Origin of the sequence: Maribacter sp. 2-571 (assembly GCF_050589625.1) — a bacterium.
Taxonomy (GTDB): Bacteria; Bacteroidota; Bacteroidia; order Flavobacteriales; family Flavobacteriaceae; genus Pelagihabitans.
This window is the reverse complement of record NZ_JBNGOP010000036.1, coordinates 1-47,479: the sequence shown is the minus strand read 5'-3', so window position 1 is coordinate 47,479 and position 47,479 is coordinate 1. Positions and strand designations below refer to the sequence as shown.

42 protein-coding genes, 5 tRNA genes and 1 pseudogene are annotated in these 47,479 nt (G+C 44.0%); 19 read left to right on the top strand and 29 right to left on the bottom strand.

All coding sequences use genetic code 11. The annotated features are described in order from the left end of the window. Positions 1-1,391: pseudogene (locus ACRD7P_RS19300) on the bottom strand (hypothetical protein); the annotation flags it as partial. Positions 1,392-1,811: 420 nt separating this feature from the next. On the opposite strand from ACRD7P_RS19300, the gene ACRD7P_RS19295 reads away from it, so the two are divergent. Continuing rightward, positions 1,812-3,401: a peptide chain release factor 3 gene (locus ACRD7P_RS19295; protein WP_430909378.1), complete on the top strand. Its 1,590-nt coding sequence runs from the start codon at positions 1,812-1,814 to the stop codon at positions 3,399-3,401. Positions 3,402-3,408: 7 nt separating this feature from the next. Here ACRD7P_RS19295 and ACRD7P_RS19290 read toward each other — a convergent pair whose 3' ends face one another. The 28 genes from ACRD7P_RS19290 to ACRD7P_RS19155 form a co-directional block, all read right to left on the bottom strand. Next, positions 3,409-3,720 (bottom strand): DUF3467 domain-containing protein, encoded by a 312-nt coding sequence (locus ACRD7P_RS19290; RefSeq protein ID WP_430909376.1) that lies wholly within the window; start codon positions 3,718-3,720, stop codon positions 3,409-3,411. A 65-nt stretch (positions 3,721-3,785) separates the two neighbouring features. Continuing rightward, on the bottom strand, positions 3,786-8,084 hold the full coding sequence (rpoC, locus tag ACRD7P_RS19285; protein WP_430909375.1) for a DNA-directed RNA polymerase subunit beta': 4,299 nt from the start codon (positions 8,082-8,084) through the stop codon (positions 3,786-3,788). Positions 8,085-8,118: 34 nt separating this feature from the next. Then, positions 8,119-11,928: a DNA-directed RNA polymerase subunit beta gene (gene rpoB / locus ACRD7P_RS19280; protein ID WP_430909373.1), complete on the bottom strand. Its 3,810-nt coding sequence runs from the start codon at positions 11,926-11,928 to the stop codon at positions 8,119-8,121. Positions 11,929-12,083: 155 nt separating this feature from the next. Then, positions 12,084-12,464, bottom strand: a complete 381-nt coding sequence (rplL, locus tag ACRD7P_RS19275) for a 50S ribosomal protein L7/L12 (protein ID WP_430909372.1) — start codon at positions 12,462-12,464, stop codon at positions 12,084-12,086. 53 nt (positions 12,465-12,517) lie between these two features. Continuing rightward, the gene (gene rplJ / locus ACRD7P_RS19270; protein ID WP_430909371.1) at positions 12,518-13,033 is read right to left on the bottom strand and encodes a 50S ribosomal protein L10; all 516 of its coding nucleotides are present in this window, start codon (positions 13,031-13,033) and stop codon (positions 12,518-12,520) included. A 26-nt stretch (positions 13,034-13,059) separates the two neighbouring features. After that, the gene (gene rplA / locus ACRD7P_RS19265) at positions 13,060-13,749 is read right to left on the bottom strand and encodes a 50S ribosomal protein L1 (protein WP_430909369.1); all 690 of its coding nucleotides are present in this window, start codon (positions 13,747-13,749) and stop codon (positions 13,060-13,062) included. A gap of 19 nt (positions 13,750-13,768) precedes the next feature. Further along, on the bottom strand, positions 13,769-14,206 hold the full coding sequence (rplK, locus tag ACRD7P_RS19260; protein WP_430909368.1) for a 50S ribosomal protein L11: 438 nt from the start codon (positions 14,204-14,206) through the stop codon (positions 13,769-13,771). Between the two features lie 63 nt (positions 14,207-14,269). Further along, positions 14,270-14,821 (bottom strand): transcription termination/antitermination protein NusG, encoded by a 552-nt coding sequence (gene nusG, locus ACRD7P_RS19255; protein WP_430909366.1) that lies wholly within the window; start codon positions 14,819-14,821, stop codon positions 14,270-14,272. 10 nt (positions 14,822-14,831) lie between these two features. Continuing rightward, on the bottom strand, positions 14,832-15,020 hold the full coding sequence (gene secE / locus ACRD7P_RS19250) for a preprotein translocase subunit SecE (protein ID WP_430909365.1): 189 nt from the start codon (positions 15,018-15,020) through the stop codon (positions 14,832-14,834). Positions 15,021-15,348: 328 nt separating this feature from the next. Next, positions 15,349-15,421, bottom strand: a tRNA-Trp gene (locus ACRD7P_RS19245). Positions 15,422-15,491: 70 nt separating this feature from the next. Beyond that, on the bottom strand, positions 15,492-16,679 hold the full coding sequence (gene tuf / locus ACRD7P_RS19240; protein WP_430909364.1) for an elongation factor Tu: 1,188 nt from the start codon (positions 16,677-16,679) through the stop codon (positions 15,492-15,494). 133 nt (positions 16,680-16,812) lie between these two features. Next, a tRNA-Thr gene (locus ACRD7P_RS19235) sits at positions 16,813-16,884 on the bottom strand. A gap of 132 nt (positions 16,885-17,016) precedes the next feature. Next, positions 17,017-17,089 (bottom strand) — tRNA-Gly (locus ACRD7P_RS19230). Positions 17,090-17,230: 141 nt separating this feature from the next. Further along, positions 17,231-17,312, bottom strand: a tRNA-Tyr gene (locus tag ACRD7P_RS19225). A gap of 73 nt (positions 17,313-17,385) precedes the next feature. Then, positions 17,386-17,459, bottom strand: a tRNA-Thr gene (locus ACRD7P_RS19220). Positions 17,460-17,560: 101 nt separating this feature from the next. Further along, on the bottom strand, positions 17,561-17,863 hold the full coding sequence (gene hpf / locus ACRD7P_RS19215; RefSeq protein WP_430909363.1) for a ribosome hibernation-promoting factor, HPF/YfiA family: 303 nt from the start codon (positions 17,861-17,863) through the stop codon (positions 17,561-17,563). 35 nt (positions 17,864-17,898) lie between these two features. After that, on the bottom strand, positions 17,899-18,789 hold the full coding sequence (locus tag ACRD7P_RS19210) for a tyrosine-type recombinase/integrase (protein WP_430909362.1): 891 nt from the start codon (positions 18,787-18,789) through the stop codon (positions 17,899-17,901). 103 nt (positions 18,790-18,892) lie between these two features. After that, positions 18,893-19,087 (bottom strand): 30S ribosomal protein S21, encoded by a 195-nt coding sequence (gene rpsU, locus ACRD7P_RS19205; protein ID WP_430909361.1) that lies wholly within the window; start codon positions 19,085-19,087, stop codon positions 18,893-18,895. A 66-nt stretch (positions 19,088-19,153) separates the two neighbouring features. Further along, positions 19,154-20,515: an alpha-amylase gene (locus ACRD7P_RS19200; protein WP_430909360.1), complete on the bottom strand. Its 1,362-nt coding sequence runs from the start codon at positions 20,513-20,515 to the stop codon at positions 19,154-19,156. Positions 20,516-20,865: 350 nt separating this feature from the next. After that, positions 20,866-22,041: an acyl-CoA dehydrogenase family protein gene (locus tag ACRD7P_RS19195; protein ID WP_430909359.1), complete on the bottom strand. Its 1,176-nt coding sequence runs from the start codon at positions 22,039-22,041 to the stop codon at positions 20,866-20,868. A gap of 10 nt (positions 22,042-22,051) precedes the next feature. Next, a complete protein-coding gene (locus ACRD7P_RS19190) occupies positions 22,052-22,924 on the bottom strand; it encodes a ComEA family DNA-binding protein (protein ID WP_430909358.1) in 873 nt (290 codons plus the stop codon). A gap of 10 nt (positions 22,925-22,934) precedes the next feature. Beyond that, entirely contained in the window at positions 22,935-24,524 is a 1,590-nt protein-coding gene (locus ACRD7P_RS19185) for an alanine/glycine:cation symporter family protein (protein ID WP_430909357.1), read from the bottom strand. A 174-nt stretch (positions 24,525-24,698) separates the two neighbouring features. Next, positions 24,699-25,709, bottom strand: a complete 1,011-nt coding sequence (locus tag ACRD7P_RS19180) for a potassium channel family protein (RefSeq protein WP_430909355.1) — start codon at positions 25,707-25,709, stop codon at positions 24,699-24,701. A 2-nt stretch (positions 25,710-25,711) separates the two neighbouring features. After that, entirely contained in the window at positions 25,712-25,939 is a 228-nt protein-coding gene (locus tag ACRD7P_RS19175; RefSeq protein WP_430909380.1) for a PspC domain-containing protein, read from the bottom strand. A 172-nt stretch (positions 25,940-26,111) separates the two neighbouring features. Then, on the bottom strand, positions 26,112-27,383 hold the full coding sequence (locus tag ACRD7P_RS19170) for a DUF2851 family protein (protein WP_430909353.1): 1,272 nt from the start codon (positions 27,381-27,383) through the stop codon (positions 26,112-26,114). A 242-nt stretch (positions 27,384-27,625) separates the two neighbouring features. Beyond that, the gene (locus tag ACRD7P_RS19165; RefSeq protein WP_430909352.1) at positions 27,626-27,943 is read right to left on the bottom strand and encodes a rhodanese-like domain-containing protein; all 318 of its coding nucleotides are present in this window, start codon (positions 27,941-27,943) and stop codon (positions 27,626-27,628) included. Between the two features lie 41 nt (positions 27,944-27,984). Beyond that, on the bottom strand, positions 27,985-29,175 hold the full coding sequence (locus ACRD7P_RS19160; RefSeq protein WP_430909350.1) for a DUF1501 domain-containing protein: 1,191 nt from the start codon (positions 29,173-29,175) through the stop codon (positions 27,985-27,987). A 15-nt stretch (positions 29,176-29,190) separates the two neighbouring features. Beyond that, the gene (locus ACRD7P_RS19155) at positions 29,191-30,567 is read right to left on the bottom strand and encodes a DUF1800 domain-containing protein (RefSeq protein WP_430909348.1); all 1,377 of its coding nucleotides are present in this window, start codon (positions 30,565-30,567) and stop codon (positions 29,191-29,193) included. 162 nt (positions 30,568-30,729) lie between these two features. Here ACRD7P_RS19155 and ACRD7P_RS19150 point away from each other — a divergent pair, with 162 nt between their 5' ends. The 18 genes from ACRD7P_RS19150 to ACRD7P_RS19065 all read left to right on the top strand — a co-directional run bounded on the left by ACRD7P_RS19150 (position 30,730) and on the right by ACRD7P_RS19065 (position 47,079). Then, positions 30,730-31,176: a MarR family winged helix-turn-helix transcriptional regulator gene (locus tag ACRD7P_RS19150; RefSeq protein ID WP_430909347.1), complete on the top strand. Its 447-nt coding sequence runs from the start codon at positions 30,730-30,732 to the stop codon at positions 31,174-31,176. Positions 31,177-31,219: 43 nt separating this feature from the next. Next, positions 31,220-31,798, top strand: coding sequence for a YceI family protein (locus ACRD7P_RS19145; RefSeq protein WP_430909346.1), 579 nt, complete (start codon positions 31,220-31,222; stop codon positions 31,796-31,798). Between the two features lie 573 nt (positions 31,799-32,371). Continuing rightward, on the top strand, positions 32,372-33,769 hold the full coding sequence (locus ACRD7P_RS19140) for an anthranilate synthase component I family protein (protein ID WP_430909345.1): 1,398 nt from the start codon (positions 32,372-32,374) through the stop codon (positions 33,767-33,769). A 2-nt stretch (positions 33,770-33,771) separates the two neighbouring features. After that, a complete protein-coding gene (locus ACRD7P_RS19135; RefSeq protein ID WP_430909344.1) occupies positions 33,772-34,335 on the top strand; it encodes an anthranilate synthase component II in 564 nt (187 codons plus the stop codon). A 112-nt stretch (positions 34,336-34,447) separates the two neighbouring features. Then, complete coding sequence (gene trpD, locus ACRD7P_RS19130) at positions 34,448-35,443, top strand: anthranilate phosphoribosyltransferase (RefSeq protein ID WP_430909343.1); 996 nt, start codon at positions 34,448-34,450, stop codon at positions 35,441-35,443. A gap of 3 nt (positions 35,444-35,446) precedes the next feature. Beyond that, entirely contained in the window at positions 35,447-36,232 is a 786-nt protein-coding gene (gene trpC, locus ACRD7P_RS19125) for an indole-3-glycerol phosphate synthase TrpC (protein ID WP_430909342.1), read from the top strand. 148 nt (positions 36,233-36,380) lie between these two features. Continuing rightward, positions 36,381-37,010 carry a phosphoribosylanthranilate isomerase gene (locus tag ACRD7P_RS19120; protein WP_430909379.1) on the top strand — a complete coding sequence of 210 codons (630 nt, stop codon included), beginning with the start codon at positions 36,381-36,383 and terminating at the stop codon, positions 37,008-37,010. A gap of 68 nt (positions 37,011-37,078) precedes the next feature. Then, positions 37,079-37,462: a VOC family protein gene (locus ACRD7P_RS19115; protein ID WP_430909340.1), complete on the top strand. Its 384-nt coding sequence runs from the start codon at positions 37,079-37,081 to the stop codon at positions 37,460-37,462. Positions 37,463-37,773: 311 nt separating this feature from the next. Then, positions 37,774-39,000, top strand: coding sequence for a tryptophan synthase subunit beta (trpB, locus tag ACRD7P_RS19110; RefSeq protein WP_430909339.1), 1,227 nt, complete (start codon positions 37,774-37,776; stop codon positions 38,998-39,000). 57 nt (positions 39,001-39,057) lie between these two features. Then, a complete protein-coding gene (locus ACRD7P_RS19105; RefSeq protein WP_430909337.1) occupies positions 39,058-39,351 on the top strand; it encodes a GIY-YIG nuclease family protein in 294 nt (97 codons plus the stop codon). A gap of 133 nt (positions 39,352-39,484) precedes the next feature. Continuing rightward, positions 39,485-40,246: a tryptophan synthase subunit alpha gene (trpA, locus tag ACRD7P_RS19100; RefSeq protein WP_430909336.1), complete on the top strand. Its 762-nt coding sequence runs from the start codon at positions 39,485-39,487 to the stop codon at positions 40,244-40,246. 450 nt (positions 40,247-40,696) lie between these two features. Then, positions 40,697-42,196 carry a M20/M25/M40 family metallo-hydrolase gene (locus ACRD7P_RS19095; RefSeq protein ID WP_430909335.1) on the top strand — a complete coding sequence of 500 codons (1,500 nt, stop codon included), beginning with the start codon at positions 40,697-40,699 and terminating at the stop codon, positions 42,194-42,196. A 73-nt stretch (positions 42,197-42,269) separates the two neighbouring features. Continuing rightward, positions 42,270-42,785, top strand: coding sequence for a hypothetical protein (locus ACRD7P_RS19090; protein ID WP_430909334.1), 516 nt, complete (start codon positions 42,270-42,272; stop codon positions 42,783-42,785). 392 nt (positions 42,786-43,177) lie between these two features. Beyond that, positions 43,178-43,978 carry an SDR family NAD(P)-dependent oxidoreductase gene (locus ACRD7P_RS19085; RefSeq protein ID WP_430909333.1) on the top strand — a complete coding sequence of 267 codons (801 nt, stop codon included), beginning with the start codon at positions 43,178-43,180 and terminating at the stop codon, positions 43,976-43,978. Positions 43,979-43,990: 12 nt separating this feature from the next. Continuing rightward, positions 43,991-44,368 (top strand): hypothetical protein, encoded by a 378-nt coding sequence (locus ACRD7P_RS19080; RefSeq protein WP_430909332.1) that lies wholly within the window; start codon positions 43,991-43,993, stop codon positions 44,366-44,368. Positions 44,369-44,371: 3 nt separating this feature from the next. Continuing rightward, a complete protein-coding gene (locus tag ACRD7P_RS19075; RefSeq protein WP_430909331.1) occupies positions 44,372-45,211 on the top strand; it encodes an RNA polymerase sigma factor in 840 nt (279 codons plus the stop codon). Between the two features lie 5 nt (positions 45,212-45,216). Then, positions 45,217-45,882, top strand: a complete 666-nt coding sequence (locus ACRD7P_RS19070) for a DUF2461 domain-containing protein (protein ID WP_430909330.1) — start codon at positions 45,217-45,219, stop codon at positions 45,880-45,882. A 237-nt stretch (positions 45,883-46,119) separates the two neighbouring features. After that, complete coding sequence (locus ACRD7P_RS19065) at positions 46,120-47,079, top strand: carboxypeptidase-like regulatory domain-containing protein (RefSeq protein WP_430909329.1); 960 nt, start codon at positions 46,120-46,122, stop codon at positions 47,077-47,079. Positions 47,080-47,479: the final 400 nt, after the last annotated feature.

Genomic DNA, 47,479 nt, shown 5'->3' with positions numbered 1-47,479 from the left:
CGATAGTTCACGTCCTCCGTACCATCGGTATCCGGCAGGTCGTTCGCAGGGTCGTCGATCTCGTCGTTCACGTCGAATCCGTCGTTCACATCGGACCCCTCGTAACCGTCGTCAAGACCGTCGCCATCCGTATCCACACCTGTAAAGGTCTGGTCCGGGATGCCGTCAAAGTTGAAATCGTTCCCCTCATTGTTATCGGGGACCGTATCGTTGTCGCTGTCCAAATCCCGATAATCAGGGGCATCATCACCGTCAAAATCAATGGGGTCAACACCATTATTTCCCGTTCCTTCATATGCATCGTCCAAGCCATCGGCATCCGTATCGTTTCCGGTCGGTGGCACATATCCTGCCGTGGGCTGCCCTTCTATATTGTCCGGAATACCATCATTATCAGAATCGATATCCCTAAAATCGGGCTTGGTATCACCATCAGAATTGATGGGATCGAGGCCCGAAGAAGTATATACATCGTCAAGGCCATTTTCATCGGCATCCTGACCGGAAGGGGGAAGAAAACCTTCCGTTGTCTGCGCTTCCACAATATCCAAGATACCGTCGTTGTCCGTATCGATATCCAATTGATCGGGAATGTTATCCCCATCGGTATCAAAAGGAACCAATCCATCTTCATAGGCATCATCAATGCCATTTCCGTCCCGGTCGCCCCTTGGCGGTACATAGCCTTCGGAGGTCTGCGCCTCTACCTTGTCCTTTATACCATCATTATCCGCGTCAAAATCGCGATAATCGGGATACTCATCGTCATCGCTATTAATCGGTATGATTCCAAAACCAAATGCTCCTTCATAGGCATCGTCCAAACCGTTTTGATTGGCATCTATACCAGAAGGCGCTACATATGTTAAAAATGGCTGCGCCTCAATATTGTCCCGTATACCGTCAATATCGGAATCAACATCAACATAATCGGGTCGAACCGAACGATCGGAGTTTATGGGAACGATACCAAAACCAAAGTCCCCTTCATAAGCGTCATCCAGCCCATTACCATTCGCATCGATACCAGAAGGTGGAACGTAAGCGCTTGTTCGCTGTGCTTCATAATTGTCTAGAATACCATCGCCGTCCGAATCAATATCCTCATAGTTGGGAATACCATCCCCGTCGGTATCCGTGGGATTGGTATCGGGATTGTTATCCCCATCGCTATTGATGTCCTCTACCCTATCCAGGATACCATCATCATCGTCATCTAAATCAGCGGGATCGTCGACCAGAGCGGCAATACGAATCGCATAGTTACCGCTGTTCGAGGGAATCTCGTTTGCCCGAGCAGTCAAAAAACCAGAAAAGGTAAACGCGAACAAACAAAGGCTACTGAGTGCGTATACCTTGTTTTTACGCGAGAATAATGTAATAATTTCCATAAGTGTTAGCAATTTAAGACCTGCCATTCAGCAGGCGGGTTACCAATCACCACGGCCTGTAGCTTACATTACAATAGGATAAGAAGTTGGGACAACTTTTGTTAATTGATTTGCAAGATAAAGTTAAAAACTCGATCCTCAAATTGTTTGGAAAGCCTAAATTATGAAATGTCTTTCAAAACCCTGATTATTCGTTAAACTGCATTTTTTCTTCTTTTAGGTACGTAAAAGATAGTCAAAAAGATGTTTTCACCTTATAATAACATCCCAAACACCTTTGGGAACAGCCAAAAAAACCTAATCTGATCAGGTAAAAAAAAAGCCGCTCCCATACCCGACAAACGAAAACGTTTACGAGAATAAGGGCTCCAGTATTCCTTGAAAATGGATATTTCCCGTATTTTTGCCCAAATTTTTTTTATGACCTTCAAAGAAGAAATACAGCGCAGAAGAACGTTCGGGATCATTTCCCACCCCGATGCGGGTAAAACGACCTTGACCGAAAAACTGCTGCTTTTTGGAGGGGCCATACAGGAAGCAGGCGCCGTAAAGAACAATAAAATAAAAAAAACGGCTACCAGCGACTTCATGGAAATTGAGCGACAACGCGGTATTTCCGTAGCCACCTCGGTTCTTGCGTTCATTTACCGCGATAAAAAAATCAATATTCTGGACACTCCTGGGCATAAAGATTTTGCGGAGGACACTTTCCGTACGCTTACCGCGGTAGACAGCGTAATCGTGGTCATCGATGTTGCCAAAGGTGTGGAGGAACAAACGGAAAAGCTGGTTTCGGTCTGTAGAATGCGAAACATTCCCATTATCGTGTTTATCAATAAACTCGATCGCGAAGGGAAAGATGCCTTTGACCTTTTGGACGAAGTCGAACAAAAGCTAGGCCTTCGGGTAACACCGCTGAGCTTTCCCATAGGTATGGGGTACGATTTTAAGGGCATTTATAACATCTATGAAAAGAACATTAACCTTTTTAGTGGGGAAAGCAAAAAAAATATAGAAGAAACCATTGCGTTCGACTCGTTGGAAAGCAGTGAATTGGAAAATGTAATCGGAGAAAATGCGGCGGCCACTTTAAGGGACGACCTGGAATTGGTGGACGGGGTGTACCCGCCCTTTGATCAAAAAGCGTATTTGGAAGGAACACTACAGCCTGTATTTTTTGGCTCTGCCCTAAACAATTTTGGGGTACGGGAGTTATTGGACTGTTTTATTGATATCGCTCCTACACCCAAAGCTAAAATGGCCGAAGAACGTATGGTAGAGTCGGATGAGACCGCACTTACCGGTTTTGTTTTTAAAATCCACGCCAATATGGATCCCAAGCATCGGGACCGATTGGCCTTCGTTAAAATTGTATCGGGTACTTTTGAGCGCAACAAGCCCTATTTACATGTTCGTCAGGGGAAAAAACTGAAGTTTTCAAGCCCCAACGCATTTTTTGCCGAAAAAAAGGAAATCGTTGATATCTCGTATCCCGGTGATATCGTTGGACTGCACGATACCGGTAATTTCAAGATCGGGGACACCTTAACGGAAGGCGAACAATTGAATTACAAGGGAATCCCGAGTTTTTCACCGGAACACTTTAGGTATATCAACAATGCCGATCCAATGAAGTCGAAACAGCTCTATAAGGGCATCGATCAATTGATGGACGAAGGGGTCGCGCAGTTGTTTACCTTGGAATTGAACGGGAGAAAGGTAATCGGTACCGTTGGTGCACTACAATTTGAGGTAATACAATACCGATTGGAGCATGAGTACGGCGCCAAATGTTCCTATGAGAACTTTCCGGTATTTAAAGCCTGTTGGGTGGAAGCGGAAGATCCTAAAAACGATGAATTCAAGGAATTCAAAAGAATCAAACAGAAATTTCTGGCTCAGGACAAGCAGGGCCAGACCGTGTTCTTGGCGGACTCCCAGTTCTCCTTACAAATGACCCAACAAAAATACCCCAGCGTAAAACTTCATTTCACCTCGGAGTTCAATTGATTTCGGATCAAGCTTCACCTGTTGGACCAAAATTTAAAGGTATCGAAGGCTGTTCATAATCTTTTATGGTTCCGTGCGCCTTCTCAAAACGGTTTACATTATCGCTAAGGGCCTTCAAAAACTTTTTGGCGTGTTGGGGCGTGAGTACGATCCGACTCTTTACTTTCGCTTTGGGCGCACCGGGCATCATGCTAATGAAATCGACAACAAACTCTGAAACGGAGTGGTTGATTATCGCCAAATTGGAATAGGTGCCCTCGGCCGTTTTTTCGTCCAACTCGATATTGATCTGCTTTTGTTTTTGTTCTTTCTCGCTCATGGTTCCAAACTATTTTTCAAAAAAAAACCCCTGATACAAGATCAGGGGTCCATTTTCTATTTACATTAAAATTTCAAGGCTTCCTTTCGGGCCATAATTTCATCGTACTCTTCTTTCGAACCTACGATGATGTTCTCATAATCGCGCATTCCGGTACCTGCTGGAATTCGATGTCCGACGATAACATTTTCCTTTAATCCTTCCAAACTATCCACTTTTCCGCTGACGGCGGCTTCGTTAAGTACCTTGGTCGTTTCCTGGAACGATGCTGCGGAGATGAAAGACTTCGTTTGTAACGAGGCCCTTGTAATTCCTTGCAAAATCGGCGTTGCCGTAGCGGCTACCGCATCCCTTGCCGTAACAAGTGCCTTATCGGCACGCTTCAATATGGAATTTTCATCGCGCAATTCGCGTACGGTAGTGATCATACCGGCTTTTAGATTTTCCGATTCCCCTGCTTCCATAACGACCTTCTTCCCGAAAATACCATCATTCTCGTTAATAAAATCATCTTTATGGACCAATTGGTTTTCTAAGAAAATAGTATCACCCGGATCTTGGATCCTTACTTTACGCATCATCTGACGTACAACGACCTCAAAATGCTTGTCGTTGATCTTCACCCCTTGCAAACGGTATACTTCCTGTACTTCGTTAACTAGGTATTGTTGTACCGCGGAAGGTCCTTTTATCGAAAGGATATCTTCAGGCGTTACCGAACCGTCCGATAATGGCATTCCGGCCCTCACATAATCGTTCTCTTGTACCAAAATTTGATTGGACAATTTGACCAGATATTTTTTGACCTCGCCCAATTTCGATTCGATAATGATCTCACGGTTTCCACGTTTGATCTTACCAAAGGAAACAACTCCGTCAATTTCGGATACTACCGCAGGGTTCGAAGGGTTTCGCGCTTCAAATAGCTCGGTCACCCTTGGAAGACCACCCGTAATATCCCCTGCTTTGGCGGACTTACGTGGTATCTTGACCAACGTTTTACCTTCCTTGATCTTATCACCGTCGTCGACCATGATATGGGAACCTACCGGCAGGTTATAGGAACGTAATACCTCGTCCTTCGCATTTTTGATCAAAAGCGTAGGGATGAGTTTTTTGTTCCTTGATTCCGAGATTACTTTTTCTTGGAATCCTGTCTGTTCGTCAATTTCCACTTGGTACGTAACCCCTTGCTCGATATTCTCGTAGGCAATCTTACCCGGAAATTCGGATACGATGACCCCGTTATAAGGATCCCACGAACAAATAGTCGTGTCTTTATCTATTTTGGCTCCGTTCTTAATAAACAATTGAGAACCGTAAGGAATGTTATTGGTACTTAAGGTGATACCCGTTTTGGCATCTACGATCTTAATTTCAGATGTTCTTGAAATTACGATTTCGGCGGCGTTCCCTTCGGAATCTTCTCCTTTAACAGTTCGCAGATCCTCGATTTCCGCTACCCCGGCAAATTTCGCTACCAGTTTGTTTTCTTCGGAAATGTTTCCTGCAATACCACCCACGTGGAACGTACGCAAGGTCAGCTGCGTTCCCGGTTCACCGATCGATTGTGCCGCAACAACACCAACGGCTTCCCCTCGCTGTACCATTTTATTGGTAGAAAGGTTTCGCCCGTAGCATTTCGCGCAAATTCCCTTCGGTGCTTCACAGGTTAAAGCGGAACGTACTTCAATTTTCTCGATAGGAGAAGCTTCCACACGTTTTACATCGGCCTCCATAATTTCCTGCCCTGCACTCAGCAACAATTCCTCGTTCAAAGGATTGTAAACATCATGTAAAGAAACACGTCCTAAAATACGTTCTCCGAGCGACTCCACGATTTCTTCGTTCTTTTTCAACGGAGCGACTTCTACACCTCTTAGGGTTTCACAATCTTCGATGTTAATAATCACATCTTGGGAAACATCGACCAAACGACGGGTAAGGTATCCTGCATCGGCCGTTTTCAAAGCGGTATCCGCCAATCCTTTACGAGCACCGTGCGTTGATATAAAGTATTCCAAGATCGATAGCCCTTCCTTAAAGTTGGAAAGGATCGGGTTTTCGATAATCTCTCCACCACCGGCAGTCGATTTCTTTGGTTTCGCCATCAATCCACGCATACCTGTCAGCTGACGGATCTGTTCTTTGGAACCCCTTGCACCGGAATCAAGCATCATATACACGGAGTTAAACCCTTGCTGGTCTTCCCGGATACGTTTCATGGCCAAATCGGTCAGCATTACGTTCGTTGAAGTCCATACATCGATAACCTGGTTATAACGTTCGTTGTTGGTAATCAATCCCATGTTATAATTCGCCATAATACCATCGACCTGGCCATTGGCATCGTCGATCATATCATGCTTTTCTTGAGGAATGATAATATCCCCAAGACTAAAGGACAAGCCACCTTTAAAGGCAAACTCGTATCCCATGGTCTTGATCTTATCCAAGAACGCGGCCGTAGTCGGTACATCGGTAACCGCTAAAATACGGCCGATGATGTCCCTTAAGGCTTTTTTGTTCAGTACGGAGTTTACATATCCCGCTGCTTCCGGAACTACCTGGTTGAACAATACCCTACCTACCGTGGTAGGAATGATCTGGTTCACCAATGCGCCTTCTTCATTGAAATCCTTTGCACGTACTTTTATACCTGCATTCAGATCGAGCATGCCTTCATTGAAGGCAATGACTACCTCTTCAAAGGAATAGAAGGTAAGCCCTTCTCCTTTTATAGGAACTTCCTTGGTAGACTTTCGTTCCTTGGTCATATAATATAGCCCCAAAACCATATCCTGGGAAGGCACCGTAATCGGTGATCCGTTCGCAGGGTTCAGTATGTTGTGGGACGCTAACATCAACAGTTGTGCTTCCAAAATGGCCTCTGGCCCCAATGGAAGGTGTACCGCCATTTGGTCACCATCAAAATCCGCATTAAAGGCCGTACAGACCAAGGGGTGCAAACGTATTGCCTTACCTTCGATCAATTTTGGCTGAAACGCCTGAATTCCCAAACGGTGCAAAGTAGGGGCCCGGTTCAATAACACTGGATGTCCCTTTAACACATTTTCAAGGATATCCCAAACGACAGGCTCTTTCTTGTCTATAATTTTCTTTGCGGATTTTACCGTTTTCACGATTCCGCGTTCGATCAGTTTTCGGATTACGAAAGGCTTATAGAGTTCGGCCGCCATATCTTTTGGAAGACCACACTCGAACAAGCTCATTTCGGGACCAACGACGATTACCGAACGTGCCGAATAATCCACACGTTTTCCCAGAAGGTTTTGACGGAAACGTCCTTGCTTTCCTTTTAGGGAATCCGAAAGCGATTTTAGGGGTCGGTTCGATTCCGTTTTTACCGCAGAAGCTTTTCTGGTGTTATCGAACAACGAATCCACAGCTTCCTGAAGCATCCGTTTTTCGTTTCGAAGAATTACTTCCGGCGCCTTGATCTCTACCAATCGCTTCAAACGATTGTTCCGTATGATAACCCTTCTGTACAGGTCGTTCAAATCGGAGGTTGCAAAACGGCCACCATCCAATGGAACCAAGGGACGCAATTCCGGTGGAATAACGGGAATCACTTTCATGATCATCCACTCCGGATTGTTTTCCCTATTGTCCTGTGATTCGCGTAACGCTTCCACTACCTGAAGTCTTTTTAGGGCTTCGGTCTTCCTTTGTTTGGAGGTTTCGGTGTTTGCTTTATGACGAAGGTCGTAGGACAACTGTTTTAAATCGATTCTGGCCAGCAGGTCGATCAAACATTCCGCTCCCATTTTAGCAATAAACTTGTTGGGATCGGAATCTTCCAAATATTGGTTCTCCGCTGGAATCGATTCCAAGATGTTCAAATATTCCTCTTCGGTAAGGAAATCCATTTTATTGATTTCCTCGCCGTCGACTCCCTGGGCTACCCCTGGTTGGATCACGACATACCGTTCGTAATAGATGATCATGTCCAATTTCTTGGACGGAAGTCCCAAAAGGTACCCGATTTTGTTCGGTAAGGAACGGAAATACCAGATATGCGCTACCGGTACCACCAAGTTGATGTGACCCACGCGATCTCTACGTACTTTTTTCTCCGTAACCTCTACCCCACAGCGGTCACAAACAATTCCGCGGTAACGAATTCGTTTGTATTTCCCACAGGCGCACTCATAGTCCTTAACGGGACCAAAGATACGCTCACAGAATAACCCATCACGCTCTGGTTTGTGGGTTCTATAATTTATCGTCTCAGGTTTTAAAACTTCCCCTCTTGACTCTGCCAAAATGGATTCTGGAGAGGCCAAGCCAATGGAAATTTTATTGAACCTTTTTTGTGGTGTATTATCGTTTATTCTAGCCATTTTATATGGTACTCTAAATTATACAGTGTAATTCCTATTCTTCCAATCGAATGTCCAAGCCCAAACCTTTGAGTTCGTGCATCAATACATTGAAAGATTCTGGTAAACCAGGTTCCGGCATTGTTTCGCCCTTAACAATCGATTCGTAGGTTTTTGCCCTTCCGACCACGTCATCGGACTTCACCGTCAATATCTCACGTAAGGTAGCGGAGGCTCCATAAGCTTCCAAGGCCCAAACTTCCATTTCCCCAAATCGCTGACCACCGAACTGTGCTTTACCACCTAACGGTTGCTGCGTAATCAAAGAGTATGGTCCTATGGAACGTGCGTGCATTTTATCATCTACCATATGTCCTAGTTTCAGCATGTAGATGACCCCTACCGTTGCCGGTTGGTCAAAACGCTGACCGGTACCACCATCATAGAGATAGGTATGTCCAAATCGCGGTATGCCCGCTTCATCGGTATAGGTATTGATCTCTTCCAAGGTAGCTCCATCAAAAATAGGAGTGGCATATTTTTTACCCAATTTAAGTCCGGCCCATCCCAATACGGTCTCATAAATCTGACCAATATTCATACGTGATGGTACCCCAAGAGGGTTCAAAACAATGTCTACGGGTGTACCGTCCTCAAGGAAAGGCATGTCTTCCTGACGTACGATACGGGAAACGATACCTTTGTTCCCGTGACGGCCCGCCATTTTATCACCTACTTTCAACTTTCGTTTTTTAGCGATGTATACCTTCGCCAACTTCATGATACCTGCAGGAAGTTCGTCTCCCACCGATATGGTGAATTTATCCCTTCGAAGGTTTCCTTGAAGATCGTTCAACTTGATCTTATAGTTGTGCAATAGATCCGCTACGGATGCATTGGTGTCTTTATCGGTAGTCCAACTTCCGCCGACCAAATGGGCAAAATCGTCCACTGAGTTCAGCATCTTCATGGTATACTTCTTTCCCTTTGGAAGCACTTCTTCTCCCAAATCGTTCAATACACCTTGAGAAGTTTTGCCATTGATCAATGCAAACAACTTTTCTACCAGTACGTCCTTCAGTTCTTCGAACTTCACTTCGTACTCCAACTCCAAACGGTTGATGGCGTCTTTATCCTCGGAACGCTTTCGCTTATCCTTAATGGATCTGGAGAACAACTTCTTATCGATGACAACCCCGTTCAACGATGGTGGCGCCTTTAACGAGGCATCCTTCACATCACCGGCCTTATCACCAAATATGGCGCGTAATAGTTTTTCTTCCGGAGTAGGATCAGATTCTCCTTTTGGTGTAATTTTTCCGATCAGAATATCACCAGGTTTCACTTCCGCACCGATACGGATCATACCGTGTTCGTCCAAATCCTTGGTGGCTTCTTCGGATACGTTAGGGATATCATGCGTCAACTCTTCCGCACCCAATTTAGTATCCCTCACTTCAAGAGAATACTCGTCTACATGGATAGAGGTGAAAATATCTTCCCGTACCACTTTTTCGGAAATCACGATGGCATCCTCAAAGTTATATCCTTTCCAAGGCATGAAGGCAACCGTAAGGTTTCTACCCAAGGCCAATTCGCCTTTTTCGGTGGCATATCCTTCACAAAGTACTTGACCTTTTTTGACCTTATCGCCTTTTTGCACGATAGGTTTTAGGTTGATACTGGTTCCTTGGTTGGTCTTTCTGAACTTGACCAGCTGATAGGTTTTGGAATCCTCATCAAAACTTACCATCCGTTCCGCATCGGTACGATGGTACTTGATGGTAATCTTCTGCGAATCGACGTACTCTATGGTACCGTCGCCTTCGGCATTGATCAATACCCTGGAATCTGACGCTACCTGACGTTCCAAGCCCGTTCCCACGATCGGGGATTGTGGCTTCAACAATGGTACCGCCTGGCGCATCATGTTCGAGCCCATCAGTGCACGGTTCGCATCATCATGCTCCAAAAACGGGATCAGGGATGCGGATATCGAAGCAATTTGGTTCGGTGCCACATCGGTATAGTTGATCTCTTTCGGATCTACTACCGGGAAATCCCCTTCTTCACGTGCAATGACCTTATCACTATCGATAGTCCCATTATCTTTCAAAGGAATGTTCGCCTGGGCGATTTTCATTCCCTCTTCCTCTTCCGCACTCAAATAGCGGAATTCCTTGGTATTTACCTTACCATCGGAAACTTCCCGATAAGGCGTTTCCAAGAAGCCCATAGGATTCACCTTGGCGAAAACCGAAAGGGAGGAAATCAGACCAATATTCGGACCTTCGGGAGTTTCAATGGGACACAATCTACCGTAGTGGGTATAGTGTACGTCACGAACCTCAAATCCTGCGCGTTCCCGTGAGAGTCCGCCAGGCCCAAGTGCCGATAATCTTCTTTTGTGCGTAATCTCGGCCAATGGATTCGTTTGATCCATAAACTGGGATAACTGGTTGGTACCAAAGAAGGAGTTGATCACGGAAGACAAGGTCTTCGCGTTGATCAAGTCGATCGGGGTAAATACCTCATTATCCCTCACGTTCATACGCTCGCGAATGGTTCTCGCCATACGGGCAAGTCCCACACCGAATTGGGATGACAACTGCTCTCCAACGGTTCTTACACGACGATTGGAAAGGTGATCGATATCATCGATTTCCGCTTTGGAATTGATCAGTTCGATCAGGTATTTGATGATGGTAATGATATCTTCCTTGGTCAAGACCTGCTTGTCCATTCCAATATCCAACCCTAATTTTTTGTTCATTCGATACCGGCCTACTTCACCAAGGTTGTACCGTTGGTCGGAGAAGAAAAGCTTATCGATAATACCACGGGCCGTTTCCTCATCGGGCGGCTCGGCATTCCGAAGCTGACGGTAAATATGTTCTACGGCCTCTTTTTCAGAATTCGTAGGGTCTTTTTGCAAGGTGTTATGGATAATGGCATAATCACTTTGGGCATTGTTCTCTTTGTGCAAAAGAATGGTCTTCACATCGGCATCGATAATTTCTGCAATGTGCTCCTTATCCAAAACCGTATCACGATCCAATACGATTTCGTTTCTTTCGATGGATACCACCTCACCGGTATCTTCATCCACAAAATCCTCATGCCAAGTATTCAATACACGAGCGGCCAACTTACGGCCCAATACTTTTTTAAGTCCGGCATTGGATACCTTTATTTCCTCGGAAAGGTCAAAGATTTCCAAAATATCCTTATCGCGCTCAAAACCAATGGCACGGAACAAGGTAGTAACCGGTAATTTTTTCTTTCTATCGATATAAGCGTACATTACGCCATTGATATCGGTAGCAAATTCGATCCATGACCCTTTGAACGGAATTACCCTTGCGGAATACAATTTTGTTCCGTTTGCGTGGAACGATTGTCCGAAGAACACCCCTGGTGAACGGTGTAACTGTGACACCACCACACGCTCGGCCCCGTTAATCACAAAGGTACCGCTAGGCGTCATATAAGGGATGGTTCCCAAATATACGTCCTGTACTATGGTCTCGAAATCTTCGTGCTCCTCATCGGTACAGTACAATTTCAACCTAGCCTTAAGCGGAACGCTATACGTAAGCCCCCTTTCGATACATTCTTGAATGGAATATCGCGGTGGATCTATAAAGTAGTCGAGAAACTCCAATACGAACTGATTTCTGGTATCAGTTATCGGGAAGTTTTCCATAAAGGTGTTGTACAATCCTTCATTGCCCCTTTCGTCAGATTTCGTTTCCAGCTGGAAAAAGTCTTGAAACGATTTGATCTGAATGTCCAAGAAGTCCGGATATTCCGGTGTGTTCTTAGCGGATGCAAAATTTATTCTCTGAGTCTGTTGAGTTAACATCTATGGATAAAATTTTGATCGTGAATATTAATGGTCGTATATCCCTTCATATACGGTGTGTATAAAATGGTTTAGGTCCAGCCCCACCAAGCGGTGGGGAAAGACCTAAAACCCCCGTTCCGAGGCGTCGGAATCGGGGTCATCTGTTGGTGCTATTATTTAAGCTCAACTTCTGCTCCTGCTTCTTCCAATGATTTTTTGATACCTTCTGCTTCGTCTTTAGAAACAGCTTCCTTAACAGCTTTTGGTGCGCTATCAACAATATCCTTGGCATCTTTCAAACCAAGACCTGTCAATTCTTTTACCAATTTAACTACTGCCAATTTGGAACCTCCCGCTGCTTTAAGGATTACGTCAAATTCAGACTTTTCCTCAGCGGCCTCACCAGCGTCTCCACCGGCACCACCAGCTGCTACAGCTACTGCTGCTGCTGCAGGCTCGATACCATACTCGTCTTTTAGGATGTCGGCCAACTCGTTCACTTCCTTTACGGTCAAGTTCACCAACTGTTCTGCGAATTCTTTTAAATCTGCCATTTTTCTATCGTTTAATAAATTTTAAAATATAATTGTTTTTAGTGCGTGCGTTTTTATCGTTCGGATAACGTTTTGAGGATGCCCGCCAATTTGCCACCACCTGACTTCAAGCCAGAAATAACGTTTTTGGCCGGGGACTGTAATAATCCGATAATCTCTCCGATCATTTCCTCTTTGGACTTGATACTTACCAAAGTATCCAAGTTTTCGTCTCCGATATATACTGCTTCCTCGACGAAAGCTCCTTTTAATAAAGGCTTATCCGACTTCTTTCTAAAAGCCTTGATCAACTTTGCGGGGCCGTTTCCTACTTCGGAAAACATTAGGGAAGTATTTCCTTTCAATACTTCGGGCAATTCCCCGAATTCTTTTTCGGAGGCCTCCATTGCTTTTGCCAACAAGGTGTTTTTCACCACGGACAATTTGATATCGGCTTTAAAACATGCCCTTCTCAAATCGGAGGTGGTACCGGCATCAAGACCTGAAATGTCCGCCAAATAAATGGTAGCGTTATCGGCCAGCTGCGCAGTTAAATCTTGTATAACGGTTGCTTTTTCTTCTCTTGTCATAATATCAATTTTAAACTACCAGCGGCTTAAGCCGTTTTCGGGTCTAGTTGAACACTCGGACTCATGGTACTGGACATAAAAACACTTTTCATGTACACTCCCTTTGCTGCAGCGGGCTTTAATTTCATCAACGTATCCAACAATTCCTTTGCGTTGCCGGCAATCTTTTCCGGTGTAAAGGACACCTTTCCTATAGCGGCGTGTACGATACCTGTTTTATCTACCTTGAAATCGATCTTACCGGCCTTCACTTCCGTAACCGCTTTGGCCACGTCCATAGTTACCGTTCCGGTCTTTGGGTTGGGCATTAAACCCCTTGGTCCCAAAACACGGCCCAACGGTCCCAACTTACCCATTACACTGGGCATTGTGATGATAACATCCACATCGGTCCATCCTGCCTTGATCTTATCCAAATACTCCTGTAGTCCAACATAGTCGGCACCTGCAGCAGTAGCTTCGGCTTCCTTATCAGGAGTTACCAATGCCAAAACTTTTACGTCTTTTCCAGTTCCATGGGGAAGGGTAACTACACCTCGTACCATTTGGTTCGCTTTTCTGGGATCTACTCCCAAACGTACCGCCAAGTCAACGGATGCATCGAATTTCGCCGTGGTAATCTCTTTTACTAAAGCAGAGGCTTCGTCAATAGAGTACAATTTGTCTTTCTCTATTTTGGCGCGCGCTTCCTTTTGCTTCTTACTTAACTTTGCCATTTAAATTTCTTTTAAGATTTTAAAAAGGTCTCTTGCCTGCTATTTTTAATCCCATCGATCTTGCCGTACCCGCTACCATACTCATCGCGGATTCTACGGTAAAAGCATTTAGATCGGCCATTTTATCTTCAGCGATTGCCTTGACCTGATCCCAAGTGACGTTCCCGTTTTTAACTCTGTTAGGTTCGCCAGATCCTTTTTTAATCTTAGCTGCTTCCATCAATTGCACGGCCGCCGGAGGTGTTTTTACGACAAAATCGAACGATTTGTCTTTGTACACGGTGATAACAACTGGTAAAACCTTACCTGGTTTATCCTGCGTCCTAGCGTTGAACTGCTTACAGAATTCCATGATGTTAACACCGGCAGCACCTAAGGCGGGTCCAACCGGTGGCGATGGATTCGCTGCACCTCCCCTAACTTGTAGCTTAACTACTTTACCTACTTCTTTTGCCATTGTTTGAATTTAAATTGAAGTTGCATTTTTATGGAAGCAACACAACTTTTTATGTAACACTTGTTAAATTTTCTCTACTTGCATATAACTCAGTTCCAATGGTGTTTTTCTTCCGAAAATTTTCACCATAACTTCGAGTTTGCGTTTTTCTTCATTGATTTTTTCAACCGTTCCGTTAAAACCGTTGAACGGTCCGTCGATCACCTTTACCGTTTCGCCAAATACGAACGGTATGGCCACGCTGTCGGTATTTACCGCCAACTCATCCACTTTACCGAGCATTCGATTGACCTCGTGCTTTCGCAACGGTACCGGATCTCCTCCTTTGGTTTCCCCAAGGAAGCCAATAACGTTGGTTATCGACCGAATAATGTGTATCATTTCACCGGCCAAATTGGCCTTTATCATAATATATCCCGGAAAATAAACCCTTTCCTTGTTGATTTTTTTTCCGTTACGTATCTGAATCACCTTTTCGGTAGGCACTAAAACCTCTTCTAGATAATCCGAAAAGCCATGGCGCTCCACTTCGCTTTCGATATAGCCCTTGATTTTATTCTCTTGGCCACTTACCGCCCTTACCACGTACCATTTCTTTTCCAATACTTCTGACATAGGGATACGTTTAGTTTAAAAAGTTATTAAAGTACAACTTGATCACTTTGCTCAACACGGTATCGACCCCCCAAGTGGCCAATGCGAACAAAATAGAGAACACCGCGACTACGACCATAAGGTTGGAAGATTCCGCTTTGGAAGGCAACGTAACGTTGTTTTTCAACTCCTCTATCGATTCTTTGACATACGTTATCATAGTTATTCTTTAATTTGGTTTACGGCCCGTTTTTAAATAAAAGGGACTACTTAGTATATATTTTCGGAAGCAACCATCAAACGATTGTTAAACAACGTAACGTTCTGTATTTCCCAAAAATGACAGGAGATTTTTCCAAAACAAAAATTGGATATGCCCCTTGAACTTTTATTACTTCTGCACGGGAGGAGAGACTTCCCTCGACTTCGCTCGGGACAGGCTTCTCGCCTCACTATCATTCTGCTTTACTTCTGCACGGGAGGAGAGACTCCCCTCGACTTCGCTCGGGACAGGCTTCTCGCCTCACTATCATTCTGCTTTACTTCTGCACGGGAGGAGAGACTCGAACTCCCGACACCTGGTTTTGGAGACCAGTGCTCTACCAACTGAGCTACACCCGTTTTTATTTACATCGAAAGGTATCCCGCCAATGGCAGGACACCCTTTAATGCAATATCTTTATTAAAGACCTTAATCGATAATTTTGGTCACCTGACCTGCACCGACAGTTCTACCTCCTTCACGGATGGCGAAACGAAGTCCTTCGCTCAATGCGATAGGAGAAAGCAAGTCAACAGTGATGGTAAGGTTATCACCTGGCATTACCATTTCAACGCCGCTAGGCAAGTTGATGGTTCCGGTAACATCAGTAGTTCTTACGTAAAACTGTGGACGATAGTTATTGTGGAAAGGTGTGTGACGACCACCTTCTTCTTTCTTAAGGATATATACCTCGGCCTCGAACTTGGCGTGTGGCTTTACGGAACCTGGCTTACAGATTACCATACCTCTTTTGATATCGGATTTTTCGATACCTCTCAAAAGGATACCTACGTTATCTCCTGCTTCACCTCTATCCAAAATTTTACGGAACATCTCAACACCAGTAATGGTAGAGCTCAATTTTTCAGCACCCATTCCGATGATGTCAACTGGATCCCCTGTATTGGCAACACCAGTTTCGATACGACCTGTAGCAACAGTTCCACGACCGGTAATAGTGAATACATCTTCAACAGGCATCAAGAAATCTTTTTCAACATCCCTTTTTGGAAGCTCGATCCAAGCATCAACCTCTTCCATCAACTTCATTACGGTATCTACCCACTTTTGCTCACCGTTCAATGCACCTAATGCAGAACCAGCAACTACGGGACCGTTATCTCCGTCATACTCGTAGAAAGAAAGCAATTCCCTTACTTCCATTTCAACCAATTCCAAAAGCTCCTCATCGTCTACCATGTCTACTTTGTTCATGAAAACAACGATTCTAGGAATACCAACCTGACGTCCTAAAAGGATGTGCTCACGAGTTTGTGGCATTGGACCGTCCGTAGCGGCAACCACAAGGATAGCACCGTCCATCTGGGCAGCACCGGTAACCATGTTCTTCACGTAATCCGCGTGACCTGGACAGTCAACGTGGGCATAGTGACGGTTTGCCGTTTGGTATTCAACGTGAGACGTATTAATAGTAATACCCCTTTCTTTTTCCTCTGGAGCGTTATCGATAGAATCGAAACTTCTCAATTCAGAAAGTCCTGCATTTGCCAAAACGGTAGTAATAGCAGCAGTCAAAGTTGTTTTGCCGTGATCTACGTGTCCAATGGTACCAATATTTAAGTGCGGTTTGGAACGATCAAAAGTTTCCTTTGCCATTTTAAATGAATTTTAATCTTAGTTTATATTAGTGTACAATTCTTTTTCTTTACGAAGGCACCGATGAAACATAACCAGTATCAAAAATGCTATTCGCTCGGAACAATATTTTTTTTTGCCAAATGGCTTTTAGAGCCAACGATGAGATTTGAACTCATGACCTCTTCCTTACCAAGGAAACGCTCTACCCCTGAGCTACGCCGGCTTATCGACAGGTCCAAGGTTTAAAAGCCCGCCTTTAGGCAGGCAGGGTTTAACGGCCACTACCGAAAACAATGACCATAAACACATGTCGCATTCGAAGGAATCGGAAGCACTTTCCGTTTCACTTCTTTTGAGCGGGAGACCGGGTTCGAACCGGCGACATTCAGCTTGGAAGGCTGACGCTCTACCAACTGAGCTACTCCCGCAAGTGTAATAAACTCCGAGTACTTTTTACGGAATTTATAGTTTAAAAAATGTGGGGAGAGCAGTCCCGACGCTTCGGGAGAACCTGCAAAGATTCTCAAAAGACATCATTACCGCCCCAACATTTCTTTTTTCTAAAAATGTGGGGAGAGCAGGATTCGAACCTGCGAAGACATAGTCAGCAGATTTACAGTCTGCCCTCGTTGGCCGCTTGAGTATCTCCCCAATTTTTAATTCCAATATGCAATGAACTTATACTATCACCACATCGAAAAGCATTTTATCTTTCCTCCGTTTGAGCCGATAGAGGGACTCGAACCCACGACCTGCTGATTACAAATCAGCTGCTCTAGCCAGCTGAGCTACATCGGCATTTTTATCCCTTTTTTGGCATAAAAAAGTCCGCTATTTCTAACGGACTGCAAATGTAGGTTTTTATTTGTTTAATCAAAACAAAATTTACGAAATTTTCATCACGCCATTTGACGTTGTTTTTCTTTGCGTTTTATCAGCTTTCTTTCCAAAGAATTACATGCGGAATCTACCGCCTCTTCAAAACTCTTGCATTGCTTTTTCACGACCAACCTTTCTTTTGGAACGTTTACCTGAATCTCAACAAGCTTGTTCTCTTTCCCACTTGTTTTTTGAACTTTCATATACACTTCGGAATTGATTACCTTATTGTAGAAAAGCTCCAACTTGTTCATACGGTTTTGTACGTAATGCAGTAAATTGGAATCTGCATTGAAGTTTACGGACTGGGCGTTTACTTTCATAACTAACGATTTAGGTTAAACTTCTATATTACCAGTTAACGCTTATTACGGGGGTGCGCCAACGCGTGTACCTTTTTGAGTTCAGCTATACTGTTATGCGTGTATACTTGCGTAGAGGCCAAACTCGCATGGCCCAACAACTCCTTTACCGAATTTAAATCGGCTCCCTTGTTCAATAAATGGGTAGCAAAGGTGTGCCTAAGAATGTGTGGGCTCTTTTTTACTTTAGTCGATACCTCACTAAAATAGCGATTTATCGTCCTGTAAACAAGTGTTTCGTAGATTTTCCTGCCCGCCTTCGTTAAAAAGATATGGGCGTCGTCCGCTATCTCCGTCAATGCATTACGCAGTTTTATATACTCAAAAAACAAGGGTACCGTACTATCCAAAAGTGGCACGATACGTTCTTTATTTCGTTTCCCGAGTACCCGTATCGTTTTTTCGCCCAAGTCAACATCCTTAAATTCCAAAGCGATCAACTCGGCCCTTCGTATCCCGGTAGTATACAATAACGTTATCATCAGTTTATCGCGCACCCCTTCAAACCCTTCTTCAAAAGGGGGGAGCTGGAGCACGGCTTCCATTTCCTTTTCCGAAAACGGTACCTCCACTTTTTTCCCTGTTTTGAGGGCAACGTGTTTGGCCAAAGGATTTATAGAGATCTCCCCTTCGCGCAATAAAAACCTATAGTAGGCTTTTAAGGACGCTACTTTTCGGTTTACGGATCGGTTGCTCATTCCTGAATCCACTAACACAACGATCCAACTTCGTATAAGGCTGTATGCGATATCTTCTATCCGGTCCAATTCGAACGCTTCCTCACAATACTTTGCAAAAGCGGAAATGTCGTTACCATATGCCTGAACCGTATGTGGGGAATATTTTTTTTCTAAGGATAGATAATCCATGAAAGGTGTCAACGCCATAGGATAAAGTTAAGAAAGTTAGCGGAACCTTTTTAGAACTGGAAATTAATAAAAAAATCCCATCATGACTGATGGGATTTTGATATCGTATAAGGGAAGGTAACTAGATTTCCTCTCGGTCCCTTAACCCTTGAATATACTGTGCCTTTTGTATCTGCGCCCTGCGCTCTACTGAAGGTTTTGTAAATTGCTGACGCTTGCGTAATTGTCGCATGGTGCCGGTTTTGTCGAACTTTCGCTTAAAACGCTTTAAAGCCCTATCGATGTTCTCTCCTTCTTTAATTGGTATTATTAACATTGGCTACAACCTCCTTTCTTTAATGATTAAGAATGCAAAGATAACACCTTTTTCAAGAACTGCAATTTATTTTTGGGACCAAACGGAATAACTTTTTGGAGGTGCTTGAATTTTGACCCATCCATTGCTTTGGGTAACCGGTTCCCAATTGGAATTTCCGGTAAAATCCTTTATCCTTTTACCCCTCCATTTAACCGGTACCCAGCGCTCTTTCCAAGAATTGCTGTTGTTGATGTAAACCACCAAACCGGGATTCCCATTTCGTTGTGCCACGTACTCGTCGTTATCCACATGAAGCACGGAAGTACTTCCCGAAGCTTTATTATTATGGATCCAAATGAGATTGTTCATCTTGTTTTTATCGAGCCAATCCTCATAGTCCCTATAGAATACCGTTGGATATCCCTCATGGGTTAGAATGTAGGCGTATGCCAAAAGTTTCCCATTAATGATCTCATCCGTATCATGGTTGGCCACAAAAGTCACCGCTTTGGAAGCACCTCTTTTCCAAAGCATATCCCCGTTTAGGGCATTGAGATTGTTTCCTTCGAACGCATCGCGCATCTTATAGTAACAGGCAAAATCGAAAGCAGAGGCGTTTGCCGCTCCTGCCCACCAGTCCAAGGTGGCCGCGTTGCCGTCCCATAATTCCCCAACGGTAAATCCACCGACCGCTTTTTTCCATTCTTTAACCACCCATGGTTCAAAACCCTTTACATAATCGAAACGCCAGCCATCGAAACCCATTTCGTTTTTGTAGTATTTGGCTACGGAATTGCTGCGTTTCCATAACCAATCTTGAACATACGCCTTGTGGTGACACATGTCCGCAAAGCCGCCAAAGATACCCGAATCGTTCGAGTGATAGTCATTCGGATGAAAATCGTAGGCCGTTCTATTAAAAAGTCCGGACGCGCCACTGTAATCCGTGTACGTATTGGAATTGGTGAAAATGTTGAATTCGGAATCCCCACCACTGTTATGGTTGATCACGATATCGGCGATTACACTTAAATTGTTATTGTGTGCGGTATTGATCAACGACTTAAGCTCGGATTTTGAACCAAACCGTGTTTCGGTAGATCCTTTTTGGTTAAAGTTTCCAAAATCGTAATAGTCGTATGGGTCATATCCCATTGAAGAAGCCCCATTGAGGGCCTTGTTCGCGGGAGGAAGCCAAATGGCGTCAAAACCGACATTGCTCCAAGAGGATACTTTGGACTTTACGGTGTTCCACCAATTTCCTCCGGAAGGCACGTTCCAGTAAAAGGCCTGCATCATTACGCCCGAACCGATCGTACCGGCAGCTTTTACTTCTTTTAAAGGAGTAACGCGCTGTACTTCTTGATTTTCGGGGCTTTCAAGATTCTCTTTTTGGCACCCCCAAAGCAATGCAATGGAAGCCACCCAAATTAACTTGTTTTTCATGGTCGATTAAATTTATCAGTTCGTTGTCAGCCTGAATGTAAGAAAAATATGAAGCGAAAATTAATCGACGGGGAAGAAGGGGCCGTGAAAACGTTTGAATGTTAAAAAGTTTTATTTTTAGCAGTAAAAACTTCTTATTTTATCATATCGATAAAATGTTCGTTTAAAAATAGCGATTTATTGGCATAATGTCAAAAATCGACCTCATATCATTACCATTTTGAAATTGTTCCGAGAGTGGCACCTACTTGACCATTAGGATGTTTTTTTGGGTGTCCGCTAATAGTTGGGTACAGCGAGACGCAGGCAGAATCAACCGGCCTAAAAAAGTTTAAAAAGGAAGTGCGTAGTTATGATTTTGCGCTATCCGGGCTATAGTCCTTTTTATCGATGACTATTTTCGCGATAATTTCCCTTAAGATTTCAGAAGTGCCCCCTCCTATGGGACCGAGCCTACTATCACGCAGCAAACGTGCCATGGGGTAATCCTCGATATATCCGTAGCCTCCCAAAAATTGAAGGCAGGCATAAGCGACCTCATCGGCCATTTTTGTCGACTTTAGTTTTGATATGGTCGCTTCCTTTACCACGTACTCCCCTTTGTCCAACCTATGGGCTATGGCGTAGTTGTACTCTCGGCATACATCCATATCCGCATACAAATCCACGATCTTGTGGCGCAACGCTTGATATTGATTGATTGTCTTACCAAACGTTTCCCTTTCGGACATATACTGCAACGCATATTCGATGGCAAAGTCCGCCCTGGCGTGGGCATTGATTCCCATGATAAGTCGCTCCAAAGCGAAGGCTTCCATGATATAGGTGAAGCCCTTGCCCTCTTCCCCCAATAAGTTTTCGGCCGGTACCTCAACATTGTCAAAAGCGAGTTCAGCGGTATCGGAAGCTCTCCAGCCCAATTTGTTCAGCTTGTTCGCTGAAACGCCTTTGCTATTCCGATCTACTACCAATACACTAATGCCTTTATTGCCCGCCGATGCATCGGTCTTTGCGGCCACGATCATATAATCACAATAGACCCCATTGGTAATAAAGGTCTTTGATCCGTTTAATATATAGGTGTCGCCTTTCTTTTCGGCCGTGGTCCTCATTCCGGCAACATCGCTCCCCCCAAAAGGTTCGCTAACACCAAGACAACCGATTTTTTTACCTTCCACGCTAGCTTCCAAATAGGTTTTGCGCAAGGTACCTGTTGCGTTTTTGTTCAAATGGGTCATCGCCAAGTAGGCATGTGCCCAAATGGCCGCTGCAAAACCTCCGGAATTGATCTTTTGTAATTCTTCGAGCAGTACAACGGTATAGAACAGATCCAGCCCCAAACCACCATCGGTCTCCGGAGTGGCCAAACCAAAATATCCCATTTCACCGAACTTCTCCCAGATAAAGCGTTCTATCGCCCCTTCGGACTCCCATTTTTCAATATGGGGCTCGACTTCTTTCTGTAAAAAATCCTTAAGGCTTTCCCTAAAGAGTTGATGTTCTTCGGTGAAGTACATACTGTTCATAGCGGTTTTTTTATAGAGACAAATATAAAGCTATTCTATCAATCTTATCGAATGGAAAATCGGTTATCTTTTCCAATTCCGAGAAGGATCGGAACGGGCCGTTCTGCTCCCGATAGGAAACAATTTCCTGCGCAACCGCGTACCGTATATAAATGAGTTTGACCAATTGGGATACGGAGGCTTCGTTCACATTTATCGACTGTATATCAGGAAGGTTTTGTACGGAATAGCGCTTAAATACCCGTTCCGCTACCTCGGCCTCCAGCCCATAAACATCATACAATTGTTCCATTACCATAAAACCGCCCAACCGGTCTCGAAACTTTACGATCCGTACCGACAACTTTTCCCCGATACCGGGAATTTCGCGCAAGGCTTCAGCAGTGGCCGAGTTAATAGCGTTCTTCTGCGCATTGGAGGCCGTGTCAAACGTTTTGTCTGTATTCCCATAGGCCGTTTTCCGTTGCTTGGTCCATTCCGGAAAACGAAACCGTCCTTTCATCGCACCCAAGAGGGAATCCGATATTTGAGTAACTTTTTGGAACTCCGCAGCCGAATGCACAAACCGATTTTGTGCCCGAAACTCCAACAGGCGATCGATTTCCGCAACGGACATCCCCAACGCATATCCCTTATAGTCCGTGATAAAATTGGGATTGAAATCGTACTGCGGTGCGATATTTTGTTCTAGGGACTTTGTTTTAAGCTTTTCGATCTCGACCGACCGAACGGAATCGATGGCTAGGGAACCGGCCTCATTTTTCGAAGGAAAGGAACGGTAGCAAATGTATCCTATCTGTATGGATATGATTAGGAACAACAAAAAGAACACCCCGTTTCGTTCTTGCTTGTTCAGCTTGAAATGGGGTGTGATTCTTTTCAATTAGATGTATTTACGCTTTTGCCGCCTTGATGGCATCCAAGTAGCGGTTAAGCTGTTTTTTGACCACTGGGAACAGGAAGAACAACCCGATCATATTGGGAAATACCATTGCGAATATCATGGCATCGGAAAATGCCCAAATGGAACCCATACTGGCAGCGGCACCGATAATGATAAAGGTCAAGAAAAGTAATTTGTATACCAAATCAGCTGTTTTACCCCTTCCAAAAAGGAACTTCCACGATTGCAGCCCGTAATAGGACCAAGATATCATGGTCGAAACGGCAAACAACACTACCGCTATCGTTAAAAATACGTTTGAATAAGGAATGTATTCCGCAAAGGCTACGGATGTTATTCCTGCACCTTCGTAAGCTACCCCGTCGATAAGCACGGTACCCGATCCGTCCCCTCCATAGGTAAAAGCACCTCCAAAGTTGAAAATGATGATGACCAGGGCGGTCATGGTACAGATCAAAACGGTATCGATAAAGGGTTCCAGCAAAGCCACTAAACCTTCGGAAGCCGAATACTTTGTTTTTACCGCCGAGTGTGCTATGGAAGCCGATCCCGCACCTGCCTCGTTGGAAAAGGCCGCACGCTTGAAACCTACCAGTAAAACACCGATGACACTACCCACGCCCATTGCCGTAGGATTGAACGCCTCGGAAATGATCAAGCCAATGGCATCGTCGACAAACGAAAAGTTGCTGAAAATGATATATAGGCAAGCGATCAAATACATTAAGGCCATAAAGGGAACTACTTTTTCCGTTACCGAAGCAATTCTTTTGATACCGCCAATAATGATAATTCCGACCAAAATGGCCAACACCAAACCGATGATGGCCCCGGCACTGGAACTTTCCCAGCCCATCAAGTCTTTTAAAACGATCGTAGCCTGGTTGGACTGTGCCGCATTACCGCCCCCGAAAGACCCTCCGATACAGAAAATTGCAAAAAATACTGCCGCAATTTTACCCAATACTCCAAAACCTCTTTCCTTAAGTCCTTTGCTGATATAGTACATGGGACCACCGTATACCGTTCCATCTTCACCGACATCACGGTATTGCACGCCCAAGGTGCATTCCACGAATTTGGAGGACATGCCCAAAAGCCCACAGATGATCATCCAAAATGTGGCGCCCGGTCCACCAAGTGCAATCGCCAAGGCCACTCCGGCAATGTTCCCGTTGCCCACAGTACCGGAAACGGCCGTGGCCAAGGCCTGAAAATGGCTTACCTCCCCTTCTTCGCTTTCATCGCGTATCGTATCCGGAATATCGCCATCGATAACCACATCGGCTTCAAAGGTTCCCGGTTTTTCTATTTCATCGTACTTACCACGAACGGTGTTTATGGCCTTACCAAAATAGCGAATGTTGGGAAATCCGAAATAAAGGGTAAAGAACAATGCGCTACATACCAATAAAATGAGTACAAAGGGAATTCCTAAAACCTCGAAAAAGATAACTGCTGAAAAGAAATCGGAAACCGGTTTAAAGGCCTGATCTATTTTCTGGTCCAGACCCACTTCCTGAGCGGCGCCTACAAAAGGCAATAAGAAGGTCAATATGGCAAGAAGTCTGTACTTCATAATAGTTGTTTATGTTGGCTTTTTATATGCTAGGCGGCAATATCCTAAAAATATTCAATGCAATCAAATATAATTGGCTTAATCGGAAAATTCCTTCAAACCAAAACTGTGGTTCTCCCTTCGCTTAAAAATGCTATGGCTCTGCACCGTTAATCTGGCCATAAAACCAATATTTTAGGTATTGATATGAAACATTTCGTTCAACTTTCGTATTTGCTCGGGACGCCCAAGTACAATGACCTTACTTTTTGGTTGCAGTTCCAAATCCGCTTCCGGGTTTATGATATACTCGCCATCCGGGGCAATGTATCCAATGATGGTGCAACCCGTTTTTTGTCGCAAATCCAAATCGCGAAGGGAATTGCAATCTACTTGATCGGAGAAATCTTCGATAGGCACTTCTTCCAGGTTGGTGGTATCTCCCCCTTCGGTAGAAAGTTTGTCCATAAAGGTTATCAAGTCGGGCATGACTACCAATGACGCCATATGGTCGCCCCCGATGCGATCGGGCATGATCACCTTATTGGCACCTGCCAAAAATAGTTTTCGTTGTGAATTGGCTTGGGACGCCCTACTAATAATAAACAGTTCTTCGTTCAACTGCCTTGCCGACAATACGACAAAAAGGTTGGCCGCATCGTCGGGAAGTGCGGTAATCAAATACTTTGCGCGTTCGATACCGGCGGTGAGCAAAATTTCATCCTCGTTCGCATCGCCTTCCATGAACAAAATATCGTTTTCATACTTCTCAATAACGTCCCGATTGCGCTCGACGACCAAAAATGGTTGTTTGTATGCCCGCAGCCGTTCCGTTGCCTGCATGCCGTTTCGGCCAAAACCACATACGATAACGTGGTTCGATAAGGAATTGATCTTGTTCTTCACTTTCTTCTTTTTTAAAACTTGAAGGGAGCTGCTCCCCAGTACGTATTCCGTAATGACGGAAATGGCGAACCCTAAAATAAAAACACTGGATGAAATTAAAAAAACCGTAAATATTTTTGCATTGTCATCTAATGGCTGTACCTCTTTGAACCCGACCGTTGCCATGGTAATAACGGTCATGTAAAGCGCATCGATCCATGAATATTCGGCAATGATACGGTACCCCAAAACACCCAAAAGCACAATACCGAACATTAGGGTAAGGGCCAAATATATTTTAGAACGCAATAATCGAATCATGGCTAAAGATCAAAGACCGAGGTTCGTTTGGTGTAGATCAAATCCTTGATGCGCAACCAAAAGGCGAGGAACAGGTATAGCGCAAAACCAAAACCTACCGTTACGAAGGTGAGATAGATGAACGAGGTACGAACCACCCTGGCACGAATTCCGAAGCGCTCCGCAATACGCCGACAAACCTCAAAACCGCGCTTTTGAAAATAATATAAAATGGTGTAAAAAATGTTCATCATGTAAAACTACAAAAAAGGGGCAATTGTTGGGCCGTTAAACCCTAGAAGATGAAAAAGGTTCGTTCGGGCCGTGGCTCAATACCATTTCAAAGTTAGCCTAGGAAAATCAGTGGTTTACATAAAAACGAAAACACAAGGTCGGTCCTCCAATGCCGGTACACTTTAAAGCCTAATGCCGTATCAACTGATTTCCTATGGCGCATTGCATACATTTCTTCGGTACGCAATACTGATGATACAATTGCAAAAGTGCCTGACCGTCCTGGGCATTGTCCACGGACAATCCGAGCTGACGAAAACCGGTAAGGATACTGTTCTCCTCCCCTTTCAGCGACCGCATCATTTTCAAAATGACCACATTCGCATCGATACCCCGGTGTTTTGCATAGCAAAATTTTAAGGGTATTACGGTATTAATCGTGAGCAAGGCAATAAACTTCTTTGATAGCTTTTTTTTGCGTTTGGCGGACACTTTTCCAAACGTATAGTGGGTGTCCCAATAGGAGTTTGCCACCGCGGAGAAAATTGCTTCCAGGTCCGACATATCGGTACTGTTCACTACTTTTTGAAATAGGTTTGGCCACTCCCCGTACATATGGGCGAATTGGGACAGGCGAATCGTTGGGAAGTTTGCCGGGCGGAGTTTAAAGAAGGCCGGTTTGGGAACGGCCGTATTGTTTAGGCCGAACTTTTTGTACAAATAATCGAATTCTGTTTTTAACTGACCGTAATACGGTTCCGAAACGAAATCGCCCTCCAACAGGTGCGCCATGCCCAGCAAAAGAGCTTCTAGCTGAAATCGGTCCGACTTCCGGACGATAGAAAAATCCAGACTCATGGCCAAGGCATAAAACGCTTCCCCATTGATCTTTGAACCGAAGTTTTTTAAAAGTAAGGCATACAGCACTGCTTCCCAGTTGTTCTTACGCTGTTGCAACAGTTTAAAAATGGTGGTCGTTTTTCGTTCCAGGCGTTCAAAGAACATCCGCTCGAGCCAATTTTCGACCACAATGGGATTTACCAAGGTAATATCGCGACCGCAATTGATAAAGGTGTCGCGCTTGACCTGAAAAAGTTTTTGGTAAGATTCCAGCAAGGTATCGGGAATGTACCGTTTCAGCGCAAGGGTGGGAATCTCTGAATTGTCCTTTCGGAAAACGGAGCAATCGTCCTCCCAAACCACATGAAGGATGACATTGTCATAATTTTCATCTTGCTCATGGTGATGAGCATACCAATCGGAGGATTTCAAGTGCACCTCAACATTACCGGCCCATAATTGCCCATCGATCCGGATTTTAGCGTTAAAAAAATCCGGGCCTGCCAGTTTGTTGTGTGCCCCTACTTCAAGAACGTCCAACAGCAGCCCACTCGTGGTATGCATGCGGGAGGTTCCCGTTTTTCGGTGTTTCCAAACGAAGTGAAGAAAGTCTTCTTTCAAAACATGCGTATTTGCCCAAAAGCTAGCACAAATTAATCATGTAGGAAAAAAATTTCGATAATCGGTATTTTCTTCTTTACAAAGTAGAATTTTAATACGTAAACTGTTAATGGAAACGCCAGGGTCAACGAACATTGGCTCCGGCAAGTACCAATTTCCCCTGGTATTGGACGGCGTTCGACCTAAACGCGATAACGCCCTATAAACCGCCGTTTCCTGATAATGGTAGTATTGAAATGACGTTATTCGTCTCCGGTCACTTCTCCTTCCCAGTTCATGAAGCCGCCTTCGAGGTTGTAGGCTTTTTCAAAACCAACACTGTTCATAATGGCACAGGCCTGTCCGCTGCGCCCGCCAGAACGGCAATACACGTAATAGGATTTGGACTTGTCCAGTTCCTCTAATGCGTCCAAGAACCCTTGGCCCAAATGGATGTCAATGTTCATTGCATTGGGGATGTACCCTTCTGCGACCTCATCCTCGGTACGTACGTCCAAAATAACCGCATTGTCGTCCCCGGCCAATTGCTCGGTCCATTCTTCTTGTGATAAATCTGCCATTTCCTTTTATTTATACTTCAAAAATAATGGAATCCTTCGGACTAAACCAAACCTAAGGTTTGAAAGCTTCCGTTCAAGATGGTTGCGGGGTCGGTTTTCAACCATTCTTTTAAAAGCGAGGCATAAATGTCCCTAAAATCGAGCTGGTATTTGATATCGCCGTTAGCATCCAAGTCCAAAAGATCAGGTGCTTTATTATAGATTCCGGGATGCTTTAACTTATCGCCCATTAAAAAAACCATATTTGCCGCACCATGATCGGTACCATTGGCCGTATTCTGTTTCAATCGTCTTCCGAACTCCGAAAAGGTCATTACCACGGTATCCTTTAGGGCGCCCGTATTTTCGAGATCGGCCATGAAAGCCGCGATTCCATCGGCATATACCTTGAGCAATCTTTTTTGTGAATTGATTTGGTTCGCATGCGTATCAAACCCTCCAAGGGTCGCATAAAAAATCTGTGTTTCCAACCCGGAATTGATAAACTCCGAAATGGTTTTCAATTGTTTACCAAACGCATTATTGGGGTAGGTGGCTTTTGATTCGTATACCTTGGTCTTTTCATAAATATAACTTGCGGAAGACTTTGCATCTATGGCGGTCTTATAGAGGTATCCCAAATTATGTTCGCTTAAATGGGCATCTGTATTTGCCTTGAGTACGTTACTAAAATAGGCATCACGGGTAGTTTTATAAAAAAGTCCCGCATCCTTGGTGGCGATACCATTGACGCTTCCCCCTTTCATTAATAGGGACAAGGTATCGGAAACCTCAATAGCGCCCAAGGGCGATTTTGATACCGATTCCAAATACCTGCCCACCCAACCGGTCTGCAAATAGTCGCTGGCACCACTGGCCGTATGCCAGATATCGGTCGATCGAAAATGTGATCTGCTCGGGTTGGGATACCCCACGCTGTTCAAAATGCCCACGTACCCCTTATCGTATAATTTTTTAAACGCTTGCATGCTCTCATGGAGCCCCAGTTCGTCGGTCACGGATAACAGCTGTGCTTTCTTTTGGGCGATTACCGGTCTATTTTTCAAGTAAATGTCATTGGTATGTTGTACCAGGGTATTGAGACCGTCATTACCACCGGAGAGCTGCACGATGACCAGCTTTTTCGCTCCAAGGGCCAATGTTGGGTTTGCGTCGCAGGCTTTTAAAAAGCTGGGCACGAACAACGCTCCGCTGGCCAAACCGCTCTGTTTTAAAAAAGTTCTTCTTTGCATCCTATTCTTTTTTGATCAACATAATTGGTATTCGGGAAGCGACATCAATTGGATACAAAAATCCTGTTGTCCTTCTGCTTCCAAGGTCTCCAAAAATGCTTTCGTTTCAGTTGATACGGAATCCCCCAAAAGCAAAAAAACCAGTGTTTCGCCCTTTAGTTTCCCGTATTTCGCATCAAACTGTTCCCATTTGGCACCAATGTCCAATTTCCGGTTAAAATTGTTCTTTTTGTTGAACGCCTCAAAGCTATCTTCGAACTCCCCTTTGACATCAAAAGCAATCGTTCCATTTTTAAGCAATACGGAAGGTAGTTTTAGGCGCACCATCATGGTATTGGCGTCTATCCAGTTACGTCCTTCCGCCCAGCCCGCAACATTCGGAGGTTCCAACAATACTTGGCCCAACAGCCGTTCCACATATTTTAACTGTTGGGGCTTTTGCCAGGTAAAAGGAACCACACGCATTAGCCCTACCAGTAGATCTACCGGTGATTTGATCTTGCTCCGAACGTTTTCCTTGGCATAGAACCAATCGGAATCAAAAATGAACCGCATCATGTTGGATATATCGTAATCCTTGAAAAATACTTTTGCAATGGCGGCAACATGCGCTTCGTTAACGGTTTCGTTAACAAAATGTCGGTATACCTTACGGGCGATGAAATCGGCACAGGCGGGTCTTTCCAAAATCAGCGAAATAATGTCCTCACCATCAAAGTTACCGGTATTGCCCAAAAACGTTTTTTCGCCTTCATCGTGCTGGCGTTGGGCCTTTCTGAATTTTCCCTGTGCATCATGCCGCCAACCGGTAAAGGCCCTTGCGGCCTCTTTAATATCGGTTTCGGAATAGTTGCCAACGCCCAAGGTGAACAACTCCATTAGTTCCCGTGCAAAGTTTTCGTTGGGAGCCCCTTTTTTATTTTGTTGATTGTTCAAATAATCCAGCATGCCCGGTTCTTTTGCTATGGCAAGAACGAAGTCCTTAAAATTGCCCAAGGCATTCGTGCGCAAGGTATTGTTGAACTGCTGGGAAAAGATGATGTTGTTGGAACGCATTACAAAATGATTCGCCCAAAAAAGCGTCATCCGTTCCCGAAGGTCCTGTTGGGTGCCCGCCATACGATCTACCCATGCCCTATTGAAGATAACGTGCTTGCGCCGACTTTTTTTCACCAGCTCGCGGAAGGTCTTACTTTTCCGATCCATGGGTTTTGTGGCCAAATGCTTATCGATTTCAGGGGTCGGTATCTTGAGGGGGCGCGGTATTTTGGAATCGACGAACAAGGCTTCCACTATTTTCTTTCTTCTCGTAGAGGCTATTGCGGCCAAGCGATCCGGGCCTATTCCAAAACCTGCGCGGTTGTACAAATGCTGAATATCGGGTTTATCCAAAACAGGGGGTTTATAAGTATGACGGTAAAATGATCCTAAAGTTTAACCTATATACCTACGTAATGAACGGACCGACTAGATTTTTAACGTTATTTTATCATTTCATTCTGACGATACCATTTAAATCCGATATATATTTGTATATACAAATGTTGTAATTACATGAATGTAGAAGCGGTTATAAAAACGGACAAGACGATTCCTCTGGAAAGCAGGACGATCATTCACCTGATGTTGATACACACCAAGATCAACGAGCAATTGACCACGCTTTTAAAACCCTTCAACGTATCGTTACAGCAATTTAACGTACTCCGTATCCTAAGGGGTCAAAATGGAAAACCGGCAAACCTTTCCACCCTTAACGAACGTATGGTCACCAAAGCTAGTAATACGACCCGATTGGTGGACAAATTATTGACAAAGGCATTGGTAAACCGTGTTACCTGTTCCTCCAACCGCAGAAAAGTGGAAATCACCATAACCGCTAAAGGGAATGCTACCTTAGCTGCTATCGATACGGCAATGAAAACAACGGAAAAAAGCATTTTACATAATTTTTCCAAATCGGAATTACAGCTGTTGAACAGCTTGTTGGACAAGTTTTAAAACGGCCCACTATAAACACTAATTAATTTTAAATTTTAACAAAATGAAAAAAGGAGTAACGAGTTTAGTATTTGCATTGGTATTCGGTTTCACGGCCACTGCAACCGAACCTATTGCCGAAGAGACAAAAGCGGTAAAAGCAGATGCCAGTAAAGTAACCTGGAAAGCATACAAGGTAACCGGATCGCATTACGGAAGCATTGCCCTAAAGGAAGGAAACCTTGTTTTTGACGGGGATAAGCTAACCGGAGGCAATTTTGTGGTGGACATGGGCACTATCAGTACCGAAGACCTGGAAGGGGAATCCAAAGGCAAGTTGGATGGACATCTTAATTCACCGGACTTTTTTGATACCGCCAACCACGGCACCTCAACGTTGAAGTTCACCGAAGTAGTGGCTTCCGGTAAAAACGCTTACAAGGTTACGGGAGATCTGACCATCAAAGGAATTACCAAATCGGTAAATTTTGATGTATCGATCTATGGTAGTAAGGCCACCGCTAACCTTAAAGTGGATCGTACCGCATTCGATATCAAGTATGGATCGGGAAGCTTTTTCGACAACTTGGGCGATAAAGCCATTTACGATGAGTTCGATCTTGTGGTCGATCTAGAATTTTAGAACCGATTTTTTGGTTCTGAAAAATCCTTTGATTACCTTAAGGATATATCAGTAAATCGATATAAAAACAATAGGGACGATGACTATTCCGGTAAAGACCTAAGTTATTGTTACCAGCGTTTAGAAGAAACCCTATTTTTACGACTATATAGGCTTAACCTCACAGCCTGAAGCCCTGCAGCAAATTTTGTTGCAGGGCTTTCGAAATCTACAGGGAGATGAACTCGTTTCAAATTGCGCTACGTTCGAAATTTACATTTTACACCAATTGCCAGTCTTGTCATTTGTAGTACCCATGATCTGGCAATACTTTTTAAAAAATGCTTTTATCATGGCGCAAAAACCTATTTTCTGAGTTCCGAACAACAAGTTTAAACGCGTTCCATTTGTATTTTAAAAATACATGACTATATTTGGACCAATGAACATAAGATTACAACATACTTGGTGGTGCTTAACAGAACGCGTTTCGTGAGCTGAGCATCATTATAGTACAACTATACAAGGCCTGTCTTCACGACAGGCCTTTTTTCATGAATGTATTCGAACGTCCTTTAAACCACGTTTTTTGTTATGACCTATTTATTGAAATCGCACTATAAAAAAATACTTGCCGATACCATAACACCGGTAAGTGTGTATTTGAAGATAAGGGATCGTTTCCCCAACAGTATTTTGTTGGAAAGTAGCGACTACCATGCCAACGATAACAGCTTCTCCTACATTTGTTGCAACCCCATAGCCAGTATCACCGTAGCAAATGAAACCATCTCCCAGCTGTTCCCGGACGGTACTTCGGAAACCACCGCTATTACCAAAGACACCGATGTTGTAGCCACCATTCACCAATTTAGCAAACGCTTTGTAGCGGAAGAAAATGGGTTTAAATTCATTGATAACGGGCTTTTTGGGTATATGGCCTATGATGCCGTCCGTTATTTTGAAAGTGTGGAGATCGGCAAAAAAAAGGAGAGCGTTTCCATTCCCGATATTCACTATGCCGTTTATCAAAATATTATTGCGATCAACCACTTTAAAAACGAGGCCTATCTTTTTGCCAATTGTTACGAAACCGAAAGTAACCTTCAGGCACTGGAACAACTATTAAGCGTTAAAAACTTTGCCTCCTACAATTTTACCTTGGACGGTGATGCACGGTCGAACCTAGCGGACGAGGAGTTTAAGGAACATGTGGCCCTGGCCAAAAAACACTGTGCAAGGGGCGATGTTTTTCAATTGGTTTTATCCAGAAGATTTTCACAAGGGTTCAAGGGCGATGAATTTAACGTGTACCGCGCCCTGCGTTCGGTAAACCCTTCACCCTACCTCTTTTATTTTGACTATGGGGATTTTAAAATTTTTGGAAGCTCTCCCGAGGCGCAGTTGATCGTCAAGGATGGTACCGCGGAAATACACCCCATTGCAGGAACGTTCAAACGTACCGGAAATGACGAACAAGATGCTGTATTGGCCAAGGAACTGACGGAAGACGACAAGGAAAACAGTGAACACGTAATGCTGGTAGACCTTGCGCGGAACGATCTTAGCCGCAATGGAAATACCGTACAGGTGACCAACTACCGGGAGGTACAGTTTTTTTCGCACGTGATCCACTTGGTTTCGAAAGTTACCGGCCAAAAAAAGAAGGACATCCCTACTATGAAGGTCGTTGCGGATACCTTTCCCGCCGGTACCCTAAGCGGTGCCCCAAAACACCGTGCCATGCAATTGATCGAGCAATACGAAAAAACAAGTCGCGGCTACTACGGTGGCGCCATCGGTTTTATGGATTTTAAGGGCAACTTTAACCACGCGATCATGATCCGTACCTTTTTAAGCAAAAACCACCAATTACATTACCAGGCCGGGGCCGGACTAGTCGCCGCCTCCGACCCTGACGATGAATTACAGGAAACCTACAATAAACTCGGGGCGTTGACCAAGGCCTTGGAAATCGCTAAAACGATATAACAATGCAACAGATTTTAGTCATTGACAATTACGATAGTTTCACCTACAACCTCGTGCATTACTTGGAAGACCTTGATTGCGAAGTAACGGTCAAACGAAACGACCAATTGACACTTGCCGAAGTAGCGGCCTACGAAAAAATAGTGCTGTCACCGGGTCCGGGCATTCCTGACGAAGCAGGGCTACTAAAAGAGATCATCGCTACCTATGCCCCTACCAAACGTATCTTTGGGGTTTGTTTGGGGCAACAGGCCATTGCCGAAGTTTTTGGAGGTTCGCTTATCAATCTTGATGAGGTATACCACGGTATCGCAACGCCGATTACGATAACGGAGGAAGATATCCTTTTTAACGGATTGCCCAAGACGATTGAAGTGGGCCGATACCACTCTTGGGTGGTAGATCCGGAGCTCCCTACGGAACTGATCGCTACTTCATTCGATGAAAACGGACAGGTAATGTCCTTACGGCATGCGCAATATGACGTTCGCGCAGTACAGTTTCATCCAGAATCGGTTTTAACGCCGGAAGGCAAAAAGATGCTTGAGAATTGGGTGAAGGGTTAGTTAGTAGTCAGTAGTCAGTAGTCAGTAGTTAGTAGTTAGTAGTTAGTAGTTAGTAGATTAAAATGAAAAAACAGCTTACTTTTTGTAAGACGCGTTCAATAGTAAAGAGATTATGAAAGAAACCTTGAACAAACTCATCAACCACGACCTGTTGTCCAAAGACGAGGCGAAACAGATTTTGGTGAATATCGCGAAAGGGGATTACAACACGAGCCAAATCGCCGCATTTCTAACGGTTTATATGATGCGGAGTGTCACCATTGAAGAGCTCGAGGGTTTTCGGGACGCCTTGTTGGACTTATGTGTCTCCATCGATTTGGCGGCCTATAACCCTATCGATCTTTGCGGTACCGGCGGGGATGGCAAGGATACGTTCAATATCTCCACTTTGGCTTCTTTTGTTAGTGCGGGAGCCGGTGTAAAAGTAACCAAACATGGTAATTACGGCGTATCGTCAAAATGTGGGAGCAGCAACGTTATGGAGTTTTTGGGCATCAAATTCAGTAATGCCCCCGATTTTTTGGAAAAGTCGATCGAAGAGGCGGGTATTTGCGTACTACACGCCCCCCTATTTCACCCCGCCATGAAAAATGTGGCCCCTATTCGTCGGGAATTGGGAGTGAAAACCTTTTTTAATATGTTGGGGCCCATGGTAAACCCGGCTTTTCCCAAACATCAAATGGTAGGCGTTTTCAACTTGGAACTTGCACGCATGTATGGTTACCTGTATCAAAATACCGATAAAAAATTTACCATTCTACATGCTTTGGACGGCTATGATGAGATATCGCTAACGGGCGATACCAAAACCATTTCCAATCGTTCGGAGAGCATGTTACGCCCTCAGGACTTTGGTGTGCCACCCGTACAGCAATCCCAAATTGTAGGTGGCGACAGTATTGAAGATTCCGCCAAAATTTTTATGCAAGTGTTGGAGGGCAACGGTAGCGAAGCCCAGAACAATGTGGTCTGTGCCAATGCTGGCGTCGCTATTGCCACAGTGCGCGACCTTAGCCCAAAAGAAGGTTTTGAACAGGCCAAGGAGTCGTTGCTGAACGGTAGCGGACTAAAAGCGTTAAAAAAGTTACAGCAATTGAGCAGTTTATAAGCTATGAATATTTTAGACAAAATTGTCGCGGACAAACGTAAGGAGGTTTCACTTAAAAAATCATTGATAAGCGTTTCAGAATTGGAAACCTATTCGCTTTTTGGGCGCAATACCCGTTCCTTGGCCACGGCCTTGAAAGAAAGTAACAGCGGTATTATCGCCGAACACAAAAGGCGATCGCCTTCCAAATCGGAAATCAACCAAAGCTTAAATGTACACGATGTGGCCAAAGGCTATGAGGATGCCGGTGTTTGTGGCATGTCGGTATTGACCGACGGCAAGTATTTTGGCGGTGCCTTGGATGATCTGTTACTGGCAAGGGCCGCAGTACAAATGCCCTTATTGCGAAAGGAATTTATTATTGATGAATATCAAATTATCGAAGCTAAGGCCCATGGCGCCGACGTGGTGTTGTTGATTGCCGCAATATTGACCCGGGATGAGATCAAATCATTTTCCGAACTGGCAAAACAATTACAGCTGGATGTGTTGTTGGAAGTGCACAATGAAGCGGAATTGCAAAAATCGCTGATGCCCAGTTTAGACATGCTCGGAGTGAACAACCGTAACCTAAAAACATTTGAAGTAAGCTTGGATACCAGTAAGAGCTTATCGAAGTTGATTCCCGATGATTTTGTGAAAGTCTCCGAAAGCGGTATTAGCAGTATTGAAGCCATTGACACGCTTAAAAAGTATGGATATGAAGGCTTTTTGATCGGTGAGAATTTTATGAAAACCGATGATCCCGGGCTGCATGCCAAGGAGTTTATTGAACAGTTGGAGGGGTAATGGTCAGTGGTTAGTGGTTAGTAGTTAGTAGTTAGTAGTTAGTAGTTAGTAGTTAGTAGTTAGTAGTTAGTAGTTAGTAGTTAGTAGTTAGTAAAAAGTACTAAGTAAAAAATAGTAGGGTTTGACAAGCGATACAGAAAATACGGCCATACAGTTAAAAGTGTGTGGGATGAATTTGAATACATCGGAAGTTGCGGCTTTACGGCCCGACTATCTGGGATTTATCTTTTGGAAACCTTCGAAACGTGCTTTTAATGGGATAATGCCCAAAATGCCCGAAGGCATAAAAAAGATTGGTGTTTTTGTTGATGCCACTATTGATGAAGTTGTAGACAAGGTAAAAACCTATGACCTGCAAGGGGTACAATTACACGGCAAGGAAACTCCCGAATATTGCGAAGCACTTAATGCGAAAATAGCAAGTGATAAATTGCAACTGATCAAGGTGTTTTCCATTAAAGATGACTTTGATTTTAAGGAATTGAAGCCCTACGAGACGGTCTGCGATTACTATTTGTTCGATACCAAGGGAAAACTGCCGGGCGGTAATGGTTATGCCTTTGACTGGAGTGTTTTGTCTAATTATCCCTCCACCAAACCCTATTTTTTAAGTGGGGGTATCGGTTTGGAAGAAGCGGCTTCATTGCAAGAATTTTTAAAGCGGCCCGAAGCAAAGTATTGCCATGCCATTGACGTGAACAGTAAATTTGAATTGGAACCGGGATTGAAAAACATAGCGCAACTAACTACTTTTAAAGCCCAACTTAAAGACACCTGACTGGATAATAAAGTCTCCTCGGCATTTTCAAAATAAAGAGTGCTCCGGAACCGTAACAAAAAAACCATATGGACAAAACCAACAACCCCGTGGTGTACTTCGAAATCCCCGTCACCGATATGGAGCGGGCCTTGGATTTTTATAGGTCCGTTTTTGGCTTTGCTTTTGAGCAGCAACATATCGACGGGAACGAAATGGCACTATTCCCCATTTCGGAAGCAGATTATGGTATTTCCGGAGCTTTGGCCAAAGGTGAAATTTATAGGCCTACTACAAATGGTGTCCTTGTCTATTTCAATACGGAGGATATTGATCGTACCCTAATTTTGGCCACGCAACATGGTGGTACAGTGCTTTATCCAAAAACCGATAACGGCGATTTAGGCTTTGTTGCGGAATTTCAAGACAGTGAAGGGAATAGAATTGCCTTACATGAATCCTTAAAAAACTAAAATATGATATCGACGATTGTAACAATGAACTTTTGAGCGCTCTTTAAAAGCTTATAAAGGTTTCATCGATCAGCGGAGTCTCACTATAAAACAAACAACGACAGAGGAATTTAAATATGGACCAAAACCGCAATTCTTGATCAGCACCCCATTCGATTCATGTAGTGTTGGTACTAGAAATTTCCATTAAATTTGTATTGTTCGAGTCGCTTGGAACATCCGACAATTACTAGGAAAATTTGGAAGTATTACTAGAATTGAAATGAAGATCGTTTTTAGTCGATTACCGAAATATCGAAAAAATAATTGCCATGAAAAATAGTATTGAAACGCCCCCTTTGAAAGCAAAAAAGAACAGCAGTTACCACGCGGACGAAAAAGGGTATTATGGGGAATTTGGCGGGGCCTTTATCCCTGAAATGTTGTACCCCAATGTTGAGGAACTACGTCAAAAATATTTGGAGGTGATGTACGAGGAATCCTTTCAAAAGGAGTTTCACCAGCTTTTAAAAGATTATGTCGGGCGCCCTAGTCCTCTTTATTTTGCTAAACGCCTTTCCGAAAAACATGGTGCCAAAATTTACCTAAAGCGGGAAGACCTCAACCATACCGGAGCGCATAAGGTGAACAATACCATTGGGCAGATACTTATGGCAAAACGATTGGGCAAGACCCGTATCATTGCAGAGACCGGTGCCGGTCAGCATGGCGTCGCAACTGCTACCGTTTGTGCCTTAATGGGCATGCAGTGCATCGTTTACATGGGCGAGATCGATATTGCCAGGCAGGCACCGAACGTTGCCCGTATGAAAATGTTGGGCGCCGAAGTACGCCCTGCCCTTTCGGGAAGCCGTACCCTTAAAGATGCCACGAACGAGGCCATTCGCGACTGGATCAACAATCCGGTGGACACCCATTATATTATCGGATCGGCCATAGGGCCGCATCCCTACCCCGACATGGTTACCCGATTCCAATCCGTGATTTCCGAGGAGATCAAATGGCAGTTAAAAGAAAAAGAAGGACGGGAAAATCCGGACTATGTGGTGGCCTGTATCGGTGGCGGTAGTAATGCTGCAGGTACGTACTACCATTTTTTGGATGAAGCATCCGTAGGCATCATCGCGGTGGAAGCAGCCGGCAAAGGAGTCGATTCCGGGGAAAGTGCCGCGACCTCGGCCTTGGGAAAAATAGGAATTATCCATGGTTGTAAAACCATGTTGATGCAGACCACCGATGGGCAAATAACAGAGCCCTACTCCATTTCGGCGGGATTGGATTATCCCGGTGTCGGCCCCATGCACTCCCATTTACATCGCTCCGGACGTGCCGAATTTTATTCTGCCACCGATGACGAGGCCATGGCGGCCGGTTTAGAGCTGTCGCAATTGGAAGGCATTATACCGGCCATTGAAACGGGACATGCCTTTGCCGTATTCAATCACCGAAAATTCCAACCGGACGATATTGTCGTCATCAGCCTCTCCGGTAGAGGGGACAAGGATTTGAATACTTATATTGATTATTTCAAATTATGAGTCTGTTTTGAATTTCCGCGAAAGCGGAAATCCATCATGGCATATCGAAAGGTATAAATGGCCCGTTTTTATGTTTACATACTCACAAATAAGAACAACTCGGTACTATACGTAGGATTTACAAACAACTTAAGAAGAAGAGTTAAGGAACATCGGTCAGGGGCATTCAAAAGCTTTACAAAAAGGTACAACGTACATAAACTGATTTATTTTGAATCGACACCTTACGTTAACAACGCTATTAAAAGAGAAAAACAAATAAAACATTGGAATCGACAATGGAAAGAAAATTTGATAAACGATATGAACCCCGATTGGGATGACCTTTTTTGGATGGTGGATAACGATTGAAGCACATTCGTTGTAGTAGAAAAATTGAACCACTATCAAAGGGCCTACCTTCTCACGGGCATTAAATTAAAGTTAACGGCCTCTAAACTAAAATTAAATAGATTTCCGCCTTCGCGGAAATAAACAACAAAGAATGAACCGGATCAACCAAAAACTAAAAGAAGACAAAAAACTACTCTCCATCTATTTTACTGCCGGGTACCCCGCGCTGCACGATACCCTACATGTTATTGAAGAACTAGAGAAAAGCGGTGTGGACATGATCGAAATCGGGCTTCCTTTTAGCGATCCCCTGGCCGATGGCCCGACCATTCAAAATAGCTCTACCGCCGCCCTTAAAAACGGGATGCATACCGAACTGTTGTTCGACCAGTTAAAGGATGTTCGCAACACCGTATCCATTCCCTTGATCGTGATGGGGTACTTTAATCCCATGCTCCAATATGGCGTAGCGGCCTTCTGTGAAAAATGCAAGGAAATAGGAATCGACGGAATTATTATGCCCGACCTCCCTTTGGATGTCTATCAAGCGGAGTATGAGGAAACCTTTAAAAAATATGGGCTCATCAATGTATTTTTGATTACACCACAGACAAGTGATTCCAGAATCCGGGCCATCGACGAAGCTTCGGACGGTTTTATCTATATGGTCAGTTCGGCAAGTGTCACCGGATCACAGTCGGGCTTTGGAAATACCCAGACCGACTATTTTGAACGAATTGCCGGTATGGACCTAAAGAATCCTCAAATCGTAGGTTTCGGAATCAGCAATTCCGAAACGTTCGAGGCGGCCACAAAAACGGCAAAAGGGGCCATCATAGGCTCCGCATTTATAAAACACCTGACCGCTAAAGGGATTTCCAAAATTTCTGATTTTGTAGCGGGGATTCGTTAAAAAACACTTCGGATACAGCTCCATTTTGCATCCCAAAACGTTCATATTGGTCGGGACATCCATGGAAAAAGAATCGTTAGGTCTCAAATGGTTTTCGCGGTAACGGTACGGTAAAGTGAAATCGATTTCTAGTTGTGTTTCTTGCTACTTTTTATCTTGAACGATTCCGTGGTTTCAGCGAAATATTTTAACAGCATTTCAGGATGTGGAACAACCGTTAATTTCATCAAATATCCCTACATTTAACCTGATACCAGTTTCATACCATTTTTGCTTTAAAACACCCAAATAGAAAGCAGTCATTTTTTGCTTAGACGAAAAAGAAAAATCAAGCATAGCAGTAGCTACGGTTGTTTTTTGTTTTGATGTATAAAGGGAAAAGGGTAATTTTTAATGGGTAATTTTAAGGTAGAAATGGTATAACTTCCGTATTATAATAATTTTGATCGAATGAAAAAAACAGCGCTTCTCCTTGCCATTTTTTTAGGCGGCCTCATCAATGCCCAAGAGGATACACAGTTAAAATCGCAGGTTCGCCATACCATAGACGAACTTCGTGAGTTTGTGGCCATACCGAACGATGCACTTGAACATGCCGATATGAACCTCAACCTGAATTGGCTGGCGAAAAAGTTTAGTGAACGCGGGTTTAATAGCTCTGTATTGCCCAGCAAAGGGGAGTCGCTATTTTTTGCGGCGCTGCCCATGGAAGATAGTAAACCTACGGTTTTGTTCTACATGCATTTTGACGGCCAATCGGTAGATGCCGCCAAGTGGAACCAGCCAAACCCTTATAACATTGTACTCAAATCAAAGACAAACGACGGCTGGACCGACCAAAGCTTTGATGAGCTTACCGACGATATCGATTATGATTGGCGGTTGTTCGGTCGCTCCACGGCCGACGACAAAGGGCCGATCGTCATGTTTTTGAACACTATTGATCTGCTCAAAAAAAATGCGGTTGAAATTCCCTTTAACGTGAAGGTCATTTTAGATAGTGAGGAGGAAAAAGGCAGTAAACCGCTTCCGGAGGCGGTAAAAGAATATCGGGAGCTATTAAAAGCGGATTTTTTGATCATAAACGATGGTCCCGTTCACGCTTCGGGGCAACCTACCGTGGTGTATGGTTGCCGAGGAATAACCACTATGGGCCTTACCGCGTACGGACCTATTCGCCCACAACATAGCGGCCACTATGGCAACTATGCCCCGAATCCCGCCCTTCGGTTATCACGGGCCCTGGCCGGAATGAAGGATACGGAAGGTCGCGTATCCATTCCCGGATATTACGATGGCATTACGTTGGACGAGGCAACGATGGAAGTTCTGAAAAACGTTCCGGAAGACCCGTCGACAATCCATGCTACCCTTGCCATCAAAACGCCGGAACGGGTGGGTAGTTTTTATCAAGAGGCCCTACAATACCCTTCTTTGAACATTAGGGGGCTCCACTCCGGATGGGTAGGCCCAAAAGCACGTACCATCATCCCCGAAAGCGCCACCGCCGAGTTGGACCTGCGGTTGGTTCCCGAATCCGATGGCAAACGCTTAAAAGGGCTCGTAAAAACCTATTTGAAAGAACAAGGGTTCCATCTGATCAACAAAGAACCTACCTTGGAGGAGCGCATGGCACACGACAAACTATTGTTGGTAAAAGAAGGCGGTGTCACGGATGCATTTCGCACCGTTTTGGACAACAGCTATGGCAACTTTATCGTGAACAGTCTGAAAACCACTTTTAACGAAGATGTCGTTCAAATCCGTATTATGGGCGGTACCGTTCCCATCGCTCCCTTTATCAACGAATTGGAGATTCCCGCTTTTATCGTTCCCATGGTAAACCCGGACAACAACCAGCACAGTCCGGACGAAAATTTACGGATAGGCCAGATCGCCTATGGAATCAAAGCATTTTACGGACTGTTGAGTACGGACTTAGCAGAATAGCGTAGGGCATTTTATTTTTGATGTAGTGTTTTAATAATATCCAAAAAAGAACATCAGATACTAAAATTACCCGATGAGCAGCAAAATGAAAGCGGAAATTAAATGGATATTGTTGTCTGGACTTCTTGCTTTAGCACTTACTTCACTACTATTTTTGGAATTTGAGAACTATTATTGGACGCTGGCACCCCAGCATTCCCATGTATTATGGGTTTTATGGTTTTTCCTCACCGTCTATTCCTTGGTAGGAGGAATCGTTTATTTCATAAGAATGCTGCTCAGCAAGGGCCAATCTACATTAAAAAACCAATTAACCTTATTTTTTCTGATTCCGTCCGTGGCCGGAATGTATCAAATGGCTCGGATAACCTCCCGATTAGATCATTATTTGTTACCAACCAGCAAGAAAACAGCAAATGGTTTCACAATCTATCCCCCTTTATCCGCCACAGCGGAACAAACAGATCAACTTGCCTTCCTGAAAAATCAAGCCCCATTCGTATTCGGGCTTGCCATTTTTCTTATGTTTTTACTTGTGGCAACACTATTTATCACCTGGAAAAACAAAACCGCCCTGCCAAATGCGTAATGCATCCTTTTTAAAACCAATGCCCTCTTAATTGCAAAAAATATATCGGGTTTACTGCGGAACACCATTGGAAGACCACATGTAGTGTACTCTAAAAAAGCATCATAGAAATAGTCGGTTATTAAAACATTTACGGTACATCGATAAACCGTTTTGAAGACCGAACTAACTTACACCGTTCCAAGGTTTATACTCCCGATAAAAAAACTCGGAAACAAAAACGTTCTTAAGGCATCATATGCCACCGATTACCGGGTTTTTGTTTTTAATGAACGGTCCTTTAAATAGCGCGCTCATTTGAAGTTTATGTAAAACTTTAAAAAAAAATCGAAAATCCCGACCGTTTTGGATGGCCCAAAAGTCTAAAGGGTATAAACCAAAAAACAGGGATTATGAAATTACAATACAAAGTAGCGGCAATATTTGCCGCCAATGGCGCCATCGCAAGGGAAGTTGCCATAGAATTGGCCAAAGAAGGTGCCTTGGTCTATCTTTCTGGACGAAACATGGCCGAAGTGAAATCATTATCGGAAGAAATACGGGCCAACGGCGATTTTGCAAAACCCTTTCAAGTGGATGCGACCGATGAAAACCAAATCGACCTCTTTTTAAAAAAAGTCGTTACGGAATCGGGTAAACTGGACATCGTCTTCAACGGTATCGGCATACGGGCCAAGGATGGGGGATATGGACAACCCTCGACCTCATTGCCTTTCGAAACCTTTATGAAACCTATCCGAACACATTTAGGTTCTCAATTTTTAACTGCAAGAATCGCCGCCACTTATATGCGGCAAACGGAATCCAAAGGCACTATTTTACTGTTGACGGCAAGCCTCTCCAGAATAAAATCACCCTTTATGTCCGGGATTACCGCAGCGTGCTCCGGCATTGAGGGACTCACAAGAACACTTGCAACAGAGTTCGGAATGTCAGGTATCAAGGTAATCTGTATCAACCCTACCGCGATGCCCGAAACCAGGACGATCAAGGAAACCACTAACGAGAACGCCAGAACTATGGGCATTCCGGCAGCGACCATGGCAACGCAGCTATCGAATGGCGGACTTTTAAAAAAGCCATTGACCACAAAAGATACTGCAAAAGTTGCCGCATTCTTGGCTACCGATGCCGGGGCCACATTGAACAGCCATATCGTAGATGTCGATTTTGGAACCGCTAACGTAATTTAAAAACCATTGAATATGCATTTAATAGAAAAATCAGGAAAGTGGTTGTTCATTATACCATTTGCCATCTTTGGCCTTTTACATTTTGGCCCGACCGAATTTACGATCTCGTACGTTCCCGATTATTTACCTTTCCCGAATTTTTGGATCTACTTTTCGGGAGCCTGCCTCATTTCCTTTGCCATTTCGGCAACTATTGGAAAATTAGATACTTTAGCATCGTTATTGTTAGCCTTGGAGCTACTGCTGTTCGTCTTTTTAATTCACGTTCCAAAAGCGCTGGAAGGGGATTTTGTTTCCTTCATTGGTATTTTTAGGGATACCGCCATGGCCGGAGCGGCTATGCTTTATGCGCAGTACGTTGCATCCGACAAACGCTTTGTCAAATTATAGCCTATGGACCCCATGAAAAACACTTTAAAAAAAGCGCTGGAAGGCGATATTAATGCCTTCCAGGGTTTGTTTGCCGAGTTTCAACCGCAACTTAAATCATATTTGTATCGCTTGTTGACGGACAGAAACGATACCGATGATCTCACCCACGATACCTTTGTAAAGGCTTTCGACAAAATCTCCACCTTTAAGGGCAATTCAGCTTTTAAAACATGGGTGTTTCAAATCGCCACCAATCTTGCGTACGATTTTTTGAAGAAGAAAAAACGTTGGCTTCCGAACGCACAAGATCAAGCCAAATCCTTGGCAATGTCCACGGAATATATCCAGCAGCTTTTTGTTATGACGCATCAAACCGCTAACAGAGGCCGTTATGAAATAAAAGAACATATCGATTTCTGCTTTACCTGTATTTCAAAAACATTGACCTTGGAGGAACAGATTGCTTTGATCTTAAAAGACATCTATGGGTTTTCACGAAACGAAATAGCCGATATTTTGGGAAAAACAGAAGGTGTCGTCAAACATTTATTATTTAATGGACGAAAAACCATGATTGAAATCTTTGACCATCGTTGTGCTTTGATCAATAAAAATGGGGCGTGCCACCAGTGTACGGAACTGGCCGGAATCTATAACCCAAAACAGACCCGACAAGAAGAACTGATGAAGGTGAAAATGATAAAATCGTCAAAAACGGCATCAAAAGAAAACCTATACCGTTTACGCGCCGATCTGGTTGCGGCAATCGACCCTTTGAATAGCGAAGGGGCCGATATGCAGGACATCATTATGCAATGTACCCGATTGGCAATTAACGAAGTAGAAACCATCCAAACCTAAAAACCATGTTGAAGGCTAAAACGTTCGATTTTTTAAAAAATATTAAAAACAATAACACTACCGAGTGGTTTAAAAGCAACCAAGCGACCTACAAGGATTCACGGGCAGATTTTCAGGCGCTTACGACAGAAATTATAACGCGACTTGAATTGCTGGACGATACTATCATGAGGCGAGGGTTACTGCCCAACAAATGCATCAAACGAATAAACCGGGATATTCGTTTCTCCGCCGATAAATCACCTTATAAAACCAACTATTTTGCAAATTTTAACCCAAACGGATACAAATCGGAACACGCCAGTTACTATTTGCATTTGGAACCGAACAACTCCTTTGTTGGAGGAGGCGTCTATATGCCACGTACACCAACGTTGAATAAATTTCGAAAAGAAATAGAAACCAACCTGGAAGAATGGGAAGCGCTCCTCGGTTCAACTTCTTTTCGTGAAGCATTTCCAGATAGTGTACAGTCGCCAGATACGTTAAAAACTGTCCCGAAAGGCTTTGATAAAGAGAGTCCCGCCATACGGTATCTTCGAATGAAAGGGTTTTATACCGTGCATAAACTGACCGACAGCGAAATGGTTTCCGAGAACGTAATTACTCAGATCATGGATTCCTATCAGGAAGTAAAACCGATCATTGCATTTTTAAATCGCAACTTGTAATGCTCGGTGATTACGGTTTTGCCTGGTTTTGAATTTGTGGAGGAAAGACATTTTCACGGAACGACCTGTTATGTATTCGGATTTAAAAAAAACCGTTCGCCGTAGGAATACCGTTTTAAGTTTGAAATGGTAGAACAATACTGTTATTTGAGCAATAAAGTACGTAAATCGTTGTTGCTGTAATGAGGACGTAGCCGTAGCTTATGACTACTGTCCCGCCAACATCAAAAATGGTCCATGAAACTATTGCGCTACCTTTTCATTTGTATACTGCCGGTTTGCATAACGGCCCAAAACATTGTTATTGTCGATAGCCTTAACAACGAGCCCATCCCTTTTGCCACCATTTCCTTTGGCAACGGCTTGGGGAATTTTGCCGACGACGATGGCATGTTTACATTTTCCGCTAAAAAATATGCCGATATCGATAGTCTCTATATTTCGGCCATGGGGTATACCGAAAAAGCGATTGCCATAGATCCGGTACCGGAGAAAGTACGGTTGCGACCGGAGGTATCCCAATTGAGCGAGGTCGTGGTATCCGCACCAAAAGAAGGTAAATTCAAAACAAGAAAGCGAAAAGCGACCACCCACTCCGATATTTTTGCTTGTTGGTTGCCTACCGTGGAGAGCGAAGTGGCGGTTCTTTTTAAAAGGACGGATGGCAAACCGACCCAAATTGCCAGGTTATTGCTCCCCATCAATGCCGAGACCCAATACAAATCCAAAGGCAAGGGAGCCTTCCCTACCCTGTTCCGGATACAGTTTTATGAGAATAAAGGAGGGCTGCCCGGCATGCAGATCGGTTATGAAGAAGTCGTATTTTCCATACCCGCAGAAGCCGATAAAGTATTTGACCTCAACGTAGCCGAAAAAAGCATATTCATTCCGGAAAACGGACTCTTTGCATCCCTACAAGTATTGGGCTACACCAATAAGGCAGGGCGCTTGGCACAAACAAAAAAATATCGGGAAGTAAAAACACCGCGCGGAGTGCAAAAAATTTCCACCTCTTTTCGACCGTTGTTACCCTTTACCAAGGAAACCCCAACCCAAAAGACCTATGTGCGCAGAATCTTTTTCAACAACAAAAAATGGCAGGTCTTTGATAAAACCTATAACAAAAACTCCAAGTTGATCCAAACCGGGCATCGCAATTACAACATGGGAGCGATTTTCAAAGTATACGAAAACTGAGTTCAAGCTTAAGTGTTCAAGTTCAAGTTCAAGTTCAAGTTCAAGCTAAAATTCAAATTCAAAATTAGAAGAATTGCCTCTAACCACTTTTTACGAATTACTTTTACGCACTACTGACCACAACCGACTACCAACTGCTACTGCGAATTTATAATCGATTATTTTCCTTCTGACTACTAACTACTTTTTACTAACCATTTAATCACTGTTAATTGAAAAAAGACCGCTGCGCTGAAAAAAACAAGCTCAAGTGTCAAATTCAAGTTAAAGCTCAAGTATCAAGTTCAAATGTTCCCACTAAATACTTTTTACTCATTACTGATTACTCAATAGTGTCCGGTTGTAACTAAAAGATTTTCAATTGGTTGCAATTGTCGTTCTTTGAAATTTGAAATTCGTT

Excerpts from the sequence above, each read along its gene's own strand:
- ACRD7P_RS19145 (WP_430909346.1), top strand. The coding sequence starts at position 31,220 with ATGAAAAAAGGAGTAACGAGTTTAGTATTTGCATTGGTATTCGGTTTC.
- ACRD7P_RS19065 (WP_430909329.1), top strand. The coding sequence starts at position 46,120 with ATGAAACTATTGCGCTACCTTTTCATTTGTATACTGCCGGTTTGCATA.
- hpf (WP_430909363.1), bottom strand. The coding sequence starts at position 17,863 with ATGAAAGTAAACGCCCAGTCCGTAAACTTCAATGCAGATTCCAATTTA.
- ACRD7P_RS19165 (WP_430909352.1), bottom strand. The coding sequence starts at position 27,943 with ATGGCAGATTTATCACAAGAAGAATGGACCGAGCAATTGGCCGGGGAC.
- ACRD7P_RS19095 (WP_430909335.1), top strand. The coding sequence starts at position 40,697 with ATGAAAAAAACAGCGCTTCTCCTTGCCATTTTTTTAGGCGGCCTCATC.
- ACRD7P_RS19185 (WP_430909357.1), bottom strand. The coding sequence starts at position 24,524 with ATGAAGTACAGACTTCTTGCCATATTGACCTTCTTATTGCCTTTTGTA.
- ACRD7P_RS19080 (WP_430909332.1), top strand. The coding sequence starts at position 43,991 with ATGCATTTAATAGAAAAATCAGGAAAGTGGTTGTTCATTATACCATTT.
- rplJ (WP_430909371.1), bottom strand. The coding sequence starts at position 13,033 with ATGACAAGAGAAGAAAAAGCAACCGTTATACAAGATTTAACTGCGCAG.
- ACRD7P_RS19085 (WP_430909333.1), top strand. The coding sequence starts at position 43,178 with ATGAAATTACAATACAAAGTAGCGGCAATATTTGCCGCCAATGGCGCC.
- ACRD7P_RS19075 (WP_430909331.1), top strand. The coding sequence starts at position 44,372 with ATGGACCCCATGAAAAACACTTTAAAAAAAGCGCTGGAAGGCGATATT.
- rpoC (WP_430909375.1), bottom strand. The coding sequence starts at position 8,084 with ATGGCTAGAATAAACGATAATACACCACAAAAAAGGTTCAATAAAATT.
- ACRD7P_RS19175 (WP_430909380.1), bottom strand. The coding sequence starts at position 25,939 with ATGAACATTTTTTACACCATTTTATATTATTTTCAAAAGCGCGGTTTT.
- secE (WP_430909365.1), bottom strand. The coding sequence starts at position 15,020 with ATGATAACGTATGTCAAAGAATCGATAGAGGAGTTGAAAAACAACGTT.
- ACRD7P_RS19115 (WP_430909340.1), top strand. The coding sequence starts at position 37,079 with ATGGACAAAACCAACAACCCCGTGGTGTACTTCGAAATCCCCGTCACC.
- rpsU (WP_430909361.1), bottom strand. The coding sequence starts at position 19,087 with ATGTTAATAATACCAATTAAAGAAGGAGAGAACATCGATAGGGCTTTA.
- trpB (WP_430909339.1), top strand. The coding sequence starts at position 37,774 with ATGAAAAATAGTATTGAAACGCCCCCTTTGAAAGCAAAAAAGAACAGC.
- ACRD7P_RS19295 (WP_430909378.1), top strand. The coding sequence starts at position 1,812 with ATGACCTTCAAAGAAGAAATACAGCGCAGAAGAACGTTCGGGATCATT.
- nusG (WP_430909366.1), bottom strand. The coding sequence starts at position 14,821 with ATGTCAGAAGTATTGGAAAAGAAATGGTACGTGGTAAGGGCGGTAAGT.
- ACRD7P_RS19200 (WP_430909360.1), bottom strand. The coding sequence starts at position 20,515 with ATGAAAAACAAGTTAATTTGGGTGGCTTCCATTGCATTGCTTTGGGGG.
- ACRD7P_RS19135 (WP_430909344.1), top strand. The coding sequence starts at position 33,772 with ATGCAACAGATTTTAGTCATTGACAATTACGATAGTTTCACCTACAAC.
- rpoB (WP_430909373.1), bottom strand. The coding sequence starts at position 11,928 with ATGTTAACTCAACAGACTCAGAGAATAAATTTTGCATCCGCTAAGAAC.
- ACRD7P_RS19070 (WP_430909330.1), top strand. The coding sequence starts at position 45,217 with ATGTTGAAGGCTAAAACGTTCGATTTTTTAAAAAATATTAAAAACAAT.
- ACRD7P_RS19150 (WP_430909347.1), top strand. The coding sequence starts at position 30,730 with ATGAATGTAGAAGCGGTTATAAAAACGGACAAGACGATTCCTCTGGAA.
- trpC (WP_430909342.1), top strand. The coding sequence starts at position 35,447 with ATGAATATTTTAGACAAAATTGTCGCGGACAAACGTAAGGAGGTTTCA.
- rplK (WP_430909368.1), bottom strand. The coding sequence starts at position 14,206 with ATGGCAAAAGAAGTAGGTAAAGTAGTTAAGCTACAAGTTAGGGGAGGT.
- ACRD7P_RS19290 (WP_430909376.1), bottom strand. The coding sequence starts at position 3,720 with ATGAGCGAGAAAGAACAAAAACAAAAGCAGATCAATATCGAGTTGGAC.
- ACRD7P_RS19180 (WP_430909355.1), bottom strand. The coding sequence starts at position 25,709 with ATGATTCGATTATTGCGTTCTAAAATATATTTGGCCCTTACCCTAATG.
- ACRD7P_RS19105 (WP_430909337.1), top strand. The coding sequence starts at position 39,058 with ATGGCCCGTTTTTATGTTTACATACTCACAAATAAGAACAACTCGGTA.
- ACRD7P_RS19210 (WP_430909362.1), bottom strand. The coding sequence starts at position 18,789 with ATGGCGTTGACACCTTTCATGGATTATCTATCCTTAGAAAAAAAATAT.
- rplA (WP_430909369.1), bottom strand. The coding sequence starts at position 13,749 with ATGGCAAAGTTAAGTAAGAAGCAAAAGGAAGCGCGCGCCAAAATAGAG.
- trpA (WP_430909336.1), top strand. The coding sequence starts at position 39,485 with ATGAACCGGATCAACCAAAAACTAAAAGAAGACAAAAAACTACTCTCC.
- trpD (WP_430909343.1), top strand. The coding sequence starts at position 34,448 with ATGAAAGAAACCTTGAACAAACTCATCAACCACGACCTGTTGTCCAAA.
- tuf (WP_430909364.1), bottom strand. The coding sequence starts at position 16,679 with ATGGCAAAGGAAACTTTTGATCGTTCCAAACCGCACTTAAATATTGGT.
- ACRD7P_RS19160 (WP_430909350.1), bottom strand. The coding sequence starts at position 29,175 with ATGCAAAGAAGAACTTTTTTAAAACAGAGCGGTTTGGCCAGCGGAGCG.
- ACRD7P_RS19140 (WP_430909345.1), top strand. The coding sequence starts at position 32,372 with ATGACCTATTTATTGAAATCGCACTATAAAAAAATACTTGCCGATACC.
- rplL (WP_430909372.1), bottom strand. The coding sequence starts at position 12,464 with ATGGCAGATTTAAAAGAATTCGCAGAACAGTTGGTGAACTTGACCGTA.
- ACRD7P_RS19090 (WP_430909334.1), top strand. The coding sequence starts at position 42,270 with ATGAGCAGCAAAATGAAAGCGGAAATTAAATGGATATTGTTGTCTGGA.
- ACRD7P_RS19195 (WP_430909359.1), bottom strand. The coding sequence starts at position 22,041 with ATGAACAGTATGTACTTCACCGAAGAACATCAACTCTTTAGGGAAAGC.